Annotated in this window: 55 protein-coding genes (1 of these 55 only partly in view); 32 read left to right on the top strand and 23 right to left on the bottom strand. The window is 71.5% G+C overall.

The window, feature by feature from the left end:
- The 3 genes from BM419_RS21700 to BM419_RS32945 all read left to right on the top strand — a co-directional run.
- The coding region (locus BM419_RS21700; protein ID WP_139257069.1) for an integrase core domain-containing protein at positions 1 to 319 on the top strand (319 nt) is incomplete at its 5' end.
- A 911-nt stretch (positions 320 to 1,230) separates the two neighbouring features.
- On the top strand, positions 1,231 to 2,196 hold the full coding sequence (locus tag BM419_RS32950; RefSeq protein ID WP_244540823.1) for a transposase: 966 nt from the start codon (positions 1,231 to 1,233) through the stop codon (positions 2,194 to 2,196).
- Positions 2,100 to 2,768 carry a transposase gene (locus BM419_RS32945; RefSeq protein ID WP_244492096.1) on the top strand — a complete coding sequence of 223 codons (669 nt, stop codon included), beginning with the start codon at positions 2,100 to 2,102 and terminating at the stop codon, positions 2,766 to 2,768. The genes BM419_RS32950 and BM419_RS32945 overlap by 97 nt, the downstream gene beginning before the upstream one ends.
- 49 nt (positions 2,769 to 2,817) lie before the next feature.
- On the opposite strand, the gene BM419_RS21685 is transcribed toward BM419_RS32945, so the two are convergent.
- On the bottom strand, positions 2,818 to 3,393 hold the full coding sequence (locus BM419_RS21685; RefSeq protein WP_091927633.1) for a TetR/AcrR family transcriptional regulator: 576 nt from the start codon (positions 3,391 to 3,393) through the stop codon (positions 2,818 to 2,820).
- Between the two features lie 207 nt (positions 3,394 to 3,600).
- Here BM419_RS21685 and BM419_RS21680 point away from each other — a divergent pair, with 207 nt between their 5' ends.
- Positions 3,601 to 4,341 carry a 3-oxoacyl-ACP reductase family protein gene (locus BM419_RS21680; RefSeq protein WP_091927632.1) on the top strand — a complete coding sequence of 247 codons (741 nt, stop codon included), beginning with the start codon at positions 3,601 to 3,603 and terminating at the stop codon, positions 4,339 to 4,341.
- Between the two features lie 145 nt (positions 4,342 to 4,486).
- Here the strand turns inward: BM419_RS21680 and BM419_RS21675 are convergent, their stop codons facing one another.
- Both BM419_RS21675 and BM419_RS21670 read right to left on the bottom strand, forming a co-directional pair.
- Positions 4,487 to 4,984, bottom strand: a complete 498-nt coding sequence (locus BM419_RS21675; protein WP_091681605.1) for a lipocalin-like domain-containing protein — start codon at positions 4,982 to 4,984, stop codon at positions 4,487 to 4,489.
- Between the two features lie 173 nt (positions 4,985 to 5,157).
- Complete coding sequence (locus BM419_RS21670) at positions 5,158 to 5,904, bottom strand: glucose 1-dehydrogenase (RefSeq protein ID WP_020094820.1); 747 nt, start codon at positions 5,902 to 5,904, stop codon at positions 5,158 to 5,160.
- Between the two features lie 106 nt (positions 5,905 to 6,010).
- On the opposite strand from BM419_RS21670, the gene BM419_RS21665 reads away from it, so the two are divergent.
- Positions 6,011 to 6,367: an ArsR/SmtB family transcription factor gene (locus BM419_RS21665; protein WP_020094821.1), complete on the top strand. Its 357-nt coding sequence runs from the start codon at positions 6,011 to 6,013 to the stop codon at positions 6,365 to 6,367.
- 108 nt (positions 6,368 to 6,475) lie between these two features.
- On the opposite strand, the gene BM419_RS21660 is transcribed toward BM419_RS21665, so the two are convergent.
- Positions 6,476 to 7,435, bottom strand: a complete 960-nt coding sequence (locus tag BM419_RS21660; protein WP_056530416.1) for a UDP-glucuronic acid decarboxylase family protein — start codon at positions 7,433 to 7,435, stop codon at positions 6,476 to 6,478.
- Positions 7,436 to 7,453: 18 nt separating this feature from the next.
- Entirely contained in the window at positions 7,454 to 9,328 is a 1,875-nt protein-coding gene (locus tag BM419_RS21655) for a hypothetical protein (RefSeq protein ID WP_091681608.1), read from the bottom strand.
- A 478-nt stretch (positions 9,329 to 9,806) separates the two neighbouring features.
- On the opposite strand from BM419_RS21655, the gene BM419_RS21650 reads away from it, so the two are divergent.
- Together BM419_RS21650 and BM419_RS21645 are read left to right on the top strand one after the other, a co-directional pair.
- Positions 9,807 to 10,358 carry a PAS domain-containing protein gene (locus BM419_RS21650; RefSeq protein WP_244492098.1) on the top strand — a complete coding sequence of 184 codons (552 nt, stop codon included), beginning with the start codon at positions 9,807 to 9,809 and terminating at the stop codon, positions 10,356 to 10,358.
- Positions 10,359 to 10,516: 158 nt separating this feature from the next.
- Positions 10,517 to 10,723, top strand: coding sequence for a hypothetical protein (locus tag BM419_RS21645; protein WP_020094825.1), 207 nt, complete (start codon positions 10,517 to 10,519; stop codon positions 10,721 to 10,723).
- Between the two features lie 119 nt (positions 10,724 to 10,842).
- Here BM419_RS21645 and BM419_RS21640 read toward each other — a convergent pair whose 3' ends face one another.
- Both BM419_RS21640 and BM419_RS21635 read right to left on the bottom strand, forming a co-directional pair.
- The gene (locus BM419_RS21640) at positions 10,843 to 11,211 is read right to left on the bottom strand and encodes a response regulator (protein ID WP_091927631.1); all 369 of its coding nucleotides are present in this window, start codon (positions 11,209 to 11,211) and stop codon (positions 10,843 to 10,845) included.
- Between the two features lie 636 nt (positions 11,212 to 11,847).
- Entirely contained in the window at positions 11,848 to 12,066 is a 219-nt protein-coding gene (locus tag BM419_RS21635) for a DUF6894 family protein (protein WP_020094827.1), read from the bottom strand.
- A 270-nt stretch (positions 12,067 to 12,336) separates the two neighbouring features.
- On the opposite strand from BM419_RS21635, the gene BM419_RS21630 reads away from it, so the two are divergent.
- A complete protein-coding gene (locus tag BM419_RS21630; RefSeq protein ID WP_056530425.1) occupies positions 12,337 to 12,534 on the top strand; it encodes a hypothetical protein in 198 nt (65 codons plus the stop codon).
- A gap of 30 nt (positions 12,535 to 12,564) precedes the next feature.
- Here BM419_RS21630 and BM419_RS21625 read toward each other — a convergent pair whose 3' ends face one another.
- Positions 12,565 to 13,167: a TetR/AcrR family transcriptional regulator gene (locus BM419_RS21625; protein WP_091927630.1), complete on the bottom strand. Its 603-nt coding sequence runs from the start codon at positions 13,165 to 13,167 to the stop codon at positions 12,565 to 12,567.
- A 172-nt stretch (positions 13,168 to 13,339) separates the two neighbouring features.
- Between BM419_RS21625 and BM419_RS21620 the strand changes: the two genes are divergently transcribed.
- The 8 genes from BM419_RS21620 to BM419_RS21585 all read left to right on the top strand — a co-directional run bounded on the left by BM419_RS21620 (position 13,340) and on the right by BM419_RS21585 (position 25,437).
- Positions 13,340 to 14,509 carry an isovaleryl-CoA dehydrogenase gene (locus tag BM419_RS21620; protein ID WP_091927629.1) on the top strand — a complete coding sequence of 390 codons (1,170 nt, stop codon included), beginning with the start codon at positions 13,340 to 13,342 and terminating at the stop codon, positions 14,507 to 14,509.
- 16 nt (positions 14,510 to 14,525) lie between these two features.
- Entirely contained in the window at positions 14,526 to 16,133 is a 1,608-nt protein-coding gene (locus tag BM419_RS21615) for a carboxyl transferase domain-containing protein (protein WP_091681615.1), read from the top strand.
- Positions 16,134 to 16,143: 10 nt separating this feature from the next.
- Complete coding sequence (locus BM419_RS21610; RefSeq protein ID WP_091927628.1) at positions 16,144 to 16,932, top strand: enoyl-CoA hydratase-related protein; 789 nt, start codon at positions 16,144 to 16,146, stop codon at positions 16,930 to 16,932.
- A 10-nt stretch (positions 16,933 to 16,942) separates the two neighbouring features.
- Positions 16,943 to 18,961: an acetyl/propionyl/methylcrotonyl-CoA carboxylase subunit alpha gene (locus BM419_RS21605; protein ID WP_091927627.1), complete on the top strand. Its 2,019-nt coding sequence runs from the start codon at positions 16,943 to 16,945 to the stop codon at positions 18,959 to 18,961.
- A complete protein-coding gene (locus tag BM419_RS21600; RefSeq protein ID WP_091681620.1) occupies positions 18,958 to 19,872 on the top strand; it encodes a hydroxymethylglutaryl-CoA lyase in 915 nt (304 codons plus the stop codon). Before BM419_RS21605 ends, BM419_RS21600 begins: the two co-directional genes overlap by 4 nt.
- Positions 19,873 to 19,936: 64 nt before the next feature.
- Positions 19,937 to 21,631: an AMP-binding protein gene (locus BM419_RS21595; protein ID WP_091681621.1), complete on the top strand. Its 1,695-nt coding sequence runs from the start codon at positions 19,937 to 19,939 to the stop codon at positions 21,629 to 21,631.
- Positions 21,632 to 21,788: 157 nt separating this feature from the next.
- Positions 21,789 to 23,942, top strand: coding sequence for a PAS domain-containing sensor histidine kinase (locus BM419_RS21590; RefSeq protein WP_091927626.1), 2,154 nt, complete (start codon positions 21,789 to 21,791; stop codon positions 23,940 to 23,942).
- A gap of 283 nt (positions 23,943 to 24,225) precedes the next feature.
- Complete coding sequence (locus tag BM419_RS21585; RefSeq protein WP_091681624.1) at positions 24,226 to 25,437, top strand: acyl-CoA dehydrogenase family protein; 1,212 nt, start codon at positions 24,226 to 24,228, stop codon at positions 25,435 to 25,437.
- A gap of 93 nt (positions 25,438 to 25,530) precedes the next feature.
- On the opposite strand, the gene BM419_RS21580 is transcribed toward BM419_RS21585, so the two are convergent.
- From BM419_RS21580 to mobB, 3 genes are all read right to left on the bottom strand, one after another.
- Positions 25,531 to 25,884 carry an avidin/streptavidin family protein gene (locus BM419_RS21580; protein WP_091927625.1) on the bottom strand — a complete coding sequence of 118 codons (354 nt, stop codon included), beginning with the start codon at positions 25,882 to 25,884 and terminating at the stop codon, positions 25,531 to 25,533.
- A gap of 138 nt (positions 25,885 to 26,022) precedes the next feature.
- Entirely contained in the window at positions 26,023 to 27,279 is a 1,257-nt protein-coding gene (gene glp / locus BM419_RS21575) for a molybdopterin molybdotransferase MoeA (protein ID WP_056530454.1), read from the bottom strand.
- Positions 27,280 to 27,283: 4 nt separating this feature from the next.
- On the bottom strand, positions 27,284 to 27,802 hold the full coding sequence (gene mobB / locus BM419_RS21570) for a molybdopterin-guanine dinucleotide biosynthesis protein B (RefSeq protein ID WP_170855200.1): 519 nt from the start codon (positions 27,800 to 27,802) through the stop codon (positions 27,284 to 27,286).
- Positions 27,803 to 28,052: 250 nt separating this feature from the next.
- On the opposite strand from mobB, the gene BM419_RS21565 reads away from it, so the two are divergent.
- The 3 genes from BM419_RS21565 to fdhF all read left to right on the top strand — a co-directional run bounded on the left by BM419_RS21565 (position 28,053) and on the right by fdhF (position 33,173).
- A complete protein-coding gene (locus tag BM419_RS21565; protein WP_091681631.1) occupies positions 28,053 to 28,367 on the top strand; it encodes a hypothetical protein in 315 nt (104 codons plus the stop codon).
- 62 nt (positions 28,368 to 28,429) lie between these two features.
- Positions 28,430 to 30,148 (top strand): NAD(P)H-dependent oxidoreductase subunit E, encoded by a 1,719-nt coding sequence (locus BM419_RS21560; RefSeq protein WP_091681633.1) that lies wholly within the window; start codon positions 28,430 to 28,432, stop codon positions 30,146 to 30,148.
- 55 nt (positions 30,149 to 30,203) lie between these two features.
- On the top strand, positions 30,204 to 33,173 hold the full coding sequence (gene fdhF, locus BM419_RS21555) for a formate dehydrogenase subunit alpha (protein WP_091681635.1): 2,970 nt from the start codon (positions 30,204 to 30,206) through the stop codon (positions 33,171 to 33,173).
- Positions 33,174 to 33,570: 397 nt separating this feature from the next.
- Here the strand turns inward: fdhF and BM419_RS21550 are convergent, their stop codons facing one another.
- The 3 genes from BM419_RS21550 to BM419_RS21540 form a co-directional block, all read right to left on the bottom strand.
- Positions 33,571 to 33,900 carry a winged helix-turn-helix domain-containing protein gene (locus BM419_RS21550; RefSeq protein WP_091681636.1) on the bottom strand — a complete coding sequence of 110 codons (330 nt, stop codon included), beginning with the start codon at positions 33,898 to 33,900 and terminating at the stop codon, positions 33,571 to 33,573.
- A gap of 155 nt (positions 33,901 to 34,055) precedes the next feature.
- On the bottom strand, positions 34,056 to 36,044 hold the full coding sequence (locus BM419_RS21545; RefSeq protein WP_091681638.1) for a molybdopterin biosynthesis protein: 1,989 nt from the start codon (positions 36,042 to 36,044) through the stop codon (positions 34,056 to 34,058).
- Positions 36,041 to 37,132: a molybdopterin-binding protein gene (locus tag BM419_RS21540; protein ID WP_091927624.1), complete on the bottom strand. Its 1,092-nt coding sequence runs from the start codon at positions 37,130 to 37,132 to the stop codon at positions 36,041 to 36,043. The genes BM419_RS21545 and BM419_RS21540 overlap by 4 nt, the downstream gene beginning before the upstream one ends.
- A gap of 224 nt (positions 37,133 to 37,356) precedes the next feature.
- Here BM419_RS21540 and BM419_RS21535 point away from each other — a divergent pair, with 224 nt between their 5' ends.
- From BM419_RS21535 to BM419_RS21515, 5 genes are all read left to right on the top strand, one after another.
- Positions 37,357 to 38,052 (top strand): ABC transporter permease, encoded by a 696-nt coding sequence (locus BM419_RS21535; protein WP_091927623.1) that lies wholly within the window; start codon positions 37,357 to 37,359, stop codon positions 38,050 to 38,052.
- Positions 38,049 to 38,759 (top strand): ATP-binding cassette domain-containing protein, encoded by a 711-nt coding sequence (locus tag BM419_RS21530; protein WP_091681642.1) that lies wholly within the window; start codon positions 38,049 to 38,051, stop codon positions 38,757 to 38,759. The genes BM419_RS21535 and BM419_RS21530 overlap by 4 nt, the downstream gene beginning before the upstream one ends.
- The gene (locus BM419_RS21525) at positions 38,732 to 39,577 is read left to right on the top strand and encodes an ABC transporter substrate-binding protein (RefSeq protein ID WP_091927622.1); all 846 of its coding nucleotides are present in this window, start codon (positions 38,732 to 38,734) and stop codon (positions 39,575 to 39,577) included. Before BM419_RS21530 ends, BM419_RS21525 begins: the two co-directional genes overlap by 28 nt.
- A gap of 352 nt (positions 39,578 to 39,929) precedes the next feature.
- Complete coding sequence (locus BM419_RS21520) at positions 39,930 to 40,595, top strand: 5-formyltetrahydrofolate cyclo-ligase (protein WP_244540824.1); 666 nt, start codon at positions 39,930 to 39,932, stop codon at positions 40,593 to 40,595.
- Between the two features lie 207 nt (positions 40,596 to 40,802).
- The gene (locus BM419_RS21515) at positions 40,803 to 41,012 is read left to right on the top strand and encodes a cold-shock protein (protein ID WP_020094851.1); all 210 of its coding nucleotides are present in this window, start codon (positions 40,803 to 40,805) and stop codon (positions 41,010 to 41,012) included.
- A gap of 37 nt (positions 41,013 to 41,049) precedes the next feature.
- On the opposite strand, the gene BM419_RS21510 is transcribed toward BM419_RS21515, so the two are convergent.
- Positions 41,050 to 41,301, bottom strand: coding sequence for a hypothetical protein (locus BM419_RS21510; RefSeq protein ID WP_020094852.1), 252 nt, complete (start codon positions 41,299 to 41,301; stop codon positions 41,050 to 41,052).
- 146 nt (positions 41,302 to 41,447) lie between these two features.
- Between BM419_RS21510 and BM419_RS21505 the strand changes: the two genes are divergently transcribed.
- Both BM419_RS21505 and BM419_RS21495 read left to right on the top strand, forming a co-directional pair.
- Positions 41,448 to 42,128 carry a spermidine synthase gene (locus tag BM419_RS21505; RefSeq protein ID WP_091681648.1) on the top strand — a complete coding sequence of 227 codons (681 nt, stop codon included), beginning with the start codon at positions 41,448 to 41,450 and terminating at the stop codon, positions 42,126 to 42,128.
- A 566-nt stretch (positions 42,129 to 42,694) separates the two neighbouring features.
- The gene (locus BM419_RS21495; protein WP_244540822.1) at positions 42,695 to 42,940 is read left to right on the top strand and encodes a hypothetical protein; all 246 of its coding nucleotides are present in this window, start codon (positions 42,695 to 42,697) and stop codon (positions 42,938 to 42,940) included.
- 52 nt (positions 42,941 to 42,992) lie between these two features.
- Here BM419_RS21495 and BM419_RS21490 read toward each other — a convergent pair whose 3' ends face one another.
- Positions 42,993 to 43,388: a TIGR02300 family protein gene (locus BM419_RS21490; RefSeq protein WP_020094856.1), complete on the bottom strand. Its 396-nt coding sequence runs from the start codon at positions 43,386 to 43,388 to the stop codon at positions 42,993 to 42,995.
- 372 nt (positions 43,389 to 43,760) lie between these two features.
- On the opposite strand from BM419_RS21490, the gene BM419_RS21485 reads away from it, so the two are divergent.
- Complete coding sequence (locus BM419_RS21485) at positions 43,761 to 44,144, top strand: phospholipase A2 family protein (RefSeq protein WP_042672250.1); 384 nt, start codon at positions 43,761 to 43,763, stop codon at positions 44,142 to 44,144.
- A gap of 203 nt (positions 44,145 to 44,347) precedes the next feature.
- On the opposite strand, the gene BM419_RS21480 is transcribed toward BM419_RS21485, so the two are convergent.
- Positions 44,348 to 44,632 (bottom strand): hypothetical protein, encoded by a 285-nt coding sequence (locus BM419_RS21480; RefSeq protein ID WP_091927618.1) that lies wholly within the window; start codon positions 44,630 to 44,632, stop codon positions 44,348 to 44,350.
- A 300-nt stretch (positions 44,633 to 44,932) separates the two neighbouring features.
- Here BM419_RS21480 and BM419_RS21475 point away from each other — a divergent pair, with 300 nt between their 5' ends.
- The 5 genes from BM419_RS21475 to BM419_RS21455 all read left to right on the top strand — a co-directional run bounded on the left by BM419_RS21475 (position 44,933) and on the right by BM419_RS21455 (position 50,720).
- On the top strand, positions 44,933 to 45,199 hold the full coding sequence (locus tag BM419_RS21475) for a hypothetical protein (RefSeq protein ID WP_042672249.1): 267 nt from the start codon (positions 44,933 to 44,935) through the stop codon (positions 45,197 to 45,199).
- A gap of 512 nt (positions 45,200 to 45,711) precedes the next feature.
- The gene (locus BM419_RS21470; RefSeq protein ID WP_091927617.1) at positions 45,712 to 47,328 is read left to right on the top strand and encodes a GMC family oxidoreductase; all 1,617 of its coding nucleotides are present in this window, start codon (positions 45,712 to 45,714) and stop codon (positions 47,326 to 47,328) included.
- A gap of 345 nt (positions 47,329 to 47,673) precedes the next feature.
- The gene (locus tag BM419_RS21465) at positions 47,674 to 48,570 is read left to right on the top strand and encodes a class I SAM-dependent methyltransferase (protein ID WP_244540821.1); all 897 of its coding nucleotides are present in this window, start codon (positions 47,674 to 47,676) and stop codon (positions 48,568 to 48,570) included.
- A 219-nt stretch (positions 48,571 to 48,789) separates the two neighbouring features.
- Positions 48,790 to 49,134, top strand: coding sequence for a hypothetical protein (locus tag BM419_RS21460; protein ID WP_020094863.1), 345 nt, complete (start codon positions 48,790 to 48,792; stop codon positions 49,132 to 49,134).
- A gap of 353 nt (positions 49,135 to 49,487) precedes the next feature.
- Positions 49,488 to 50,720 (top strand): DUF3095 domain-containing protein, encoded by a 1,233-nt coding sequence (locus BM419_RS21455; RefSeq protein WP_091927615.1) that lies wholly within the window; start codon positions 49,488 to 49,490, stop codon positions 50,718 to 50,720.
- On the opposite strand, the gene BM419_RS21450 is transcribed toward BM419_RS21455, so the two are convergent.
- The 6 genes from BM419_RS21450 to BM419_RS21425 all read right to left on the bottom strand — a co-directional run.
- The gene (locus BM419_RS21450; RefSeq protein ID WP_091927614.1) at positions 50,705 to 52,531 is read right to left on the bottom strand and encodes a saccharopine dehydrogenase family protein; all 1,827 of its coding nucleotides are present in this window, start codon (positions 52,529 to 52,531) and stop codon (positions 50,705 to 50,707) included. The genes BM419_RS21455 and BM419_RS21450 overlap by 16 nt on opposite strands.
- Positions 52,528 to 53,247 (bottom strand): DUF4166 domain-containing protein, encoded by a 720-nt coding sequence (locus tag BM419_RS21445; RefSeq protein WP_091927613.1) that lies wholly within the window; start codon positions 53,245 to 53,247, stop codon positions 52,528 to 52,530. Before BM419_RS21445 ends, BM419_RS21450 begins: the two co-directional genes overlap by 4 nt.
- Positions 53,248 to 53,303: 56 nt before the next feature.
- Positions 53,304 to 53,861, bottom strand: coding sequence for a GbsR/MarR family transcriptional regulator (locus BM419_RS21440; protein ID WP_056530495.1), 558 nt, complete (start codon positions 53,859 to 53,861; stop codon positions 53,304 to 53,306).
- Between the two features lie 237 nt (positions 53,862 to 54,098).
- The gene (locus BM419_RS21435) at positions 54,099 to 54,491 is read right to left on the bottom strand and encodes a CopM family metallochaperone (protein WP_056530497.1); all 393 of its coding nucleotides are present in this window, start codon (positions 54,489 to 54,491) and stop codon (positions 54,099 to 54,101) included.
- A gap of 22 nt (positions 54,492 to 54,513) precedes the next feature.
- Positions 54,514 to 54,879 carry a hypothetical protein gene (locus tag BM419_RS21430; RefSeq protein ID WP_020094869.1) on the bottom strand — a complete coding sequence of 122 codons (366 nt, stop codon included), beginning with the start codon at positions 54,877 to 54,879 and terminating at the stop codon, positions 54,514 to 54,516.
- A gap of 60 nt (positions 54,880 to 54,939) precedes the next feature.
- On the bottom strand, positions 54,940 to 55,561 hold the 3' end of the coding sequence (locus BM419_RS21425; RefSeq protein ID WP_091927612.1) for an efflux RND transporter permease subunit. The gene runs 2,528 nt beyond the window's last position; 622 of the gene's 3,150 nt are visible here — the last part of the coding sequence; its start codon lies off the right edge, out of view; its stop codon occupies positions 54,940 to 54,942.

Here is a 55,561-nt window from a genome sequence, read left to right as displayed (position 1 = left end):
CGCCAAGTCGGTCCAGTCCTGGATTGCGGCCGTTGGCGTAAGGACGGCCTACATCAGCCCTGGCTCGCCGTGGGAGAACGGATATGTCGAGAGCTTCAACGCACAGATACGCAACGAGCTGCTGAATGGCGAGATTTTTTACACGCTCAAGGAGGCGCAGATCATGATCGAGGGCTGGCGACGGCACTACAATACGGTTCGGCCGCATGGCGCATTGGGCTACCGGCCGCCCGCGCCAGAGGTGTTCGTGCCAGCTATAGCCGCTTGGCCGGCTGCACCGGCCAAGCTCGCCGTGGTCCAGCGACCGACACTGCACTAACTTTGACCTTGGACCACCTCGTGGGGGCCGATCAAGTGACGAGACGGGTGAATTCGTCATCGTCGGCGAGCACGGCGAGGGGGCGCGATCCTGACATAGATCGGGAATGCGCCCATTCGACGCGCGTTGCAGCTTAGCCGCAGATTTATTTAGGCATGTCGCTGGGAACAGCTTCAGCGTCGTGAGCCCGGATATAGGCCGACACTGACGCCTCTTCTGAATTATGTATGCAGCTTGGAATGCTGCGGTGGGCCATGCGTTATCAAGCATGGCCATTCCCAGTCGCTCCGCTCGCACCATCGCGACGCTGAAACAGCTCGCCCGAGAGCTTAACGTCCCAGTTGAGGCGTTCCTCCGGGCGCCAGCAGAGGGCGAGGCAGGAGATCTGCTGACTCTTGTGCGCCTTTGGTCCTCGATACCGGACACACAGGGGCGTCGCCGGGTCCTCAGCGTAGCGCGCCAGGAAGCGGAGCGATCAGAGGGCAAGGAGCGCGCCTGAACCGTCCCAATCCACGTTGGGCAACCTCGCTTCTGGCCGCATAGCCCGGCAGTCAAGCTTGCCGTAGCCCATGGGATGGCTTCCAGTTTGGCACCCACCATGCTCCCCGACGCCGCCGCCCTGTGGCGCAGCGCGCTTAAGGATCTGTCCGAGCATGCCTCGCTGTGCCGGTATCTCCTACCGGCTCGATGGGTGGCGCTCCGGACGAACGCCATAGCCTTCTGCGAGAAGTTCGGTGCCGAGGCCCACCGGCTCGGCCGGACGGCACCTGAGCCGTTCGCGGTGCATCCGGAGCACGGCACCCTGCGGGTGGACTACTGCGGGGTTCTGATGGTGGTGAGCGAGCCTGCCCGTGGTGTCGAGGCACAGCGCATCCTGTTCGAGCGGCTGACCGGCTATCCAGTTCGCTGGCTTGTTCGCACGCGTCGGACAGCCCGCGGCCTGCCCCTGGCGGCTGGCGCTGATCACGCTGCTGCAGTTCTCCGAGCATCCGTCCGACCGCCGTGCGGCCGATGCTGTACGGGCTCGCATCGACTGGATTTACCTGCTCGGCCTCGACCTGACCGATCCCGGTTTCGACGCCTCGGTCCTGAGTCAATTCCGCTCCCGCCTCGTGGCCGGCGAAGCCGAGGCCCTGCTGTTCGACACCCTGCTCACCCTCTGCCGCGAGCGCGGCCTCTTGGCCAAGCGTGGCCGCCAGCGCACAGACGCGACCCACGTCCTCGGTGCGATCCGCAGCCTCAACCGCCTCGGCTGCGCCATCAAGACCTTGCAGGCCGCCCTGAACGCCCTGGCTGTCGTCGCGCCGGACTGGCTACGGGCCCATAAGGATCCGAGCTGGATCAAGCGCTACGGCCGTTCCATCGGCGACTTCCATATCCCGCAGGGCGAGACGGCGCGCCGCGCCTGCGCGGAGACGATCGGTGACGACGGGCACCGGCTGCTTGCAGCCGTCGACACCAAAGCTGCACCGGGCTGGCTGCGCAACGTCCCCGCCATGGTGGTCCTTCGCCGCGTCTGGCTGCAGAATTTCCACGTCGCCGAACCACCCGCTGAAGGATCGGAGGGAGACGGGCGGATCCGCTGGCGGACGGAGGCCGAGGGCATCCCGCCCGCCCTGGCGATGGTCGCCTCGCCCTACGATCCGGACGTGCACTACGCCAAGAAGCGCGCGACCACATGGATCGGTGACACCGTCCATCTGACCGAGACCTGCGACGACGCCCAGCCACCGCTGATCGTCCACGTCGCGACGACACCGGCCCCGGCGTGGACCAGGCAGTGCTCGACCCGCTGCACGCGGCGCTGGCGACGCAGGATCTGCTTCGGGCGCGCCATCTCGTCGATGCTGCCTATATCGACGCCGGCGGCCTCGTAGCCGCCGCGCGAGATCACGACGTCGCCCTGACCGGACCGGTGCCGAAGGACAACCAGTGGCAGGCGCGCACCGAGGGTGCCTTCACCATCGAAGACTTCCATCTCGACTGGGATCGACAGATCGCGACCTGTCCGGCGGGACATGACAGCCGGAGCTGGCATCCAAATTACAACCTCGGTCGCACGGTCATACGGATTCGCTTCGCGGCACAGCACTGCCAAGCCTGCAGCTTGAAGCCTCGCTGCACCCGCTCGCAGCGCCGTCGACTGACCCCGCGCTCACGTGAGTCACACGATGCGCTCGTCGCGGCGCGGGCGCGAGAGACCTCGTCGGCCTTCGCAGTTGACCGGCGACGGCGCGCTGGCATCGAAGGCACGCTCTCACGTGGCGTACGGACGATGGGCCTGCGTCGCAGTCGCTATCTCGGTCTGGCCAGGACGCATTTGCAGCACCTGCTGACGGCGAAGGCGATCAATCTCGGCCGCCTTGCCGCCTGGATTGGCGACACGCCCGCTGGCCGAACCCGACGCTCTGCATTCGCACGCCTCATGGCTCGGCCAACGGCCGCGTAGGAATTCGCCAGCAGTATCTTTCTCGAGGCAAGCCCAGCATCCACACACGTCACCGCAAGGGTCGATCGCCCTCACCCCCGACGCGCGCGTCCCACCCCGCCATCGTCAGCCGGGCGACGGCCTCGAGCTCCTCCCGGGTCGCGCCGTCGCGGGCCTGGAGCGACATGCCGTTCTGCACCGTGAGCACGAAGCGGGTCAGTGCGGCGACGTCGACGGCGGCGCCGATCTCGCCCGCCGCGACCGCGCGCGCGAGCCGCTCCGCGACCCGTCGGCGTCCCTCGGCGCGGGCCGCGCGCAGCAACGCGCCGAGCTCCGCCTGTCCCTCGCTGCCGGCAGCCGAGAGCGTCACCATGCAGCCGAGCTGCTCGATGCGGCCGCAGGCGCCGGTGAGCGCGGCGGCCGAATCCATCAGGAGCGCCTCGACGGCCCCGCGCGCCGATGCGGCAGCGTCGAAGTTGGCCCAGACCATCCCGCCGTACCGGTCGCCGTAGTGGCGCAGCGCCTCGGCGTAGAGCGCCTCCTTCGAGCCGAACGCCGCGTAGAGGCTCGGCGACCCGATCCCCATGGCCGCGGTGAGATCCGAGATGGATGTCGCGGCGAAGCCGCGGCGCCAGAACAGCTGCATCGCCTGATCGAGCGCCGCCTCCCGGTCGAAGGCGCGGGGCCGGCCGCGACCGCGGGCGGGCGCGGCCCGGTCCCCTGCCCGGTCCCCTGCCTGGTCCCCTGCCTGGATCGAAGCGGATTTTTGCATCGATCGTTATATAAACCGCTTGACCCAGGCCGGCAACGCATCTAGCCATTTCTGTGTCGTTCATTACAGAAAGAGGCGGACGTGAGTGAGCTGGCAGGCAAGCGCGCCCTGGTGACGGGCGCATCACGCGGCATCGGTGCGGCCATCGCCCTGGCGCTCGCGGACCGGGGCGCGGACGTCGCCATCACGTACGAGCGGTCCGCCGAGCGAGCGGCCGAGATCGTCCGCGCCATCGAGGCGAAGGGCCGCCGCGGGCGCGCCATCCAGGCCGACAGCGCCGACGCCGCGGCGGTGAAGCGCTCGGTCGACGAGGCGGCCGAGAGCCTCGGCGGGCTCGACATCCTCGTCAACAACGCCGGCATCGCCCGCGGCGGCCCCCTCGCGGAGATGAGCCTCGCCGACATCGACGCCATCCTGGACGTCAACGTCCGCTCCGTCGTGCTGGCGTCGCAGGCGGCCATCCCGCACCTGAAGGAGGGCGGCCGGATCATCTCCATCGGCTCCTGCCTCGGGGAGCGGGTCCCGTTCCCCGGGGTGACGGTCTACTCCATGTCGAAATCCGCCCTGCTCTCGTTCACGCGGGGTCTGGCGCGCGAACTCGGGCCGCGCGCCGTCACGGTGAACCTCGTGCAGCCGGGATCGACCGACACCGACATGAACCCGGCCGACGGGGCGCAGGCGGACATGCAGCGGGCGATGACCGCCCTCGGCCATTACGGGACGCCGGACGATATCGCGGCCGCGGTGGCCTTCCTGGCGAGCCCGGCCGCGCGCCAGATCACCGGCACCACCCTCACGGTCGACGGCGGCGCCAACGCGTGAACCTCCGCGGCGGACCGCCGGACGCGGGCTCCGTCGCGTCGATCCGCCGATGGCCGCCCCGCCCCCGGTCGGGGCGGCCCTCCTGCGCGGCCCTCCTGCGCGGCCCTCCAGGGCCGAAGCCCCGGGTCGCGCGCACGGCTTCGGCTCAGCGGACGCGCTCCCACGTGATGGCGATCCGCGTACCGTCCGGGCGCCGGAAGCTCTCGCTCAGCCGGTCCCCCTCGACGGTCAGGCGAAGCTGCTCGGTCGTGCGCACGTCGCCGACCCAGTTCGGGAAGGTCGAGCCCTCGACGCGGTTGCCGCTGAACGCGCCGTCGGCGTCCACAGTGTAGGTGCCGAAGAACCCGATGCTGCCGGCCATGGCCGCCCGGTTCTCCTCCGCTGTCCCCTGACCGCGCGCGCTCGAGGCGAACCGGGGAATGTCGGCGTCCGTGAGCACCTCGACGAAGTGCATGTCGCGCGTGAACACCAGCAGCCCGCTCGGGCGCGCGCCGTAGGCCGGCGCGTTGCGCCCCTCCGGATCGAGCCGCGCGGACACCATGCGCCACGTCCCCAGCACCTGGTTGGCGGGCTCGGCTCTGGCGGTCGATGCCGCCGCGAGCGCCGCCGCGAGCACGGCTAGGCCCCATCTCGATCGGATCATCCCTCCCCTCCCCTTCTGCCCGCGGCAGGCACCGCGACCGACATGGACGGCGCGGCGCTCCGCCCTAGCCGCCCCCGTGGACGAAGGCGTCATCGTCGTCGCGTCGTTGTCTCCGCGACGCTGCCCCGGCACGCGGTCGGGCACCGACACGCGCGCAGGGGCAGCACCGTGGATCAGCGGATGCCGCCGCTGGCCGTGATGTTCTCGCCGGTGAGCCAGCGCGCGTCGTCCGAGGCGAGGAAGGCCACGACGGTGGCGATGTCGTCCGGCTCACCGGCCCGGCCGAGGGGCGTCTGCGCGACCATCCCGGCCTCCATCTCCGAGCCGGAGATGCCGGCCGCGTGCGTGCCCTCGGTCACCACGTAGCCCGGGCTGACGACGTTCACGCGGATCTTGCGCGGGGCCAGCTCGTTGGCGAGCACCCCCGATATGGCGTTCACCGCCCCCTTGGTCCCCGCGTAGACCGCCGCCGCCGGCGTGTGGACGTGCGTGATCGCCGAGGAGACGTTCACGATGCTCCCGCCCTCGCCGAGATGCTTCGCGGCCGCCCGCGTCGCCAGCAGGACGCCGAGCACGTTGACGTCGAACTGGCGGCGGTAGTGTTCCTCGGTGACCTCCTCGATCGCCGCGAACTCGTAGACGCCGGAATTGTTGACCAGCACGTCGAGCCGCCCGAACGCGCGGATCGCGGCCTCGATCACATCCTGCGCCTCGGACGCTCGGGACACGTCGCCCTGGGCCGCGACGGCCCGGCCGCCGGCGGACGTGATCGCGGCCACGACGGCGTCGGCCCCTGCCCTGCTGGACGCGTAGTTCACCACCACGGCGGCGCCGTCCCGCGCCAGCGCCTTGGCGATCCCCGCACCGATGCCCTTCGATGCCCCGGTCACGACGGCGACCTTGCCCGCAAGCTTCGACATGTGTCCTATCTCCGATATGGGTCGGCCGCGGGATGGCGGCCTGAGTCCCATAGTTCGGAACTTCGGAACTAACGGAGCGTCGTTCAAGACCCCATATGGACGAAAGATGAGACCGCTGTTTCACCCCGCCATCGAGGACGTGCGACCCGAGGCCATCCTGCACGCCCTCGCCGACCCGAGCCGCGCGGCCATCTTCGCCAGGATCATGCGGGCGGGATGCGTCGAGGCCTGCTCGGCCGTGTCGGCGCTCGGGGACCGCGTCATCCCGAAATCCTCGTTGTCCAACCACTTCAAGGTCCTGCGCGAGGCCGGGTTGATCCGCAGCGAGCGTCACGGCGTCGAGGTGCGCAACCATTCCCGCTGGGCCGAGGTGGAGGCGCGCTTTCCCGGCCTGCTGATGGGCATCATCAACGCCTACGCGGCGGAGGCCGGCCCCGCCGCAGAGGCTGCCGGACCGCGATAGGGGCTTGGCCCGGGTCGGCCGCCGCGGGCGCCTCGAGTGCGCACGGCCACTCGCCCGGAGCGGCCGACGGTCGGTCAGGACCGATGCCGCCGAGACACGCGCGCCGGATCAGCGCGGCCCGATTGGCTCCGAGGCCAGCAGCGTCTCGAAATACGCGATGGTTCTCACGAGCCCGTCCCGCAACGGCACGGTCGGGCGCCAGTCGAGGAGTTGCGCGGCCAGGGCGATGTCGGGCCGCCTCTGGCGCGGGTCGTCCACCGGCAGCGGGGCGTGCACGAGCTTCGAGCGCGAGCCCGACAAGTCGACGACGAGTTCGGCGAGCTGCCGGATGGTGAACTCGTCCGAGTTTCCCAGATTGACGGGGCCGGTGATCTCCGCGTCCGTGGCCATCATCGCCTGCAGCCCCAGGACCAGGTCGTCGACGTAGCAGAACGAGCGGGTTTGATGCCCTTCGCCGAAGATCGTGATCGGCGCGCCGCGCAGGGCCTGGACGACGAAGTTGGAGACGACCCGGCCGTCGCTGGGATGCATGCGCGGGCCGTAGGTGTTGAAGATCCGCACCACCTTGATCGGGACGCGGTGCTGTCGGTGATAGTCGAAGAACAGGGTCTCGGCGCAGCGCTTGCCCTCGTCGTAGCAGGAGCGCGGGCCGAGGGGATTGACGTTCCCCCAGTAGCCCTCGGGCTGCGGGTGCACGAGCGGATCCCCGTAAACCTCCGAGGTCGAGGCCTGGAGGATCGGCACGCGGAGCCGCTTCGCCAGCCCCAGCATGTTGATCGCCCCCATGACGCTGGTCTTGGTCGTCTGGACCGGGTCGAACTGGTAGTGGATCGGGGATGCCGGGCAGGCGAGATTGTAGATCCGATCCACCTCGACGAAGAGCGGGTGCGTGACGTCGTGCCGTATGAGCTCGAAGCGCGGATTGTCGAACAGGTGGGCGATATTGCTCTTCCGGCCCGTGAAGAAATTGTCGACGCAGAGCACCTCGTGGCCCTGCTCCAGCAGGCGCTCGCTGAGGTGCGAGCCGATGAAGCCGCCGCCGCCGGTGATCAGGATCCGATCGCTCATCCGTGATGCTCCCGGCGCTCAGAGCCTGGCCGCGTCGGTGGCGGCGCGGGTCCTGAAGAGGGTGAGCCGTCTCAGCCAGTGCGGGCGCGCGGCGCGCCGCTCGGGCAGGTTCCGCTCGACGAAGCCGGCGAACTCTTCGAGGTCGAGATCGAAATCCTCGCGCTCCCGGCTGCCGGGGACATGCAGGGCGTTGGTCGAGGTGTCGAGGTCCGTCACCCGCTCGGCGGGGAAGTAGTGACAGGCCGACACGTTCTCGCGAAAGATCTCGGTGTCGTAGATGCGCAGATCGTCCTTCCCGCTGAGCACGGATCGGCTCGATATGACGCATCCGGGCGCGTTGGCGACCCACTTATACTTGGCGAGCCCGGCCCCGAAATGCGTCACGAACAGGTCGGTGTGGAGCGCGGCCACGAGGCTCGCCCCCATCGAGCAGGGCACGAGCGGCAGCAACTCCACGTTGGAGACATCGGCGACCCGTGCGCGGAGCGCCCCGATCAGGTCGAGCTCCTTCCGGACGATGGACGGCACGGTCCCCTCCGCGGGCACGAGGCTCTCGCAGTAGCTCTCGACGTAGCCGCCCGCAGTGCCCGCGAGCGTGTTGTGCCCGTCGACGATGACGAGGAATCTCTCGCCGCGCCGCCGGCCGAGGCGTCGGATCAGCGCCACGTAGCCGTCGAGCTGCCGGACCCACTGGCGGTTCTCCAGGCGCAGCCCGATCAGGACGATCGTGGCCCGGCGCGCCGCTTCCGTCAGTCGGGCATCGAGCGCGGGTTCCGCGCTCCGCGCCAGGGCCGCGAGACGATCGGCCAATCGCTGGCTCACGCGGTAGGACCGGAAGGGCAGGAAGGTGGCCGCGCCGGCGACGGCAGCCTGCAGCAGGGGCAGCGGGCCTTCCATCCCGCGATACACCTGCCCGGCGAGCTCCGGGAAGACGGCGTCGACCGGGGAGATCGGCTCGTTGCAGCTCGCGAACAGGAACACCGCCGGCGCGCGACCGAGCGACAGCACGTCGTCGACCGCGGCCAGCTCGTTCCAGATGGCGTGACTGATGTGCGCGTGCTCGAAGACCACCCCGACGCGCGTCGACCGCGCCGCGCCGTCGATCAGCGCCGGCAGGAGGTACTGCCGCCACAACCGGACCTGCACCAAGGTCGCGGCGTCGAACCCGATGCTTCCCAGGTTCGGCCGGGCGTAGGCCGTGTTCGCGCGAACGTCCAGCAGGGCCGACGCGAGGCGCGAGTTCTTGCCGATCAGCGTGCACAGCGTCTCGTTCCGGTCCGCCGCGTAGCCGACAAAGCGGAAGCCCGGCATGGGCAGGTAGATCGAGAAGCGCAGATCGCCGCCGTCCGGATGGGCCGTCTCCTGGCCGCCGCGCGCGACGATCGCCTTCGTCACCAGTTCGGGCAGGTGGGGCGGAGCCCCCGCCGGTGCGGCGTTGAGGCGTGCCAGCGCCGCGTGCATCGCCTGCGCCCGCGGATCGGAACCGCCGCCCGTGACGACCCGGACAGCGTGCTCCGGGCTCGCGGCAGCCGCGCGCGCGAGGGCTTCGATCAGGAGGTGGAGATCCTCGATCATGGCCCGCGTGTTCGACGCGTCGCCGTCGTCGGTGTGGAGCGCCTCGGCCTGCCAGTCGAGCGGGCCGGCGCCGTCCCACGGCGCGGCGAGGAAGTCCGCAGCGCAGGACGCCAGCGGTGTGCCGTCCGGGTTCAGGAATCGGAACGCGCGCGCGTCGTTCGGACCCAGGAGCGCGACCACCGTGACGCGCCCGCCGAGATCGATCAGACCCAGGACATCCCAGTCGGGCTCCGTCGGGGCAGGCGCGACGAGCCGACCATCGCGGCTCGCGACCGCCTCGCCCGATCGCTGCAGCCTGCGGGTGTGGCGGATGATCATGGGCGCCCGTCCTCGATAGCTCCGTCCGGGTTTGTCGAAGTTCGGGCGTTGCCACAAGGAGGCCCGTGGGCGCGCCCCCGGAACAGGCCGATCCGATCGGATGCACCCGGCGCGCCCGCAGCGGACCCGCGTCCCGTCGACGGGGTGAAGGCTGCTAGGCGGCCCGCGATCACCTGTCCCGCCGACATAGCAGAGCGGGGTGCCGCGGCGCGCTTCGATCGTTGACGGCGCTGTCGGGTCGCCGGGAGCACTGACACATTGTTGCGGCGGCGCCGAGGAGTTCTTGCCGCGCGTCGCGCCGATCCTGGCCGACACGATCTGCTGCAGAGAGTTGTATATCTTCGGGTCACGCAGATACTAGAAGTTGCCAAATTTCCGGCATGGACGGTATGATACTGGTACCGAATATCGATTTTGGTATATCGCTACCAGAGATCGGGTTTGTGCGATCCGATTTGCGCCGGAGGAGGCCAGGCTGTTGCAGACTACGGCTGATCTTGCATTGCGCGCGGCCGGCTATGTCGGCGCCTGGACAGCGGACGTGTCGGCGGGACAATCCCTCCTCGACGAGGGGACGGCGGCGCTGCTCGCCGGGGATGCGACCCTGGCCGGGCGCCCGCTGCCCATCGAGATCGCCCTTCGATGCACCCATCCGGACGATCGCGACTGGGTCTTCGCGCGCATCGCCCGGGCGCGCCAGACCGGCGGCCCCGTCTCGGCCGAGTACCGCGTCCTCACGGACGGCGGCGAGGTTCGATGGGTTCTCGACCGTGGCAGCCTCACGCCCGATCCGGCGGGACGGATGCGCGGTCGCGGCATCATCATCGACACCACGGACAGCCACCGCGGCCCCTTCCTTCCGAGCGCGGCGGGCGATCTGCCGGCGGACGACCCGATGGTCCTCGCGATCGATCACCTCCTGCAGGCGCGCGCGGCGATCGTCGCGATGGGCCACCAGCGGCTGCAACAGGTGTCGGATCTGGCGCTGTTCGAGGTCGGGCGAGCGCTGGCGCGGCGCGCTCGGGCGTAGCCGGACGGTCCTGCCCGCGGGACGCCGGCGCGGATCTCCCCGGATTGCCACGGACGCGAGTCAGTGTTCGAGGGCGTGTGCCGGAGCACGGTCGGCGGCCTCGGCCCGTGAGAGCTTACCGACAGGCCGAGAGATCAGTATTCCCGGTGGAGGCTCCGATGGCTGATGCTGCGATCCGCGAGACGATACACCTCGACGAAGGCGACGTGATCGTCCTGCTCCCCGGCAACCTGTCCCCGGCCAGCATCGGCCTGCTCCAGGCCAAGCTCGACGGTTTGGCCGCGGACCTGAACGCGCGGTGCCTGGAGGAAAGCCGCGCTTCCCTCTCGGGATTGGCCGGGCTGGCCGCCTTCCTCGCGAGCTGAGGCCGCCCAGACAGCGCAGCGCGGGCCGTTCTCGACCGTGCTGCGACGGCTGGAGGACAGGTGTCGCCGGGCGAGGCAGCCGCGACATGCCCCCTCGCCCGATCCGGTCGGGAGCGGCCCTAGTGCAGGTGCAGGGCCTTGAGCGCCTTGCGCACCAGTTTCTCCCCACAGGGCTTGGCGATGAAATGGGCCTCCTCGGGCAGCGCGGTCGCCTCGCGCGGATCGCAGCCCGAGCAGACGATGATCCGGGTCTCCGGCCAGCGTGCCCGGACGGCATGCGCGAGCGCGCGGCCGTCCATCGTGCCGGGCATGTTGATGTCGGTGTAGAGCAGGACGGCCCCGTCACATGCCTCCAGATGCTGGAGCGCGCCCTGGGCGTGTTCCGCCTCCAGCACCTCGAACCCCAACGCCGTCAGCATGTCGGCCGCGACGAGGCGGCTGAACTCTTCGTCCTCGGCGAGGACGGTGATGGGGCGAGGTCCTGACATGCAGCGGCAACTGCATCGCCGGGTCGCCTGTTTCAGCGTGGCCGGGGATTTTCCGACGCCTGCGACCCTTTCGACAGATCCGGCTCGCCGGCGGCGCTGTCGACTTCCCGACCGCGCACGCGGCGCACGAGGCCAACCCTGCGCGACCCGGGCCGGACGCTTCGGTCACCGATCCGGCAAGTCATCGCCGCGCTTGCCGGGCTTCCGGGCGCCGTCGCCGAGATCAGCGTGCGCCGCCGCAGCCTCGTCCTTGACCGATGCGGCACGCGCCTCCAGTGCCGCGCCGACCTGTCCAGGCGAATACCTGACTCAGCCGGCCTCGCGGCCGCCGAAATATGTGCCTCGTCTGCGAGAGACTTCATATCCGGAAGTCGCCCATCGAGCCGGGTGCCCCTGTCGAAGTAGAAGCGGCCGCGTCCTGTAGGGCGAAACCTGACTTATGATGCTTGCAACGGTTTGCTACGGCTGATGGTTACTGCTCGCGAAAAGCGTGGAGAGCTCGATGTACGCCTCGGTGCTGGGTGGTCCGGAGATAGCGGTCGAGCCTCCGGGTGCCGGTCCGCCGCCTGAGGCGATCACCCTCCGCGAACACATCCGCCTGATCCTGCGCAAGCTCCCGCGCCCCGCGCCCAGCGCTCAGTACAGCTGAAGGGAACGAAGCACGACACCGTCGGTGGTGTGGATCTCCACGCACCAGCGCTCGTCCGGATCGGGCAACTCGCCCCGTGCGTGCATCTCGGCGATCAGCTGCGTCGCCTCGGCCACGGCGATCTCGATCGAGTTTGCCAGCACGCCCTCCTCGTCCTCGATGACCTCGTCCGGCCCCCTCAGGCGGAAATGGTACCGCTCTACCATGTCGCTCCTGCTCACGCCGTCGGCACGGCATGCCGACCGCGCGAGGGTAGCATCGAATGGCCGGATAAAGCCAAGCTGGCATGCCAAGTCGGGGCAGATCGTGGCGAGATCCGCCCTGGGCGGCGCAGGTTCCCGCCTGTGATCTGCGAGGATGTCGGGGGCAAGGCCGGTGCGCGCCGACGCAGGTTGTTGCGCCAGTCAAGCTCTTAACGCGTCAGGCCTTTTCGCGGCGCATTGTGCGGGCATGTGCCATTGCCCGACGAGTTCGCCATGCATTTCGAGATCCGCGCGACCGACACCCGTCTGTGGACCTGGGTCCTCCTCGATGCGACGCAGATGCCGGTCCTGACCTCGGACCGCACCTTCCCCTCGGAAGCCCAGGCCTCGGCGGCGGCGCTGGCCTTCGCCAAGCTCGTCACGCGGGCCGGCAGGACCCTCACCGCCGCACCGCCGGGCGGCCTGATCTGAGGCGACCGCCCTTCCCCGGCGCGACGGGGTCTATGGCTGACGCCTGACGCAACCCCGCAACGCCATGTCGGTGTGCAGGGCGACGATCGCCGCCTTGGTCATCCGGCCGTCGGGCCGGTACCACGTGCAGGCGCTGGTGAGCATCCCGAGGATCGCGTAGCCGGCGACCCGTGCATCCCGGACGTCCAGCTCCCCCGCCTCCGATCCCCGCTCGAGCAGCGCGACCAATCGGTCTTCGTAGGCCCGGCGCAGGGCGACGATCGCCGCGTAATGCGGCGGGTCGAGCGAGCGCAGCTCGAAATTCGCGATGAAGACTTCCTGCTTCTTCTCGAGATGGTACGTGACATGGTGCGCCACGAAGGCGCGGAGACGGTCCGTCGGGGTGCCGGTCGCCGTCGCCAGCGCCGCGTCGGTCCGCGCCAGCAGCGTCTCCATGTGGTCGCGGACGATGTCGAACAGCAGATCCTGCTTGCTGCGGATGTGGTTGTAGAGCGAGGCCGCCTGGATCCCGACCTCGGCGGCCAGGGCGCGCAGGGTCATCGCCTCGTAGCCGTGGCGATAGATGAGCCGAAGCCCGGCCCGGCGGATGGCGGCGGCCGTGCGCGGCCCGTTCGATCCGGCGGTGCGACCCACGAAGACACTCCGAAGACAGTTCAGAGCGCAACAGACACCGGGGAATGCTCACGCCGATCCTCGCTATAGGCTAACGAACAACCGTTCGTAAATCGCCTTGCCAGCCTCGCTTAACGAACGTACGTTCGTTTCAAAGAGGCGAGTGCCCGATTCTCAGGCGAGGAGACGCGCGATGCCCATCGGCCTGCAGGATTTCGACTTCGGCCTGGGCGAGACGGCCGACGCCCTGCGCGCCGAGGTGGAGCGCTTCGCGCGCGCCGAGATCGCCCCCCGCGCGGCGGCGATCGATGCCAGCAACGCGTTTCCCGCGGACCTCTGGCCCAAGCTCGGCGCCCTCGGCGTTCTGGGCGTCACCGTCGAGGAGACCTATGGCGGCGCCGGCATGGGCTACCTCGAGCACGCCGTGGCCATGGAGGAGATCAGCCGGGCCTCGGCCTCGGTCGGGCTGTCCTACGGCGCGCATTCCAACCTCTGCGTGAACCAGATCCGCCGCAACGGCACCGAGGCGCAGAAGCGGCGCTACCTGCCGAAGCTGATCGCGGGCGAGCATGTCGGCGCGCTCGCGATGTCCGAGCCGGGCTCCGGGAGCGACGTCGTCTCCATGCGGCTGCGGGCCGACAGGCGCGGCGACCGCTACGTCCTGAACGGCACCAAGATGTGGATCACCAACGGTCCCGACGCCGACGTCCTGGTGGTCTACGCCAAGACGGATCCCGAGGCCGGTCCGCGGGGGATCACGGCGTTCCTGGTCGAGAAGGATTTTCCCGGCTTCTCCACCGCGCAGAAGCTCGACAAGCTCGGCATGCGCGGCTCGAACACCTGCGAGCTGCTGTTCCGGGACTGCGAGATACCGGAGGAGAACGTCCTGGGCGCGGTCGGGCGCGGCGTCGGCGTGCTGATGTCGGGCCTCGACTACGAGCGCGCCGTGCTGGCCGCCGGGCCGCTCGGCATCATGCGCGCCTGCCTCGACGTCGTGCTGCCCTACCTCCACGAGCGCCGGCAGTTCGGTCGGCCGATCGGCGAGTTCCAGCTCATGCAGGGCAAGATCGCCGACATGTACACGGCGACGAACGCCGCCCGGGCCTACGTCTACGCGGTGGCGCGGGCCTGCGACCGCGGGCGGGCGACGCGCCGGGACGCCGCGGGCGCGATCCTGTTCGCGGCCGAGCGCGCGACCGCGGTAGCCCTCGACGCGATCCAGGCGCTCGGCGGCAACGGCTACATCAACGACTATCCGACCGGCCGCCTGCTGCGCGACGCCAAGCTCTACGAGATCGGCGCCGGCACGAGCGAGATCCGGCGGATGCTGATCGGCCGCGAATTGTTCGCCGAGACGGCCTGAGCGGGGAGCGGGCGCCGTGCCGGTGATCGAATCCGCTCTGGATCCGCGCGCGCCCGAGGCCCGCGCCAATGCCGAGGCCATGCGCGCCCTGGTGGCGGACCTGCGCGCGACCGCCGACCGCGTCCGGCTCGGCGGCGGGGAGGCCGCGCGGGAGCGCCATCGCGCCCGCGGCAAGCTCCTGCCCCGGGACCGGATCCGGGCGCTGATCGACCCGTTCTCGCCCTTCCTGGAAATCGGCCAGCTCGCCGGGCACGGCCTCTACGGCGGCGAGGTCCCCTCGGCCGGGATCGTCACCGGCATCGGCCGCGTCGCGGGGCGCGAGTGCGTGATCGTCGCCAACGACGCGACCGTGAAGGGCGGCACCTACTTCCCGATGACGGTGCAGAAGCACCTCCGGGCGCAGGAGATCGCGCAGCAGAACCGGCTGCCCTGCCTCTACCTCGTCGACAGCGGCGGCGCGCATCTGCCCAGCCAGGACGAGGTTTTCCCGGGCCGGGACCATTTCGGCCGCATCTTCTACAACCAAGCGACGATGTCGGCGCAGGGCATCGCCCAGATCGCCGTGGTGATGGGCTCCTGCACCGCCGGCGGCGCCTACGTGCCGGCGCTGTGCGACGAGTCGATCATCGTCCGCGGCCAGGGCACGATCTTCCTCGGCGGGCCGCCGCTGGTGAAGGCCGCGACCGGCGAGGTGGTCAGCGCCGAGGAACTCGGGGGCGCCGACGTGCACGCCCGGATCTCGGGCGTGACCGACCACATGGCGGAGACCGACGCGCACGCCCTCGGCATCGCCCGCCGCATCGTGGCCAACCTGAACGCGGTGAAGCGCCCCGCGCTCGCGCCGCGGCAGCCCGAGCCGCCGCGCTACGCCGCCGAGGAGATCTACGCGGCGGTGCCGGCCGACCGCCGGACGCCCTACGACGTGCGCGAGGTCATCGCCCGGCTGGTGGACGGCAGCGACTTCGACGAGTTCAAGCACCTCTACGGCCAGACCCTGGTCTGTGGCTTCGCCCATATCTGGGGCTACCCGGTGGGGATCGTCGCCAACAACGGCATCCTGTTCTCGGAGAGTGCCCTGAAGGGCGCCCACTTCGTCGAGCTCTGCGCCCAGCGCGGCGTGCCCCTGGTGTTCCTCCAGAACATCACCGGTTTCATGGTCGGCCGGCGCTACGAGGCCGGCGGCATCGCCAAGGACGGGGCCAAGATGGTCTCCGCCGTCGCGACCGCGGCGGTGCCGAAATTCACCGTCCTGATCGGCGGCAGCTTCGGGGCCGGCAATTACGGCATGTGCGGGCGGGCCTACGGGCCGCGCTTCCTCTGGATGTGGCCGAACGCGAGGATCGGCGTGATGGGCGGCGAGCAGGCCGCCTCGGTCCTGGCCACGGTCCGGCGCGACGGTGTCGAGGGCCGCGGCGGCACGTGGTCGGCGGAGGACGAGGCGGCGTTCAAGGCGCCGATCCGGGCGCAGTACGAGGAGCAGGGCCACCCCTACTATTCCAGCGCCCGGCTCTGGGACGACGGGGTGATCGACCCGGCCGACACGCGCCGCGTCCTGGCGCTCGGTCTCTCGGCGAGCCTCAACGCGCCGATTCCCGAGACCCGCTTCGGCCTGTTCCGGATGTAGGAGGCGCGGGATGAGCGGCACCTTGCTGGAGACGGTCGACGAGCGCGGAGTCGCCACCCTGACGCTCAACCGTCCGGAGCAGCACAACGCCTTCGACGACGGCCTGATCGCCGCCCTCACCGCGTCCCTGCACCGGCTGGGCGCCGCTCCCGGGATCCGGGCGGTCGTCCTGGCGGGCGCGGGCCAGAGCTTCTCGGCGGGCGCCGACCTCGCCTGGATGCGCCGGATCGCCGGCCAGTCCTTCGACAGCAACCTCGCCGACGCCGCCGGGCTCGCGGGGCTGATGCACAGTCTCGACCGGCTGCCGAAGCCGACGCTCGCCCTCGTGCACGGGGCGGCCTACGGCGGCGGCGTCGGGCTCGCCGCCTGCTGCGATATCGCCATCGCGGCCGAGAGCGCGCGGTTCTGCCTGAGCGAGGTGCGGCTCGGCCTGATCCCGGCGACGATCGGCCCCTACGTGGTCAACGCGATCGGCCCGCGCTGGGCCCGGCGCCTGTTCCAGACCGCGGAGGTCTTCTCCGCCGAGCGCGCCCGGGCGATCGGCCTCGTGCACGAGGTGGTGCCCGACGACCGGCTGGAGGCGGCCGGCGCGGAGGTGCTGCGCGACATCCTCCGGGGCGCCCCGGGCGCGCAGGCCGAGGCCAAGGACCTCGTCTTCCTGTGCGAGGGGCGGCCGGTGGACGCCGACCTAGGGCGCGAGACGGGCCGGCGCATCGCCCGGCGCCGGGCCTCGGACGAGGGGCAGGCGGGCATCGCCGCCTTCCTCGACAAGCGCTTAGCCCCGTGGCGGCGGGACTGAGGGGGCGGCCATGTTCGGCAAGATCCTCATCGCCAACCGCGGGGAGATCGCCTGCCGGGTGATCGCCACCGCCCGGCGCCTCGGCATCGGCACGGTCGCGGTCTATTCGGAGGCGGATGCCGGCGCCCGACACGCTCGGATGGCCGACGAGGCGTGGCCGATCGGGCCCGCCCCGGCGCGCGAGAGCTACCTCGTGGCCGAGCGGATCCTCGACGTCGCCCGGCGCGCCGGGGCGGAGGCGATCCATCCGGGCTACGGCTTCCTGTCGGAGAACGCGGACTTCGCCGGCGCCTGCGCCGGGGCCGGCCTCGTGTTCGTCGGCCCGCCCCCGGCGGCGATCCGCGCCATGGGCTCCAAGGCCGAGGCCAAGGCGCTGATGGAGCGCGCCGGGGTCCCGCTGGTGCCGGGCTATCACGGCGCCGCGCAGGATCTCCCGGCGCTGAAGGAGGCGGCCGCCCGGATCGGCTACCCGGTCTTGATCAAGGCCTCGGCCGGCGGCGGCGGCAAGGGCATGCGCGTCGTCGAGGCGGCCGCGGCGTTCAAGGCCGCGCTGACCGGCGCGCAGCGCGAGGCGCGGGCGTCCTTCGGCGACGACCGGGTGCTGATCGAGGCGTACCTGACCCGCCCCCGGCACATCGAGATCCAGGTCTTCGCCGACAGCCACGGCAACACCGTCTCGCTGTTCGAGCGCGACTGCTCGATCCAGCGCCGCCACCAGAAGGTGATCGAGGAGGCGCCCGCCCCGGGGATGGATCCGGTCCGGCGCGCGCGGATGGGCGAGGCCGCGGTCGCGGCGGCGCGGGCGGTCGGCTATGTCGGCGCCGGCACGGTGGAGTTCATCGCCGAGGGCGAGACCTTCTACTTCATGGAGATGAACACCCGGCTCCAGGTCGAGCACCCGGTGACCGAGATGGTCACCGGCCTCGACCTAGTGGAGTGGCAACTGCGCGTGGCCGCGGGCGAGCGGCTGCCGCTCGGCGCCCCGGATCTGGCCCTGCGCGGCCACGCCATCGAGGCGCGGGTCTACGCCGAGGATCCGGCGCGCGATTTCCTGCCGGCGGTCGGCACCCTCGCCCACCTGCGCCAGCCGCCGGAGGTGCCGGGGCGGGTGCGGGTCGAGACCGGCATCGTGCAGGGCGACCGGATCACCCCGGATTACGACCCGATGATCGCCAAGCTGGTCGTCTGGGGCGAGGACCGGGCGGCCGCGATCCGGCAGCTCGCAACCGCCCTCGCCGCCTACGAGGTGGTCGGCGTGACGACCAATCTGGATCTCCTGCGCGCCGTCGCCGGCCACCCCGCCTACCGCTCGGCCGACCTCGACACCGGCTTCATCGCCCGCCACGCCGACGACCTGCTGGCGCCGCTCGCGACCGGTGCGGTCGATCCCGCGCTCTGGGCCGCCGCCGCCCTGACCGTCCTGCGCGACCGGCGCGCGGCCGTCGCGGCGGAGGCGCTGGCGAGCGGCGACCCGTGGTCGCCCTGGGCCGATCCGGATGCGTGGCGGATGAACGGGGCGGGCTACCAGGAGCTGCAGTTCCGCCACGGCGACGCGCCGCCCGTCACCCTGCGGGCATGCCCCCTCCCCGACGGCAGCGCCCGCCTCGACCTGCCGGGCGGCACCGTCCTGGCGGCGCTCGCCGAGGACGCCGAGGGCGAGCGGCTGATGCTGGATGGCGTCTGGCGCCGGCTGCGCACGGTCCGCCGCGGCGCGGAGCTGACGGTGATCGTCGGCGGCCGGAACGCGACGCTGGTCCACGTCGATCCCCTCGCCCCGCCCCGGACCGAGGCGTCGGGTAGCGACCGGGTGACGGCGCCCGTGCCGGGCCGCCTGACCCAGCTCTGGGTGCGGCCCGGCGATGCCGTGGAGAAGGGCGCGCCGCTCGCGGTGATCGAGGCGATGAAGATGGAGATCACCCTCCGCGCGCCGCAGGCCGGCACCGTCGCCGAGACCCGCCACGCCGTCGACGACATGGTCGAGGAGGGCACCGAGATCGTCACCTTCGCGGCGGAGGAGCGGCCCGCATGAGCTATCCGGCCCGGGTGCAGGTGATCGAGGTCGGGCCGCGCGACGGGCTCCAGAACGAGCCCGCGCCGGTGCCGATCGCCGCCAGGGTGGCGCTGATCGAGGCCCTGGCCGAGGCCGGGCTGACCCGCATCGAGGCCGGCAGCTTCGTGTCGCCCCGATGGGTGCCGCAGATGGCCGAGACCGCGGAGGTTCTGGCGCGGCTGCGCCCCCGGCCCGAGGTCGGCTATTCCGTTCTGGTCCCGAACCTGCAGGGCCTGGAGCGGGCCCTCGCCTCCGGCGTCCGGGACATCGCGGTGTTCGCCGCCGCCTCCGAGAGCTTCTCCCGGCGCAACGTCAAAGGCTCGATCGCCGAGACCCTCGACCGCTTCACCCCGGTGCTGGAGGCGGCGCGCGCGAACGACCTGCGGGTGCGGGGCTACGTCTCCTGCGTCCTGGGCTGCCCCTACGAGGGCGACGTCGCGCCGGCGGCGGTCGCCCGCGTCGCCGCGTCCCTCCACGCGATGGGCTGCCACGAGATCGCCCTCGGCGACACGATCGGGACCGGGACGCCGCGCGCGGCCCGGCGGCTGGTCGAGCGGGTGGCCGCCGACGTGCCGCTGCAGGCGATCGCCCTGCACTTCCACGACACCTACGGGCAGGCCCTGGCCAACATCCTCGCCTGCCTCGAACTCGGCGTGTCGGCCGTGGACGCCGCGGTGGCGGGCCTCGGGGGCTGCCCCTACGCGCCGGGGGCCGCCGGCAACGTCGCCACCGAGGACGTCGTTTACATGCTGCGCGGCATGGGCATCGAGACCGGGATCGATCTCGATGCCCTCGCCGCGGCCGGGCGGTCGATCGCGTCCCAGCTCGGCCGGGAGCCGGCCTCGAAGGTCGCCCGCGCGCTGGCCGCCGCGCCGCCGCCGACACCCTGATCGAAGGGCGGCCTCGGACAGCGCCGCGGCGGCGCGCGCGTTCGGAGGAACGAGGGAGGACGACATGAGCGACCGGGCGGTGAGCTATGTCCACGGGGCGATCGGCGAGCCCCTGCTCGGCCTGACCATCGGCCAGGCCCTGGATCGCGCCGCCGCGGCGTGGCCGGATCACCTGGCGCTGGTCGCGCACGCCCAGGGCGTCCGATGGACCTGGCGCGAGCTGAGGGACCAAGCCGACGCCTTCGCGGCCGGCCTGCTCGCCCTCGGCCTCCGGCCCGGCGACCGCATCGGGATCTGGTCGCTCAACCGCGCCGAGTGGGTGCTGACCCAGTTCGCCGCCGCCCGTGCGGGGCTGATCCTGGTGACGATCAACCCGGCCTACCGGCTGTCGGAGCTGGAATTCGCGCTCAACAATGTCGGCTGCACCGCCCTGGTCACGGCGACGGCGTTCAAGACCAGCGACTATCTCGGGATGCTCCGCACCCTGGCCCCCGAACTCGCGGCCTCCGGGCCGGGCCGGCTGTCCGCAGCCCGCCTGCCGCACCTGCGCACGGTGATCCAGATCGGCGGACCGCCAACCCCGGGGACGGTCCCGTTCGACGCGGTCGCGGCCCGGGGCGACGCGGCCGGCACCGGCGCCCTGCGCGACCTCGCCGACGCGATGCAGTTCGACGACGCGGCCAACATCCAGTTCACCAGCGGCACGACGGGCGCCCCGAAGGGCGTCACGCTGACCCACCACAACATCCTCAACAACGGCCACTTCGTCGGCCGCGCGATGCGGCTGACCGCCGAGGATCGGATCTGCATCCCGGTGCCGCTCTACCATTGCTTCGGCATGGTGATGGGCAATCTCGCGGCCCTGACCCACGGTTGCGCCATGGTGTTTCCGGGCGAGGGCTTCGACCCGCGCGCGACACTGGAGACCGTGCAGGCCGAGCGCTGCACCGCGCTCTACGGCGTGCCGACCATGTTCATCGCCGAGCTCGACCATCCCGAGTTCGCGCGCTTCGATGTCCGCTCCCTGCGGACCGGGATCATGGCGGGCGCGCCGTGCCCGATCGCGGTGATGCGCCGGGTCGTGGAGCAGATGAACATGCGCGACGTCACCATCGCGTACGGCATGACCGAGACGAGCCCGGTGAGCTTCCAGAGCTCGAGCGACGACCCGCTGGAGCGGCGCGTCACGACCGTCGGCCGGATCCACCCGCATCTCGAGGTCAAGATCGTGGATCCCGAGGGACGCGTGACGCCGCGGGGCGCCCGCGGCGAGCTGTGCACGCGCGGCTACTCGGTCATGCTGGGCTACTGGGGCGATGCCGCGCGGACCGCGGAGGTCCTCGACGACGCCGGATGGATGCACACCGGCGACCTCGCGACGCTGGATGCGGAGGGCTACTGCAACATCGTCGGCCGGATCAAAGACATGGTCATACGCGGCGGCGAGAACATCTATCCGCGCGAGATCGAGGAGTTCCTCTTCCGGCACCCGCAGATCCAGGATGTCCAGGTCTTCGGGGTCTCCGATCCGAAATACGGGGAGGAGCTGTGCGCCTGGATCAGGCTACGCGACGGCGAGACCCTGTCGGAGCCGGCGGTGCGCGCGTTCTGCGCGGGGCAGATCGCGCATCAGAAGATCCCGAAATACATCCAGTTCGTCGACGCCTTCCCGATGACGGTCTCCGGAAAGATCCAGAAATTCGTGATGCGTCGGTGCGTGGAGGAGCAGCTGGGCCTCGCGCGATCCGAGACGGCCTGAGCCGGTCTCCGCGAATGCTGTCATCGCCCGGCGGAACGAAGATTTCGTCGTCCGATCGGGCTTGAACGTTGCTGCGCGCACCGCGAGCGGACATGCTGGCGCGCGACATCACCGAGGCGGCGTATCAGTGTCGGCATGGCCACAGGGCGACGGCGAGATGGCCGCGCGCATCCGCGACTTCGGCTGGGAGCGGACGCCGCTGGGGCCGGCCGCCCGCTGGCCGGAGCGCCTCAAGGTGATGGTCGAGCAGTTGCTCGCCAGCCCGCTGGTCGCGTCCCTCGTCTGCGGGCCCGAGCGCCTCCTGATCTACAACGACGCCGCCGCCCGGCTCTACGGCGCCTGGCACCCCGAGGGTCTCGGCCGGCCGCTCGCGCGCACGTTCCCGGAGGGGTGGGCGACGGTCGCGGACTTCTACGCGCGCGCCTTCGCGGGCGAGGCCGTGCAGGTGGCCGGGCAGCCGCTGGACACCCGCGGCGAGGGCGCCGCGGAGGACGTCTTCGACGCGCTCCTCGTGCCCGTGCGCGACGCCGACGGGAAGGTCATGGCCGTCCACATGACCGGCTTCGAGATCGGTGAGCGCCTGCGCGCCGAGGCCAAGCTGCGCACGAGCGAGGCCCGGTACCGCAACCTCTTCGACGCCATCGACGAGGGCTTCTGCACCATCGAGGTCCTGTTCGACGCGGCCGGGCGGGCGGTCGATTACCGCTTCCTGTCCGTGAACGCGGCCTTCGAGCAGCAGACCGGGCTCCGCGACGCGGTCGGCCGGACGGTCCGGGCGCTGGCGCCCGACCTCGAGCCGCACTGGTTCGAGACCTACGGCCGGATCGTCCGAACCGGCAAGGCGGAACGCTTCGAGGACCGCGCCGACGCGCTCGGGCGCTGGTACGAGGTCTACGCCTTCCCCATCGGGGCGCCGGAACGGCGGCAGGTGGCGGTCCTGTTCAAGGACATCCTCCAGCGCAAGCGCGCCGAGGATCGGCTGCGCGCGAGCGAGGAGCGATTCCGCGCCCTCGTCACGGCCAGCTCGGACGTCATCTACCGCATGAGCCCGGACTGGAGCGAGCTGCGGGTCTTGGAGGGCCGCGGCTTCCTGGCCGACACCGTCACCCCGAACGACGACTGGCTGAGCGCCTACATCGATCCGGCCGACCAGCCGCGCCTGCGCGAGGCCATCCAGCGGGCGATCCGATCCAAGACGATGTTCGAGCTGGAGCACCCCGTCCGGCAGGCGGACGGGAGCCTGGGCTGGGCGCTGTCCCGGGCCGTGCCGCTGCTCGACGACGACGGCGAGATCCGCGAATGGTTCGGCGCCGCCAGCGACGTGACCGCGCGCAAGCGGGTGGAGGACGATCTGCGCGCGAGCGAGGAGCGGTTCCGCGGGCTGGTCGAGGGGTTCGGTCAGTTCAGCTGGGAGGCCTCGGCCGAGGGCCTCATCGAGGTCGACAGCCCGGGCTGGCGCGCGTTCACCGGGCAGCGCCCGGACGAGTGGCTCGGGCGCGGCTGGATCCACGCGATCCACGCGGACGACCGGGCGCTCACGGAAGCGAAGTGGCGGCAGGCCGTCGCGACGCGGACGGCGGTCGATCACGAGTATCGCCTGTGGCACGCCCCGAGCGCGTCCTGGCGGTGGTCGAACGTCCGCGCGGTGCCGATCACGAACCCCGACGGGTCGATCCGCAAGTGGTCGGGGGTGAACATCGACGTCACGGACCACCACAGGCTGCTGGCGCGCCAGGAAGTGCTGATCAACGAGCTGCAGCACCGCACGCGCAACCTCCTCGGCGTCGTCAGCGCCGTGGCGGGCAAGACACTGCGGCAGGGCAGCTCGGTCGAGGCGTTCGAGGCGCGGCTGCAGGCGCTCAGCCGCGCGCAGGGCCTGCTCAGCCAGTACGGCAGCGACTCGGTCGAGGTGGGCGCGCTGGTGCGCGCCGAGCTGGCCGCCTACGTCGACGGCGCGACCGGCCGCATGACCGTCGCCGGCCCCGAGGTGCACCTGACCGCGCGACAGGTGCAGAACTTCGCCCTCGCCGTCCACGAGCTGACGACCAACGCGGTCAAGCACGGGGTGCTCAAGACCGGGACCGGCCATCTCAGCGTCACCTGGGAGATCGTGCGCGACCGGCGCGAGCGCCGCCGACTGGCCCTGTGCTGGATCGAGAGCGGCCTGCCCGCGCAGGCGGCGCGCGTCACCCGCCGCGGCTACGGGACCGAGCTGATCCAGGAGGCGCTGGCATATGCCCTGGGCGCCACGGTCGAGTACGCGCTGGACCGCGACGGCGTGCGCTGCCGCATCGAGATGCCGGTGTCCTAGGTTGCGCGAAGGCCGCGATGCGCGCGCGATCCGTCAAGGTTGGTCAGCGGCTTCCGCGATCACGAGACCGTCCACCCGAAGCATTCGAGCATCATCATCGCGGATCCAGCGCGAAAAAATTCAACGACAACCGTTACAGCGCGATCTACCGCGTCCCGACCGGCAGATAATATCGTCTGACGGCGCCTCCAGTTACGACCGTAACCAAAAACTCTTCCGACAGACACGAAAGCGGCCGATCACCGAACTTACTATGCATCTCGGACAGTCATGAGGTCTGAGAATGAACGGTGTCGCCCCCTCGATCCGCCCTGCCGCGCGAGCCGGAGATCCGGACGCGGCGTTTCTCGCGACCGTCGCGACGCTTCGGCCCCTCATCGCGGAGCACCGGTCGGCCCTGGCTGTCGGCCCGGACCTGCCGGAGCCGGTCGCAGAGGCGCTCATCGACGCCGGTCTCGCGCAGCTCTGGCTTCCGCGGGGCCTGGGCGGTCCTGAAGCGCATCCGCTGAGCGTCCTGGCGGCGATCGAAGCTCTGGCGAAACTCGACGGTTCGGTCGCCTGGTGCGCCGCGATCTCGTCCGGGGGCGCGTCACGCTTCGCCGACCTGATCGACGCGGACGTGATGCGTTCGCTCATCCCTGCCGGCAGGAAGTTCGCGGGCAGCGGGAGCGGCCAGCCGACGGGAACAGCGGTTCGCCATGGATCCGGCTGGCGGATCAACGGACGTTGGTCCTGGGCGAGCTTCTGCCGCTACAGTTCCGTGTCCGCACTGATGTGTGTGGAGATCGACGGCGAGCGGCCGAAGCTCGGCGAGAACGGGCGGCCGTCGCTGCGCGGCGTCTTCATCGCCTCGAAGGATGTCGAGGTCGTCGGCAACTGGAATGCCGGGGGGCTCCGGGCCAGCGGGAGTCACGACGTCGCGTGCACCGACATCTGGGTGCCGAACGAGCAGACCATCGACGGCGCGAGCCTCATGATGCCTCGCGACAGAAGGCCCCTCTACATGCTGCCCATGGCATCGGCGGCCGCGATCGCCGCCATCGGTGTTCCGCTCGGGATCGCCCGGGCGTCGATCGACGCCTTCATCGATCTCGCGCAGACGAAGACACCGCATGGCGGCAAGGTGCCCCTGAGACTTCGCGAGGATGTCCAGGTCGCGATCGCGCGTGCCGAGACGAGCCTCGGTGCCGCGCGCGCCTTCGCCCGGGACACGGTCTCCGAATTCTGGTGGGAAGCCGAGAACGGCCATCCGATAACGCTCGCGTGGCAGGCCAAGCTTCGGCGGGCCTGCTGGTACGCGGGCCATGTCGGGAAGCAGGTGGTCACGAGCATGTACGAGGCGGCCGGCAGTTCCGCCGTCCTCGAAGACCTGCCGTTCGCGCGCCAGCTCCGCGATGTCTACGCGGCCTGTCAGCACATGCATTATCAGGACCGGCTGCTCGTGCCGACCGGTCGCATCCTTCTGGGCCTCGAAGCCGACGCGCCGTTCATCTAGAGCCGTCGCCGATCACGCATGCGCCGACCGCTCCTCGCGCCACGGTCGCCCCCGTTCCTCGGGACCCCATCGAGGAGGGACGCGGCCCTGGCTTCACGAACAGGCGTTCTCGACCTTCGAGAAGATGGTCGTCTCGAGCGCGACGTGATCGGCCACGGCCTTCGGCTGCGGAGACCGTTCGACGGCGTGGAAGACTGCGTGGATCGCCTCGGCCGTCTTCTCGTCGGTCCGGACGAGGCGCCCGGTCCAGGCCGTGATCTCCTGGGGCGACGACGTGCTGGTCACGAAGCCGATGATGTCGCCCTCGGCCGTGCCGACGAGGATGCGGCTTCGATGCGTCTGCGCGTAGCCGGGATCGGCGGCGGTGTAGGTTCCGGAGACCGCCTCGCCCATCTGGAGGAGGCGGAGTTCCGCGCCGGCTTGGCTCCGCCAGACACCATCGAACATCGTTGCTCAAGCCCGCCGATCGAGCGGCCGCTCGCACGGCCCATCACAAGCGATATAGCAGATTTGATATAACGGATGCGCGAGCCCGGCAATGCTGGGGCGCGGTCCGCGTCTCGTGAGGCCCTGAGCGCGGCCCCGCTACCAGAGGGCCCCGTGCGGGTGGAACCGCACGGCGTCGCCCGGCACGACCTCGGTCCGGTCATCCTCCAGCTCCACGAGGCCGTCGGATTCGGTGAGCGATGACAGCATGCCCGCGCCGTCGCGCTGGAACTTCCGGGCCTCCCAGGCGCCGTCGGCGTCCCGGGCGAGGCTGACCCGGACGAACTCCCTGCGGCCCGCGCGCTTCCGATAGGGGAAGGCCGCCCTGACGGTGAATCCGCGCGACGGCGCGTAGGCCTCGCCGGCGAGCCGGGCGAGGAGCGGCCGCACCACGAACAGCAGGGTGACGTAGACAGCCACCGGGTTGCCCGGCAGGCCCAGGAACGGCTTGCCGTCGATCATGCCCATCGCGACCGGCCGTCCCGGCTTGATCCCCAGCCGCCAGAACACGAGGCGCCCGATGCTCTCGACGGCGGTCTTCACGTGATCCTCGTCGCCGGTCGACACGCCGCCCGAAGTCAGGATCACGTCGTGCTCGGCGGCCGCCGCCGAGAGCCTGGCCGCGAGGGCCGCCGGGTCGTCGCGGATGACGCCGAGGTCGCGCGCCGCGACGCCCATCCGCCGGAGAAGAGCGAGCAGCAGGACGCGGTTCGAGTCGTAGATCGCGCCCGGCCCCAGGGGCGCTCCGGGCTCGACGAGTTCGTTGCCCGTCGAGAACACGCCGACCCGCAGGGTGCGGCGGACCTTCAGCGTGCGCAGGCCGACCGCGGTCGCCAGGGCCAGGTCCTGCGGCCGGAGACGCCGGCCGGCCGCGATGATCGTCGAGCCCTTCGCCGCGTCCTCGCCGGCGTCGCGGCTGTTGGCGCCCCGCTTCAGCCCGAGCGGCAGGGACACCCGGCCGTCGGGCAGGACCTGGACGTCCTCCTGCATGAAGACGGTGTCGGCCCCCGCCGGCATCGGGGCCCCGGTGAAGATCCGGGCGGCCGAGCCCGCCACCGACACGCCTTCGGGGGAGGCGCCGGCCGCGACGACCGCGCCGACCGGCAGGATCGTCGCATCGGAGGCGCGCAGGTCCGCGAAACGGACCGCGTAGCCGTCGACGGCCGAGTTGGGGAACGGCGGGACGTCGATGGGCGCGACGCAATCCTCGGCCAGGACGCGCCCGTCGGCGTCCGGGACGGGAACGTCCTCGGTGCCGACGATCGCTGCGAGGCGCTCGCCGAACAGCGCGTGCGCGTCCTCGATGGTCATCAGAGGGCCGCCGAACGCGAAGCAGTCGTCGCTGAGCTGGGCCATCCGGCTAGAGCCTCCCGAGGACGTCTTCGAAGGGAACGGCCACGTCGAGCATCAGCCCCGTCACCGCCGCCGCGTCGTTCAGATCTACGACGGGAATGCCCGAGGCCGGAAACGCGACGTCGCTCGCGATGCCCACGATGGTGGTGTCCAGCGGATGGAGGGGTGGGCGGCCGTTCTCGGCGCGATGGACCTCCATTTTGGGGATGGGCTCCCGCTTGTACCCTTCCACGACGACGAGGTCGCACGGGCTGATCCGCCGCAGGAGCTGACCCAGGCTCGCCTCCTGCTCGTCGCGCAGCTCGTGGACCTGGGCCCAGCGGCGGCCCGACGAGATCAGAACCTCGCTCGCGCCCGCCCTGCGGTGCTCGTAGGAATCCTTCCCGGGCCAGTCCGTGTCGAAGTCGTGATGGGCGTGCTTGATGGTCGCCACCCGCACCCCGCGGGCGACGAGCAGGGGGATGGCCCGGACCAGCAGGCTGGTCTTGCCGGCCCCGCTCCACCCGGCGAGTCCGATTACGCGCATGCCGGACACCGCTGACAGCCCCTCTCGTGCCGTTCCCACTGCCCCGCGCGAGGGCTCAGGGCAAGCGTCGGCCGCGCCGCCGGGACGCGCGGCCCCGGCGTCACGCAAATTGAAACGACTTCAAAAACGATATAACACCTCCGCTATAACGGCTGCCATTTGGTATGCCACGAGCGAGCGCCACGCCAACGGACCCGAACGGGCACGCCATGCACGACTTCAACCGTCCCTCGATCGCGCAGGCCTGAGCATGGGCGACGCATCCTCCGCGGCGGACTGGGCCGCCATCGTGACGGACGCCTACTGCGCCGACGCGAAGCCGCCGCTCACGCAGGAGCTCGCCGGCCGGGTCCGCGACGCGCTCGCCCAGGCGGTCGCGTCGCCGGCCGGAGACGCGCCGGGCTCCCTGTTGGACCGCCTGAACGACGCCCTCGACGCGTTCGAGACCGAGCTGCGCTCCGTCGTCGGACCCAGGGTCACGTCCCTGGACGAGGCGACGGGCGCGGCCACGATGAAGCCGCGGTCCGAGGCCGGCCAGCCGCTCCGGGCCTTCGGCGGCCAGTAGCCTCCGACCGGACCTCAGGACACCGCGACCACCCGTCCCAGCAGTTGGAAATCAGATACCGCATGAGTGAGGCACCGGGGACAGTCAGGACTTTCTCGCATCCCGGCCGGGGGCGGAACAAGGCGCGCAGCGTCCCCAAGGGGCGCCAGGTCGAGCCGCGGGCGAAGGTCGAGATCGAGGAGCTTCTCGGCTCCCGCTCGCGCCAGCGCGACCTGCTCATCGAGCACTTGCACCTGATCCAGGACACCTACGGCCAGATCAGCGCCGAGCACCTGGCGGCGCTCGCCGACGAGATGGCCCTGGCCTTCGCCGAGGTGTTCGAGACCGCGACTTTCTACGCGCATTTCGACGTCGTGAAGGAGGGTGACGCCTCGATCCCGCGGCTGACCGTCCGGGTCTGCGACAGCATCACCTGCGCGATGTTCGGCGCCGACGAGCTGCTGGAGACGCTCCAGCGGGAACTCGCCTCCGACGCCGTCCGCGTCGTGCGCGCGCCCTGCGTCGGCCTGTGCGACCACGCGCCCGCCGTCGAGGTCGGGCACAACTTCCTGCACAAGGCCGACCTCGCCTCCGTGCGGGCCGCGGTCGAGGCCGGCGACACGCACGCCCATATCCCGGACTACGTCGACTACGAGGCCTATCGGGCCGCCGGCGGGTACGCGACCCTCGACCGGCTCCGCAGCGGCGACCTTCCGGTCGACGACGTCCTGAAGGTGCTCGACGACGGCGGCCTGCGCGGCCTCGGCGGCGCGGGCTTCCCGACGGGGCGCAAGTGGCGCTCGGTGCGCGGCGAGCCCGGGCCCCGGCTGATGGCGGTCAACGGGGACGAGGGCGAGCCGGGCACCTTCAAGGACCAGCTCTACCTCAACACCGACCCGCACCGCTTCCTCGAGGGCATGCTGATCGGCGCCCACGTCGTCGAGGCGCCCGAGGTCTACATCTACCTGCGCGACGAGTATCCCATCTCCCGCGAGATCCTGACGCGCGAGATCGCGAAGCTCCCCGCGGGCGGTCCGCGCATCCACCTGCGCCGCGGCGCCGGCGCCTATATCTGCGGCGAGGAATCCTCGCTGATCGAGTCCCTCGAAGGCAAGCGCGGGCTGCCGCGGCACAAGCCGCCGTTCCCGTTCCAGGTCGGCCTGTTCAACCGTCCGACGCTGATCAACAACATCGAGACGCTGTTCTGGGTCCGCGACCTGATCGAGCGGGGCGGCGACTGGTGGAAGAGCCACGGCCGCAACGACCGCGTCGGCCTGCGCTCCTACTCGGTCTCGGGGCGCGTGAAGGAGCCGGGGGTGAAGCTCGCCCCGTCCGGCCTCACCATCCAGGAACTGATCGACGAGTATTGCGGCGGCATGGCGGACGGCCACACCTTCGCGGCCTACCTGCCGGGCGGCGCGTCGGGCGGCATCCTGCCGGCGTCGATGAACGACATCCCGCTCGATTTCGGGACGCTGGAGAAGTACGGCTGCTTCATCGGCTCCGCCGCGGTCGTGATCCTGTCGGACCGGGACGATGTGCGCGGCGCCACGTTGAACCTGATGAAGTTCTTCGAGGACGAGAGCTGCGGGCAGTGCACCCCCTGCCGTTCGGGGACCCAGAAGGCCCGCATCCTGATGGAGCAGGGCGTCTGGGACACCGAGCTCCTGGGCGAATTGTCCCAGTGCATGCGGGACGCCTCGATCTGCGGCCTCGGCCAAGCCGCCTCGAACCCGCTCAGCAGCGTCATCAAGTACTTCCCGGACCTGTTCCCCGCCCCGCGCGCCGCGGCTGCCGAGTGAGGCAACCGATGGTACCGGCGAATTCTATCCCGATGTCCGAGCCAGGAGCGGCCGCATGAGCAACGCCCCCGAACAGCGCGGCGACAAGACCGAGAAGCCCGAGATCCGGGCCGACGGGCTGCAGGATGCGGGCGGCCCCGCGCCGGGCCCGAAGCCGGGAGCCGGCGGCTCCTACTCGGAAGGCGCGAAGGCGGGCGGCCAGGCGGCCCCGGAGCCGTCGGGCCTGCACGATCTCAAGGAGCGGCCGACCGCCCCCCCGACCATCGCGTTCGAATTCGACGGACAGCAGGTCGAGGCCGCCCCCGGCGAGACGATCTGGGCCGTCGCCAAGCGCCTCGGCACCCACATCCCGCACCTCTGCCACAAGCCCGAGCCCGGCTATCGCCCGGACGGCAATTGCCGCGCCTGCATGGTCGAGATCGAGGGCGAGCGCGTGCTGGCCGCCTCGTGCAAGCGCACGCCGGCCGTGGGCATGAAGGTCAAGTCCGCGACCGAGCGCGCCACCAAGGCCCGCGCCATGGTGCTCGAGCTGCTCGTGGCCGACCAGCCCGAGCGCGCGACCTCGCACGACCCGACCTCGCACTTCTGGGTACAGGCCGACTTCCTCGACGTGTCCGAGAGCCGCTTCCCCGCGGCCGAGCGCTGGACCGGCGACTTCAGCCACCCGGCCATGAGCGTCAATCTCGACGCCTGCATCCAGTGCAACCTCTGCGTCCGCGCCTGCCGCGAGGTCCAGGTCAACGACGTGATCGGCATGGCCTACCGCTCGGCCGACGCGAAGGTGGTGTTCGACTTCGACGACCCGATGGGCGGCTCGACCTGCGTGGCCTGCGGCGAGTGCGTCCAGGCCTGCCCGACCGGCGCGCTGATGCCGTCCGCCTACCTCGACGCCGAGCACAACACCCGGACGGTCTATCCCGACCGCGAGGTGACCTCGCTGTGCCCCTATTGCGGCGTCGGCTGCCAGGTCTCCTACAAGGTGAAGGACGAGAGGATCGTCTACGCCGAGGGCGTGAACGGCCCGGCCAACCACAACCGGCTCTGCGTGAAGGGCCGCTTCGGCTTCGACTACGTCCACCACCCCCATCGCCTGACGGCGCCGCTGATCCGCCTGGACAACGTCCCGAAGGACGCCAACGACCAGGTCGACCCGGCCAACCCGTGGACGCACTTCCGCGAGGCGACCTGGGAGGAGGCGCTCGACCGCGCCGCCGGCGGCCTCAGGACGGTCCGCGACACCCATGGCCGAAAGGCGCTCGCCGGCTTCGGCTCCGCGAAGGGCTCGAACGAGGAGGCCTACCTCTTCCAGAAGCTGGTGCGGCTCGGGTTCGGCTCGAACAACGTCGACCACTGCACCCGGCTGTGCCACGCCTCGTCGGTGGCCGCCCTCATGGAGGGGCTGAACTCGGGCGCCGTGTCGGCGCCGTTCTCGGCGGCGCTCGACGCCGAGGTCATCATCGTGATCGGCGCCAACCCGACCGTGAACCACCCGGTGGCGGCGACCTTCCTCAAGAACGCCGTGAAGCAGCGCGGCGCCAAGCTGATCGTCATGGATCCGCGCCGGCAGGTGCTGTCGCGGCACGCCTACAAGCACCTCGCGTTCAAGCCCGGCTCGGACGTCGCGATGCTCAACGCGATGCTCAACGTGATCATCGAGGAGCGGCTCTACGACGAGCAGTACATCGCCGGCTACACCGAGAACTTCGAGGCGCTCAAAGAGAAGATCGTCGAGTTCACGCCGGAGAAGATGGCCTCGGTCTGCGGCATCGACGCGGAGACCCTGCGCGAGGTGGCCCGGCTCTACGCCCGGGCCAAGTCCTCGATCATCTTCTGGGGCATGGGCATCAGCCAGCACGTCCACGGCACGGACAACTCGCGCTGCCTGATCGCGCTCGCCCTCGTCACGGGGCAGATCGGGCGCCCCGGCACCGGCCTGCATCCGCTGCGCGGCCAGAACAACGTCCAGGGCGCGTCCGACGCCGGCCTGATCCCGATGGTCTACCCGGACTACCAGTCGGTCGAGAAGGCCGCGGTGCGGGAGATGTTCGAGGAGTTCTGGGGTCAGAAGCTCGACCCGCAGAAGGGTCTCACCGTCGTCGAGATCATGCGGGCGATCCACGCCGGCGAGATCAAGGGCATGTTCGTCGAGGGCGAGAACCCCGCGATGTCCGACCCGGACCTGAACCATGCCCGGCACGCCCTGGCGATGCTCGACCACCTCGTCGTGCAGGACCTGTTCCTGACGGAGACCGCCTTCCACGCCGACGTGGTGCTGCCGGCCTCCGCCTTCGCCGAGAAGGCCGGCACCTTCACCAACACCGACCGTCGCGTGCAGATCTCGCAGCCGGTGGTGTCCCCGCCGGGCGACGCGCGGCAGGACTGGTGGATCATCCAGGAACTGGGGAAGCGCCTCGGCCTGCCCTGGAACTACGGCGGCCCGGCCGACATCTTCCGCGAGATGGCCATGGTGATGCCGTCGTTCAACAACATCACCTGGGAGCGCCTGGAGCGCGAGGGCGCCGTGACCTACCCGGTCGACGCGCCCGACCAGCCCGGCAACGAGATCATCTTCTACGCCGGCTTCCCCACGGAGAGCGGGCGCGCGAAGATCGTCCCGGCCGCCGTGGTGCCCCCGGACGAGCTGCCGGACGAGGACTACCCGATGGTCCTGTCGACCGGTCGCGTCCTCGAGCACTGGCACACCGGATCGATGACCCGGCGCGCCGGCGTCCTCGACGCGCTGGAGCCCGAGGCGGTCGCCTTCATGGCCCCGAAGGAGCTCTACCGGCTCGGGCTGGAGCCCGGCGACACGATGAAGCTGGAGACGCGCCGCGGCGCGGTCCACCTGAAGGTGCGCTCCGACCGCGACGTGCCGGTCGGCATGATCTTCATGCCGTTCTGCTACGCCGAGGCCGCGGCCAACCTGCTGACGAACCCGGCGCTCGACCCGATGGGCAAGATCCCGGAGTTCAAGTTCTGCGCGGCCCGGGCCTCCGCCGTCCACACGGCCATGGCCGCCGAGTAGGCGGCGTGACCTCCGGCGGCGCGCCCAGGCGTGCCGCCGGCCCCTGGCGGCGGACATCGGGCTGATACTGTTTCCAATTGATCAGCCCGGTGCCGTCTTTGCGAGCGCAGCGAAGCAATCCAGTCGGCGCGACGCTGACAGATGTCGCGCGGCCCTGGGTCGCTTCGCTGCGCTCGCGATGACGCAGCGGGCTGATGCTGTTTCCGGTCGATCAGCCCGGTGCCGTCCTTGCGAGCGCAGCGAAGCAATCCAGTCGGCGCGACGCTGACAGATGTCGCGCAGCCCTGGGTCGCTTCGCTGCGCTCGCGATGACGCAGCGGGCTGCACAGACCGAAGCCGACGCCCGACCGTCGAGAGACCGCTTCCCACGGAGGCGCGCCTCTGCGCGGCCTCGCTCCTACGAATCAACCTTCATCAGCGAGGCGAGAAGGTCGAGCTCGCCCGCCACGGCCTCCGAGGCCAGCCGCTCCATGCGCAGGTAGCTGTCGAGGATGGCGTCGCCCGTGCTGGTCAGGACCGCCCCGCCGCCCCGGCGGCCGCCCTTGCTCGCGGAGACGAGCGGCTCCTGGAACGCCTTGTTCAACGTGTCGATGAGGTACCAGGCTCGCTTGTAGCTCATGCCCATCCGGCGCCCCGCGGCGGCGATGGAGCCGGTGTCGCGGATGCCGCTCAGGAGGGCGGCCTTGCCCGGTCCCAGCAGGGTGTCCGAGCCGAGCTCGATCCGCAAACTGATGCTCGTGTCCTCGCCCAACGCACACCGCCGCTTCGCTGGAGGCCCCAGCGCCTCGCAGGCGTCCCTACGCGAAACGGCCCCGTCGATCATCCCGGCGGGCGACAGGATCGTCCGTCCCGTTCCGTCGAGGCCGGCCAACGGTGCGCGCGTCACGCGGCTCGCGCGGCGGGCGTGAAGCCCAGAGCGCGCAGCGCGGCGGCCGTCCCGGGCTCGCCCAGCAGGCTCAGGAATGCCGCGAGCGCCGGCATCTCCCGAGCGTCCGCGCGATACGCGAGGTCGTAGGCCTCCTCCGTCAGCGGGCGGAAGCCCAGCCCGTAGGCATCCGCGACGCTCGCGATGGCCACGCCCCAGTCCGCCCTGCCCTGCGAGACCGCCGCGGCGACGGCGTTGTGCGAGCGCGGCTGGTTCCAGAACCCCGCCGGCCGGGCACCGTTCAGCAGCCCGTCCACGAGCAGGCGCGTGCCCGATCCGGCGTTGCGGTTGACCATCACGGCGTCGGGGTCGGCGAGCGCCGCGGCGACCGCGTCCGCGGCGTCGCGCCCTTCGAACCTGCCGTCGCCGCGGCGGAACACGACGCCCTGGAGGCGGCGCCACCCGGGCGCGAGGGACAGGCCCTCGGTGAGGAACGGGGCATTGTACCGGCCCGTCTCGGGATCGAAGAGGTGCATGGCGGCGACATCGCACTCGCCGCGCCGCAGGGCGGCGAGGCCGCCGGCCGACCCGACCCAGATGGTGCGGGCGCGGTACCCTCGCTCGCCGAGCAGGCCGACCACCCGGTCGAGGCCGATGCAGTGGCTGCCGACGATCGTCAGGTCGGGCGCCCGCACGCCGGCGCCCAGGCGGACCACGGCGACGCCCTCCCCCGCCTCGACGCCGGCGCGCGCGGCCGGAACCGCGAAGAAGCCGTCCGCCTGCGAGAAGGCGGTGACCGAACCCGAGCCCTTCGGCAGCGGCAGGGCGATCGTCCCCTCGGGACCGTGGGCGAGGGAGGTCATCACGAACTCGGTGCGGCCGAGTTCGGAGGGCACCCGCTGGGACACGCGCGCCGCGATCGTCTCGTCCTCGCGCGGCGGCAACCCGGCGAGCGCCCGCACGTACGGCACGACGAAGTCGTGGAAGGTGAACATCGCGGAGGTGGGGAATCCCGGCAGGACGATGACCGGCCTTCCCTGCGCCACTGCCACGCAGAGCGGCTTCCCGGGCTTCAGGGCCACGCCGTGGAACAGGATTCCCGGCTCGCCGAGGCGGGACAGCACCCGGTGCGACACGTCGCCGGCGCCTTTGGACGTGCCGCCCGAGAGCACGACGAGGTCGCTGTCCCGGAGGGCGGACCGGAGGGCGGCCTCGAGGACGGAAGCCTCGTCGCGCACGATCCCGAGCCGGACCGGCTCCCCGCCGTTCTCGGTCACCGCGGCCGCGATGATCGCGCCGTTGGAATCGTAGATCGCGCCCTCGGGCAGGGGCTCGCCCGGTGCGACCAGCTCGTCCCCCGTGGACAGGATTGCGACCCGCGGGCGTCCGGTGACGTCGACGGCCGCGAGGCCGCACGCCGCCAGCATGCCGATCTCGCGGGCGGTGATCCGCGTTCCCGCGCGCAGCACCGTCTCGCCGCGGGCCATGTCGGCCCCGGCATAGCCCACGAACTGCGCCGGCCGCACCGCGGTCAGGACATCGACGGTGAGGCTCCGGGCGTCGAACTCCGTGTGCTCGACCATCACCACCGCGTCGGCGCCGCGGGGGATCACGCCGCCGGTGGCGATCGGCGTCGCCGTACCCGGCTGGACGACGATGGCCGGCGCGACGCCGCAGGCGAGGATCTCGCGGTTCAGCGTGAGACGCCGCGGGCTCGCCGGCCCGGCGCCTTCCGTGTCGGTCGCGCGCAGGGCGAAACCGTCGACCAGGGACCGGTCGAAGGGCGGCACGTCCATGGGCGAGGCGACGTCGCGGGCCAGAACGCGCCCGAGCGCGTCGTCCAACGACACCGTCTCGGACGGCAGGCGCGCGTGCGGGACCGCCGCCCGGAACCGCGCGAGCGCGTCGTCCCGGCTCATCACCCGGAGAAACTGCTCCTGGCTCGAGGCCGCGGCGAGGCGCGCGACGAAATCCGCCGCCCCGTCACGGTCCGCGTCGGCGCTCACAGGGCCCAAACCTCTACCTCCTCGCCGGCCCGGAAGCCTTCGCTCTCCGGCTCGACCACGACGATGCCGTCCGCCTGCACCAACCGACCGAGCGGAAGGCCGGCTCCGCCCAGCGGCTCCACGCCGTCCGACCCGCTCCGGACGAAGACGACCTCGGACAGACCGATCGACGAGACGATCTTCCGGAGGAGGACGTGCCTCCGCGGCGAGCGCTCCCGCGCGCCGGCGAGCCGCGCGATGAGCGGACGGCCGAGCGCCAGGAACGCGGCGAGCGCCGCCTCGGGAGGCCCGGGCACCAGGAGGACCGGCCTGCCGGCCGCGGAGCCGACCGCGGTGGTCTCCCCGGGCCGCAGGGCGATGCCGTGCGCGCGGACGTCTCCGGCGCGGGCGAGGGCCGCCGCGCTTTGGTCCGAGCGGCCGAAACCGCTGCCCCCGACCACCAGCACCGCGTCCGCCGTGCCGCCACGGATGGCCTCGGCGATCTCCTCGACCCCCCGGGCGCGAACCGCCTCGGTCGCCCCGCCCGCCCGCGCGATCAGACGCCCGAGCAGGGGCGACACGGTATCGAGGCTGGACGTCCCGGCGGTGACGACGCGCAAGCGCGGCTGACGGACGTCGACCGCCTCCAGGCCGGCCGCCTCCAGGACGAGCAGGTGAAGGGGCTCGATCCGGGTGCCGGCCTCGATCAGCCGCGCGTTGGCGGCAACGTCGTCTCCCGCCCCGCGCACGCCCTCCCGCGGGGCGATGTCCGCGACGACCATGCCGTCCGCGAATCCCTCCGGGGGTAGGACGGCATCGGTGCCCGACGGCAGCGGCTGTCCCGCCTCGACCCAGGGCGGCGGTCGCGCCGGGAAGATCGGCGCGTAGGCCGACGCGCCGCCCACCGCGGCGGCCTCGACCGCGAAGCCGTCCCGCATCGCCGTCGGGCCCGCGGGCACGGCGGCGTGCGCGACGACCGCTCGCGCGGCGACGCGTCCGAGCGCCGCTGCGAGCGGGACGGTCGCGGGTTCGACGGGAGCCGCCGCGCCGCTGAGCAGGATCGCCGCCTCCCGAAGCGGGATCAGCGCCGAGGACGCATTCCGGATCATCGTGGCGGCGATGCGCCATCCGGGTTCGATGATCAAGGGCCGGCGCGGCGGCCGACCCGCCGACACGACAACGGCCGCCCCGGGCGATATGCTCGCCGCCTATCCGCACGCGCTCCGCTGACAGGCATGACAGGTCCATTCCGCCGAACCTGCGTCACGAGGTCGGCCTCGACGGCTGATCTCGCCATCCGCCTCGTCCGATTCCCGAGGACCGGCCCGGGCGCATGATGCAGACGCTCCAGGACATCCTCTCCCGCCTGTTCAGCCTGGATCGGGACGTGCTGGCGATCGCGTGGCTGTCGCTGCGTGTCAGCCTCACCGCCGTCGGCATCGGGCTCGTGCTCGGCATACCCCTGGGCGCTTTCCTGGCCGTCGCCCGCTTCCCCGGACGCGGCGCCGCGGTCGGCCTGCTCAACGCCTTCATGGGGCTGCCGCCGGTGCTCGTCGGCCTCGCGCTCTACCTCGTCCTGTCCCGCTCCGGTCCGCTCGGACCGCTCGGCCTGCTGTTCACCCCCGCCGCGATGATCGCCGCGCAGGCGACGCTCGCGACCCCGCTCGTCGCCGCCCTGACGCAGCAGGTCGTCGCCGACGCCCGGGTGCAACTCGGGGAGCAGTTGCGCTCCCTCGGGCTCTCCGCACCGCGTCAGGCCGCGGCGATGATCTACGACGTGCGCTTCTCCCTCGTGACCGCCGCGCTCGCCGCGTTCGGCCGGGCGATCTCGGAGATCGGCGCGGTCCTCGTCGTCGGCGGGAACATCGACGGGTATACCCGCACGATGACGACGGCGATCTCGCTGGAGACCCAGAAGGGCGATCTCAGCCTCGCCCTGGCGCTCGGCCTCGTGCTGATCGGCCTCGTTCTGGTGGTGAACGTCGCCGTGGCCCTGCTCCGCCGGCACGCCGCGCGGGTGTACGGATGAGCGCGACACCGGCCATCCGCCTCGAGGACGTGACCCTGGTCCTCGACGGTCGGACGGTGCTCGACCGTCTCTGCCTGGAGGTCGCTGCGGGCAGCGTCACGGCCGTCATCGGCCCGAACGGGGCGGGCAAGAGCGTCACCCTGAGGGTCGTCGACGGGCTCCTGCGGCCCGACGGCGGCACGGTGCAGGTCGGCCCGCACCGGCGGGCCTTCGTGTTCCAGCGGCCAGCGCTGATCCGCGCGACCGCGGCCGCGAACGTCGCGCTGGCTCTCGGAGACCTGCCCCGTCCTGCGCGGGCCGCGCGGGTGGAGGAGGCGCTCGCCCGCGTCCGCCTCTCCGAGCGCGCCCGCGATCCGGCGACGCGGCTCTCGGGCGGCGAGCAGCAGCGGCTGGCGCTGGCCCGTGCCTGGGCGGTCGGCCCCGGCCTGCTCCTCCTCGACGAGCCGACCGCGAACCTCGACCCGGCCTCGACCGAGATCGTCGAGGGATTGGTGTCCGCGATGGCGCGGGCGGGCACCACGGTCGTGCTCGTCTCACACAATCTCGGGCAGGTGGCGCGCCTCGCCGACGCGGTGATCGTGCTGGCCTCGGGCCGCGCCGTCGAGCATGGTCCCGCCCGACAGATCCTGTTCTCGCCCCGGACGTCCGAGGCGCGGGCCTACCTCGCTGGGGAATTGCCGTGGACGCCTTTCGTCGCCGCCTCCTGACCCTGGGACTGGCCGCGCTCCTGAGCGCGGCTGCCCTCCTGCCGCCGGCCGAGGCCGAACCGGTGTCGATCGTCGTCGCCTCGACGACCTCGACCGAGCAGTCCGGCCTGTTCAAGCACATCCTCCCGCTCTTCCGGGAGGCGTCCGGGATCGACGTGAAGGTCGTCGCCCTGGGCACGGGACAGGCGCTCGACGCGGCGCGCCGCGGCGATGCCGACGTGGTCCTGGTCCACGACCGTCCGGCCGAGGACAAGTTCCTCGCGGAGGGCTTCGCGAAGCGGCGGTACGACGTGATGTACAACGATTTCGTGCTGATCGGCCCGGCCTCCGATCCGGCCGGCGTGCGCGGCCTGGGCGTGCGCGAGGCCTTCGCCAAGCTCGCGGCCAGCAAGGCGGCGTTCGTGTCGCGCGGGGACCGCTCGGGCACTCACAGCGCCGAGTTGCGCAGCTGGAAGGAGGCGGGCGTCGATCTCGCGGCCGTGCGCGGCCCCTGGTACCGGGATGTCGGCCAGGGCATGGGGCCCGCGCTCAACACGGCCTCGGCCCTCGGCGCCTACATCCTCGCCGACCGGGGGACCTGGCTCGCGTTCAAGAACCGCGCCGACCTGGTCATCCTGGTTCAGGGGGACCGGAGCCTGTTCAACCCCTACGGCGCGATGCTGGTGGATCCCGACCGGCACCCCGGCGTGAAGGCGAAGCAGGGACAGGCCTTCATCGACTGGCTCGTCTCACCGGAGGGCCAGCAGGCGATCGCGGGATACAAGGTCGGCGGCGAGCAGCTGTTCTTCCCGAGCGCCGGCGCGCCCGTGACGCGCTGACCGGGGATCCCCGGGTCGAAGCGCCGGACCGCCGTCGACGCGCGCGCCTGCCCGTCCCGGGCACCCGCGAGGGTGGGCGGCGGATCTCGCCGGCATTCGCCATCGTGCCGCTCGGAGACCGGCCAGGGACGATGGTCGGCCGGGTCGGGGCGGCGCGGGACGTCGCGATCCGCTTCACCGAACCGGAGGTGCCGAGCGCGCGTTTGGCCGAGGTCACCCAGGACTGTGCGGGTCCACCGTCGCGAGGGAGATCATCGTGGTCGGGCATTCAACCGAGCGGCCTGAGACGCCCCCGGAACCCGCGGCGCCCGAACACTCCGCGTTCGGCGCGTACAGCTCTCCCCCCTGCTTCATGCACGAGCTCGGCCCCGACTTCGTCGGCCCGGCGGCGGAGCCTCGGCCTTCCGAACCCTGCGGTCCTGAGAGCGCCGCATCCGACTGGCCGAGCGTGCGGCAATGGCGAAAGGAGACCCGCGCCGCGCTCATCGCGCGGCGGGTCGGCATCTCCGCCCAGGACCGCGCCGCCCGGAGCGAGCGGATCGAGCAGGGTCTCCGAGCCGCTCTACCTTCGGCATCGGGCCTATCGATCGGTCTCTACTGGCCCTTCAGGGGCGAGTTCGACGCCAGATCCCTCCTGACGGAGCTGCGCGGAAGCGGGGCGCGACTGGCGCTTCCGGTCGTCGTCGAGAAGGCGCGCCCGCTCCAGTTCCGGGTCTGGTCGCCGGGCGAGCGCATGATCCGCGGCGTCTGGAACATACCCGTTCCCGCAGAGGGCGAGATTGTCGACCCGGACGTCCTGATCGCGCCGCTCGTCGGCTTCGATCGGGCAGGGTACCGCCTGGGATACGGCGGCGGCTTCTATGACCGGACCATCGCGTCCAGGTCGACGAAGCCGCGGGTCATCGGCGTCGGCTTCGAGCTCGCGCGGCTCGCGACGATCCACCCGCAGGCGCACGACGTCCCCATGGACATCATCGTGACGGAAGGCGGCGTCTGGCCCCGCACGGAGCGACCCTGATCGCGCCGCGGAGCGGGCCGGTGCCCGCGCTGGCCGGCTCGGCAGAGCCTGACCCAGGACCGTTCGGACTGAGGTCGGCGGATGAGGGCGCGGGGGTCTCAACCGAGGCTCCTGATCGCGAGTGCCCTTGGAACAGGCGGCCGCGGCGGCTCGTTCAGGCGTCACGGCCCGCCACGTTGGCGAGCCGGTGACGACCAGGATACAGCCATGGCTACAGGCACCGTGAAGTGGTTCAACGAGACCAAGGGCTACGGTTTCATCCAGCCCGACGATGGCGGCAAGGACGTGTTCGTTCACATCTCGGCCGTCGAGCGTGCGGGCCTTCGCTCCCTCAACGAGGGTCAGAAGATCTCCTATGACGTCGAGGCGGACCGCCGCAGCGGCAAGGAGAGCGCCGCCAACCTGAAGGCTGGCTGAGCACCGCGCGACGAGTGGCCTGTATCGGGGCCGCTCGTCACAGATCGGGCTTCGAACTCGGGGCAGGAGACCGCGTCAGGCTCTCGATCTCCCGCATCGGCCTCCCCGACTTGCGGGCGATCTCCTCTTCCTGCTCGGTGATGAGAGTGCGTGCCGGCTCGTCGCCGTCGAGGCCGCCCAGGATCTCGGCCGGCACGCGCCGATTCGAGGCGCGGCTGCCGTCGGCGTAGGTGACGTCGAACAGCACGAACCCCTGCACCTTCGGCAGAGACTTGGTACGCTTGGCCATGAGGGGTATGCCGGCTTCTCGGACGAGGCGAACGCCGTCGCGGCCCCTGCGTCTTGCAGGCGCGACGCGCGGTCAGGAGCGCGTCTCATAACCCATCCTTCCCGTTTGCCGGAATATCCATGGCGCCGGCCCACAGAGGGACGCCTGTGACATCTTGGATGCACATCGACACCGGCCTCGTTCCCGGCGGGACCCCGTTGCACCTGATGCAGCGGGGCCACGAGTTCTCCATCGTCGCCGACACGATCGAGCTGATGAACAGCACCCGCGGGGCCTCCGAGGAGGCGCTGGCGATCCTCGCTTGCGGCCGGGTGCGCGGGCGGGGCGCGGCGCGGGTGCTCGTCGGCGGCCTCGGAATGGGGTTCACCCTGCGCGCGGCCCTGCGCAACCTCGAGCCCGAGGCGCGCGTCACGGTCGCCGAACTTGTACCGACGGTCGCGGCTTGGGCGCGCGGACCGCTCGCGGGCGTCTTCGCCGGCTGCCTCGACGACGCCCGCGTCGATCTGCGCGAAGCCGATGTCGAGCACCTTATCCGGTGCGGCCCGGCCGCCTGGGACGCGATCCTGCTCGATGTCGACAACGGACCGGAAGGGTTCGTGCGCCCGGAGAACGATCGCCTCTACGGCAAGCACGGGTTGGAATCGGCGCGGCGGGCGCTGCGGCCGGGCGGCGTGCTCGGCGTCTGGTCGGCCAATCCCGACCGCAAGTTCAAGGCGCGCCTCCAGCGCTCGGGTTTCGCCGTCGAAGAGGTTCGCCCCCACGCGAACGGGCGCAGCGGCCCGCGGCACGTGGTGTGGATCGCGACCTCCGCCGGCCCGACGGTCTGACCCTTCCTGAACATCGATTGGGCCGCGTTCCGGCCCTGACGGCCTTGCCTCGGCAGCGAGCGGGCGTCCTTCGCACTCTATCCTTCGCGTCCCGGCCCTCTTACACTCGATCCGTCGCCGGATCGGCCAGACTTCAGGTTCCGGCGGCTGGGGGACGCGTGCCCCCTCCTACGGAGCCGTGAGCCCGCGATGGCCGACCTCATCGATTTCCCCGGGAAACGCCGAGCTCCGGCTCGGCCTACCGGTTGCACCGGTTCGGCGCGGACGGCAGCGACCGCGGCACGGTCCTCATCCGAGCCCGCGACGACGCGGAGGCCAGGCATCAGGCCGACAGGCTGGCCGAGGGATTGTTGGCCGAGCTGTGGTCCGGGGACCGGCTCCTGGATCACTTCGCGCCGGCCGGCCACCCGGTTGCGGCCTGCATCGGTCCCCTGCGCGACGGGCCCTGATCCCGCGGACGCGCCGGCCTGCCGGCGCCGCGAGCCAGCCGTTGTTACATTGTTGCATGCTCTCGCGCGAGGTGCGATACGCCGCGGATGTCAGTTGAGGCCACGCTCTGGGATCTGGTGACCGCCGAGCGTATCGCCATCGAAGATGTCGGCGCCGCCGTCGACGCCTACCTGGCAGAACCGACCACCCAGGATCACGCCATCGGTCCGGACCACGTGCTCGATCTCGCGGCGGCCGTCGCGGCCCACCCCTCCGCGCCCGCGATCGTGGTCGACACCGAGTCCGACGAGCCGTCGCGCCGCATGGCGGTGCGGGCGGCCCTGCTCATGAGCCGCCCCACCACCCGATCAAACAGCGCCTGAGATTGCGGCCACCCGCGCCTGTCCGCCGGACGACCGGCGGCGGCGTGCGGGCCTACTGGTCGTCATCGTCGTCGTTGACCTCGACGAGATCGCTGGTGTCGTCATCGTCCTCATCGACGACGAGGTTATCGTCGTCGACCTGCTCCCCGTCGTCCTCGATGTCGAGCGCGTCGTCATCCTCAGCGTTGCTGTCCGTGTCCTTCTCGGCCTCCTCGGCCTCGACCTCGTCCAGCGAGACGAGTTCGGGGCCCTCCGTCTCGTCCTCTTCGTCGCTCGGCGCCTCTTTGCGCGCGACGACGGGAGCGCTCCCCCTGGAATACGATGTCGCGGCAGCGATCGGCACGACCTCGCCCGAGTAGGGCGAGATCACGGGATTCTTACCGAGATCGTAGAACTTCTTCCCCGTCGTCGGGCAGATACGCTTCGTGCCGAGGTCCGGACGCGCCACTGAGACTCTCCCTGAAGGCCGTGAGACGCTGGATCGCCAGCGAGCATGCGGGATGTCTACCACAGTCGGCAGCCCGATGCCCCGCCTCTTCGCGCCGAGCGAGGCGTGTCTGCACGACAGAGGTGCCGACACGCGATCGGCAGAGGAGGCAGAGGGGGAAAGTGCGGCGGGGCCCGACCTCCGTGATGCCGCGCGATGTCGCGGACGCTGCGGTGACGCAGCGACCGCGATGTCCGCGATGCGGGTAGGACGTCATCCAAATAGGGGTGGTGCTCCGGAGCACGTCGCGCCGTGATGTGTGGTGCTTAATCGTGTCTCGCACCGTCATCGCCGATGGGATTTGTGCGGCGCAGGTGCTGGAGGGTCTCCACCATGTTGACTCGCACCGTCATAGGCCTCGTCGCCCCCGTCTGCCTCGCCGCCGCGTGGGCCACGCCGTCCCTGGCACAGCCGGCCGCCAATGGCGGGCCGAAGTTCCTCATCCACGGCAACTACTGCGGCCCCGGCAACAATGCGCCTCTGCCGCCTATCGACGCCCTCGACGCAGCCTGCGCCCGCCACGACGCCTGCACGCCGGATATCGGACTTCCGACAAAGGCCTGTAACCTTCGACTGGAACGCGAGGCAGCCGCGGTTGCTCGGGATCCGCGGCAGCCGGACAATGTGCGCTCCCTCGCCGGATTCGTCGCGTCGTTCGCGGCGTCGAACGCGTCGAGCCCGGCGCCGACGGTGCTCCCCGCGAGACTGGCGCGCTGAGAGCCCGACGCATCCGCCACCATTCGCCCGCGCGGGCGCAGGGCGCCGGCTCGAACCGGAAGCCGGCGGGATCGCCGGCCGTGGGGGTTGATCCCGCCTGCGCAGTCTGCCGCCCCGGTCCCACGCGCGGGAATCCGGTGACGGCGATGGCGCGCGCGGAGCCCGCCGCGGCCGGGCGGGCCGCGTTGCGCGAGCGTGGGGGCCTACCGTCCGCTGGGCGCGGCGTAGCTGCCGGTAACGCCGTTACCCCGGCTGCTGCCGCCCGCAGAGCCGGGGGTCTTGTTCCGGACGAAGCTCGCACCCGGATAGCGCCGCTGGACCCGCGACATCGAGTGTCGCCGCACGTGATGGCGCCTCATCCGGACGTCGGTGAGCATGTCGGACGGCGACGAGAGGCCGGTCGCGGGGCCCGCGGGAACGGCCGAGGCGGGGACAGCCAGGATGCCGAGGCCGACACCTGCGAGCGCGGCGAGAACGAGAATGCGCATAGAGCTCCTCCATGCCTCGGCGGAGATCGATCGCCTCGGCATGGAGGGAAGACCTGAAGCACGCGTCTGGTTCAATGAGCGTGCCTTCGTGAGCGCAGTCTGCCGGGCGGCCGCGACGTCGGCGGCAGGGACAGCCTGGTCATCGCGCGGTCACAGCTGCGCCGCCAGCGCGATTAATCCCGGACGCCGCGTGCGCAGCGGCACGTCGCTCCGAGACAATCGCCCCCATATCAGTGTCACGCAAGATGAAATGGGCCGTAAGTCTCGGACTGTACTGCGTAAAGGAGCAAGAATTAGCCTATGAAGACCCGTATCGCCGCTACCGTCACCGCTCTCATGCTCGCCGTAGCTCCGATCTCGTCCGCCATGGCCTACGATCGTCCTGCCTGGACTGGCTCCACGCCCTACGATGTCGAAACCACGGGCTCGTTCGGCGCCCCGTTCGGCGGCCGCTACGACCGCGACCCCTGGACCTGCCCGCAGAGCTCGGCCGCGGAGGGCAATGCCAACCAGCAGAACTTCCCGGTCAAGCAGTACGGCCAGACCGCCGGCGGCAACCGCTGCTGAGGTCGGGGGACACGATGCTGAAGGCTTTCTCCTACGCGATGATCGGCGCCTTCCTGGGCGGCCTCATGATGACCGTCGTCGGCTCGGCCGGCGTGCTGATGGGCCTGTGAACCCGGCAGGATGCCGGCGGCCACCCGGTAACGGACAACGAGACTGACGCGAGCGGCGGGGTGCGAGCCTCGCCGCTTTCGCGTGTCCTGCCGCCCGATCCGCCGATCCGACCTGCCCGCTCGCCGGCTCGGCGGCGCGGACGAAAAATCGTGTCCCATGTAACGCGCGCGGTCACGCGCCGAAATCCACCTGTAACAGAAGCATTGCGTTATCGATCCGCGCGTCGAACGCCGGGTGCGCGCCGCTTCGCGCGGCAGCCCGATCGCGGCGCCACTGATGTTCCGGCAATCCCGACGAGGCGATTGCTGGAGCGCGGAGACGTGAGCGTCGGAATTTTCTGCCCGATCCTCGATTGACCGAGATCATTCCGATCCGCTGCTACAGGTGAGACCTTCCAGATCATGAGCACTTCAGACGCCCTGGACCGGGCCGATTTCGCGCGGCGGGCGGGGGAGAACCAGGCCCGGCTGACCGCCGACCTGAAACCGGCCTACGACTTCGTCGTCTGCGGCGCGGGCGCCTCCGGGTCGGTCGTCGCGCGGCGGCTGGCGGAGAACCCCGAGGTGCAGGTGCTCCTGCTCGAGGCGGGCGGCTCGGACGACGCCGAGGCCGTGCTCGATCCCGCCCTCTGGCCGACCAATCTCGGCGGGGCGCGGGACTGGGGCTTTCGCGCGGAGCCGAATGCCCACCTGAACGGACGCACGCTCTCCATGGCGATGGGCAAGGGCCTCGGCGGCGGCTCCAGCGTCAACGTGATGGTCTGGGCGCGCGGCCACCGGTGCGACTGGGACGCCTTCGCCGCCGAGGCCGGCGACGCGGCCTGGGGCTACGAGAGCGTCCTCGACATCTACCGGCGCATCGAGAACTGGCGCGGCGCCCCCGATCCGGCGCATCGCGGAAGCGGCGGTCCGGTCTGGGTGCAGCCCGCCTCCGATCCCAGCCCCGTGGCCCACGCCCTGCTCGACGCCGCGCGGGACCTCGGCATCCCGACCTTCGACAACCCCAACGGGCGCATGATGGAGGGGCCCGGCGGCGCGGCGATCACCGACATGCTGGTCCGCGACGGCCGGCGCGTCTCGCTGTTCCGCGCCTACGTCCATCCCTGGCTCGACCGCCCCAACCTGACCGTCCTCACGGACGCGCTCGTCCGCCGCGTGACCTTCGACGGCCGCCGCGCCACGGGGGTCGAGTTCGTCCACGCGGGCGCGGTCCGGACGGTCGGCGCGCGTGCCGAGACGGTCCTGTCGATGGGGGCGATCCACACACCCAAGGTGCTGATGCTCTCGGGGATCGGCGACCGGGACGAGCTCGGGGCGCTCGGCATCCCGTCGGTGCAGCACCTGCCCGGCGTCGGACAGAACCTTCAGGACCACGTGTCCTTCGGCTGCACCTGGGAATATGCCGACCCGATCGCGCCGCGGAACAGCGGCAGCGAGGCGACCCTGTACTGGACGAGCCGGCCCGGCCTCTCGGCGCCGGACCTGCTGTTCTGCCAGGTCGAGTTTCCGGTTCCGAGCGAGCAGACCGCGGCGCGCGGCGTTCCGGCCCACGGCTGGACGATGTTCGCCGGCCTCGCGCAGCCCGCCAGCCGCGGCCGCCTGCGGCTGCGGAGCGCCGACATGGCGACGCCGCCGGTCATCGAGGCGAACTTCCTGTCCCACCCGGCCGACGTGACGGCGGCCGCGGCCTGCGTCGATCTCTGCCGCGCCCTCGGCAACGCGCGGGCGTTCCGCCCGTACGTGCGCGCCGAGGCCATGCCGGGTCCGCTGTCCGGCGCGGCGATGGCGAACTACATCCGCGATGCCGCCGTCACCTACTGGCACCAGAGCTGCACCGCCCGGATGGGCCGCGACGCGCTGGCGGTCGTGGACGGGGCGCTCCGGGTCTACGGCATCGACGGCCTGCGGGTCGCCGACGCCTCGATCCTGCCCCGCGTGACCACCGGCAACACCCAGGCGCCGTGCGCGGTGATCGGCGAACGGGCCGCCGAGATGCTGAAGCGGGCGAACGGCCTGTAACGCCCGTCGCCGCAGCGAGCACGATCGGCGGACCGGAGGGCTCGCTCAGGACGCGGCGTCGCGCGGACATCGCACGGGCCGATCGGGACATCGATCCCGTCCCCGGAATCGCGGCGCTCCGCGCGACGCACCGCGCGTCGCTGGCGGTTCGTTCAGGCCGCGTGTGACGGCCGGAAGCGCTGAGCTCCCCTGAGGCGCTGCCGAGGAGCACCCGGGCGGATGATCCACGGGTTCACGGCCGGGAAAGACACCGCGGATCCTTGCCCGGCCTCTTTCCGAGGATGCCGGGCCGTCCTGTTCGGGTGCCACGACGCGTCGTGGCGATCATCACTTCGGCGGTCGCGGATGGCTATCGACACGGTTGAACACACGCTGCGCGCGATGGGAAACGCGGCGCGAGGGCTGGCCGCGATCGGTGCGGCCCTGCGATTGCGGCAAGACGCGCGGGAAGGTGCGAAGGAAGACGCGAGGGCGGTCGATCCCGAGGTGGCGCGCCGACTGCGCGACGTGGTCGCCGCCGTCATCCCGGGCGGCCTCGGTGAGCTCGAACCCGAGCAGGTGTCCGCGCTCCTGGCATCCGTCACCCACGCGCTCGAGGAGGCGCGGGATCTGCTGGATCACCCGGAGCGGCCGCCGGTCTGGCAGGTTCGCGATCCCGCGATGTTGCAGGCTCAAGGCCAGGCGTCGCGCAGCGTCGTGCGGCGCCTGGCGGCCTTGTCGACCGAGCGCCCGTCGCTCGCGGCCGCACTCACCGGGCGCTTCCTGGATGTCGGCACCGGCGTGGGCGGCATCGCGCTGGAGGCCGCGGCACGCTGGCCCTCGCTGCGGGTCGTCGGCCTGGACATCTGGGAGCCGGCCCTGGCCTTGGCGCGCGCGAACGTGGCGGCGAGCCCCTTTCACGGCCGTATCGAACTCCGTCTGCAGGATGTGACGCGGTTCGACGATTCGGCAGGCTACTCGCTGACGTGGCTTCCGGCACCCTTCCTCTCCCGGGACGCGGCCCGAGCAGCGCTCGATCGGCTCACGGCTGCGCTCGAGCCGCGGGGGTATCTGGTGGTCGGACTCTACGCTCCGCCGGCGGATCCCACGGCCGCCGCGCTCGCTGCCCTGCGGCTGGCCCGCAGCGGCGGACATCTGTGGGAAGGCGCGGCCATGGAGGCTGAACTTCGCGCACGCGCCTTCACCGCGGTCGAGACTTTCGCGGGCCAGCCGGTCACGCTCGTGATGGGGCAGCGCGCGTAGAGCGATCGCACGCGCGCGGCCAACGGCGCGGGCCGCCTGCCCGCCGCGGCGTCCGAGTTCGCGGTCGTCCCGACCGGTCGAGGTTCGGTCGAAGCCCGCACCCGAGCCCCCGCGAGGGATCCCGCGTCGAGCCCCGCGTCCGGGCTTCTGTGACCGGGATCACAGCGACCGGCCATCGGTCGGCGGCAGAGTGCCTTCACCCCAACAGGGAGACGCACGATGAAGATGATCTCGACGAAGATGTTGATGGTGGCGGGTCTCGCGGCCGCGACATTGGCCGGTGGTGCCGCCAGTGCCGACGCCCGCGGGTTTGGCCGTGGCGGTTTCGGACACGGAGGCTTCGGCCATCACGGAGGCTTCGGCCATCGCGGGTTCGGGCACGGAGGCTTCAGGCACGGCGGGTTCGGTCACCATCGCCATTTCTACCACCGTGGATTCCGTCGGCGCTTCGGCGGGTTCAGCTGGGGCTATCCCGCGAACAGCTCCTTCCTCGGCCCGAACTTCGGCGACTGCCGCGCGATCTACAATCCTGTCTTCTTCGGCCATGAGCGCGTGTGCGGCTAGCTGAGCGACCATCTTCGACGGATCGCGTTTCCGTCACGCGATCGGCCGCCGCTGCACGCGCGGCGGCGGCCGGCTGACCGACTCCATCCCGCGACCCCTCGCTCCGACGACGGGATCCGTGACGGCGACCCCAGCCCCATCCGTCCCGGGGATGCCGCCCGACTTTCGTGATCCGAGCCGCATCGGCCGCGGATCGAGCGACAGCTCGTAGCGGCCGCGAATTCGGACCTCACGTGCCGCCCTCGCTTGAGGGCGGCACGTGAGCGTGGTGAGGGTTGTCTCACCGAGGATGGTATCGGTGACGCGATCCGGGCGCGTCACGGCGCCCTGGCGCTGCGCCGAGGAGCAGGGCGATGGCGGTGGGGACATCGATGGGTGCAGGTCAGGAACGCGAACCGGCGACACGCCGCGCGGCCCCGGATTTCTACGACAGCCTGCCCCGGTTCACCGCCTTCTCCAGCCTCATGGATCCAGGCCTCTACCGGCCCCTGCCCGCGGATTGGTGGCTCGGCGTGGCCGATGTCGTCGGCTCTCGGCAGCAGATCGGGCTTGGCCGCTACAAGGCGGTGAATGCGGCCGGCGCAGCCATCATCACGGCGGTCTCCAACGCACTCGGCCGGCGCGAATTCCCCTTCGTCTTCGGCGGCGACGGGGCCAGTTTCGCCGTCGCCCCGGACGACGCGGACGCCGCGAGAGACGCGCTGGCGGCGACGGCCAGCTGGGTCCGCGAGGCGCTGCAACTGGAGCTGCGCACCGCTCTCGTGCCGGTCTCGGCCGTGCGCGATCGCGCGCTCGACGTGCGCGTGGCGCGCTACGCGCCCAGCGCCCACGTTTCCTATGCCATGTTCAGCGGAGGTGGGCTGCCCTGGGCAGAGGCGGCCATGAAGGCCGGCGACCACGCTATCGCACCGGCCGAGGCCGGCACCCAGCCGGACCTGACCGGCCTCTCCTGCCGCTGGCAGGAGATCCGTCCCCGGCACGAGCTGATGCTCTCGCTCATGCTCGTGCCCCAGCACAGCGGCGACGCGCCGGCCTTCCGGCAACTCGTGCAGGAGCTCCTGCAGAGGCTCGAGATCAGCGCCGAGGTCGCGCGCCCGATGCAGGACGCGGGACCGGAAATGCGCGGACCGTGGGCGGGACTGGACCTCGAACTGCGCGCGATGCCGGGCTCTCGCAGGAGCCGCTTCTGGGCCAAGTTCCGCCTCGCGGCGCGATCGATACCGGAATACCTGATCTACCGCACAGGCGCGCGGGTCGGCGCGTTCGATCCCGCCGTTCTGCGGCGCGAGATCGTGGGCAACACAGATTTCCGCAAGTACGATGACGCGCTGCGGATGACGCTGGATTGCACCCGCGCCTTCGCCGATCGACTCGAGGCGGAGCTCGCCGGCGCGGAGGCGCAGGGGATCTGCCATTTCGGCCTGCAGCGCCAGGCGGCTGCGCAGTTGACCTGCATCAGCCCTCCGGTCCCCGGCAGCGGGCACATGCACTTCATCGACGGTGCCGGTGGCGGCTATGCCGCGGCGGCCGCGAATCTGAAGGGTCGCGCGGCCGATGGCGGTGCCTCGGCTCAGACCCGCCCGTGACGCGGCTCGGGACCGTGCCCGCTGCGGGACGGGGCGCTGGCGCGCGATGACGGGATCGGCAGGGCCGTTACCGGCCCGGGATCCCCGCCGGGTGGCCGGGATGGGCCCTGTGCCGGATGTCCGCTCCGAGGCGGCGCGGCCGGCTCTGCGCCCGGGACGAAGCCGGATCGACGGCCCGCGCGATCGTCCGTGTCGAGCCAGCCGCGGTAATGCACCACCAGCCCCACGCGTGGCAGGGCGATCGAGACGTCGAAGCGGAACAACCCCGCCTCCTCCCACTCGCGGGCGGCGGTGCGGGGTGCGAGCGCCAGCGGCAGGGGCAGCCGCGCGACGGACCAGCCGCGCAGCACCATGCGCAGGCCGCCGTTCTCGGGCGCGAGGTCGAACCTGAAGCGGAGCGGACCGAACCGCTCCACGAGGCAGCCGCGCTCTTCGGAGAACGCGCTCGTGAACCCGCGACCGGAGAACGCGCGCGTCCAGCGCTCCACCCCGCGCGTCTCGCTGAAGCCGACGTGGAGATCGTGCGCGCCCGCGACCGGCAATCCGAGGAGCGCCGCGAGGCCGCGCGCGACGGGGTGGCGGCCCCGTCGCACGACGGCGCGGCCGTGCGCCCCCGCCTCGCGCAGCACGCCGTGCAGGGCCGCGACGCGCGGCGCGAGTTCGGCGAAGCGCGGACCCAGGACGCGCGCGTAGAGCGCATCGGCCTGTCCCGACTCCCGCACGTCGTGGCGGATCGACAGGCGCGCGAAGCTCGGCTCGAAATCGGACAGGTCGAGCGCGGTCCCGGCGTCGCGCGCCCCGGGCGCGATCGCACCGTCCAGGATCCGCTCGGCCAGGATCGCCGCCGGCAGCACCGGGATCTCCGGGCCATGACCGTCGGCCGCCAGGAGGGTCCAGCGCCGTTCGACGCGGCGCCCTGCGGCCGTGCCGAACATCCGGACGACCATGCCGGACCGATCCGAGCCCCAGCGCGCGGTCAGCCGCTGCGCCAGGAGAAGCCCGCGCGCGAGCCCCTGCAGGGAGGGGATCCAGCCCCAGCGCACCGGCCAGCTCGCGCACCAGAGGCCGATCGTCTGCACCGCGAGTTCGGTCCCGGCCCTGAAGCTGACCGCCGGCCGGCCCGGAAGCCGATCGGGCAGGAGATCGAGGTCCGGGACGTCCGCCAGGGCCAGCCAGCGGCGGCCGAGGGACGCGCCGTCGGACAGGGCGAAGCGCTCGCGCCGCAACGCCTGCCAGCCGACAGCCGCCGACCAGCGCTGTCCGCGCCAGAGCCGGATCGGCCGGCCCACGTAGCTCAGGATGGCCGCGGCGACCGACGTCCCGGCGGTCGCGCGGTTCGAGGCGCTGATCGCGATCTCCACGGCGGTGACCACGTCCATCCCCTGCGCCAGGCGCCGGGCGACGGCACCGGACAGGGCGGGGACGCTCGATGCACCGGAGAGGATCGCGACGCCGGCCGCGCGTGCGGCGGCGTCGAGCTGGCCGATGCCGGTCACGAACGCCCGGCCATCCGCGAGATCGAGGTACGGGATCGCCGCGGCGATACAGGCCCGGGGCAGAGCGTAGCCGCTGCCCTGGAAGGGGCCGGCCGCATCGATCACGAGGTCGGGACGGACGCGTTCCAGCAGGGGCGCGACGGCACCGTTGCGGTCGGCCTGAAGGGGACGGCACGGAGGATGGGCCGCGCAGAACGCCTCGGCGCGCGCCAGGCGGCGGCCGGCGACGACCACGTCATGACCGGCCTCCGCGAGCCGCCGCGACAGGCGAGCCCCGAAGCCGCCGTACCCGCCGAAGACCAGGATCGTGCTCACGCCGCCTCTCCCTGCCCCGCCGGCTCGGCGTCCTGGAAGACCGCTTCCTGGTGGATCAGCCGCCCGAACCAGGGGTGGGCGATGTCGAGGATGAAGCGGAAGGCGCCCGGCGTCGCGTCCCCGCCGGCATCGGCGTGGGTGACGGTGAGCGCGCCGGGGGTGAGCCAGCCCGGCAGGTGCAGGCGGCGCCCGAGGCAGGCGATGAAGTAGCGGTGGCTGCGAAACGTCAGCGCCCCGTCCTCGACCGCCACCGTGAGGCTCATGCCGACGCCGGCGCCGACATGCTCCTCCAGGCCGGTGGGACCGGCGAAGCGCTTGGCCGAGTGGATCACCTGCGGGAAGCCGGAGGCGCGGGCGTACAGCCGCGTCCAGACCTGACCGCCGCCATCAGGGTCCTCGGTGACGGTGACGACGCCGGCGCGGCCGGTCTGGCGTTCCAGAGGCAGCGGGCCGCCGACCAGCCGCGTCGCCTGCGCGACGAGCCAGCCGAAGCGGCTGACGTCCATCGCGACGACGTGGCCGACATAGACCGCGCTCGCCCCCTGCGCGAGCCGCTTCCCGAAGCGGCGGCGCACGGCCGGCGACAGGCTCGCCCACGCGCGTTCCGGGATCAAGGCCCGAAAGCGCAGGTCCAGCAGGTCGCCCGGCTCGGTGAGCGACCGGGCGGGGGAGAACGCGCGGGACGGCCCCGCATCGGCTCGACGGACATGTCCCATCGCGGTCACCTGGGCCCCTCGATCGGTCCGGCTCTCCGAGGACGACCCTCGGATCGTCACTCAGCCTTGGCCGGCAGGAACTTCACGATCCGGCCGCCCAGCCGGATGAGCTTGGCCAGCGTGCCCCGGGGCACGTTGAGCATCTGGCCGTACCAGCGCTCCATCGACTCGGTGAAGTCGAGCATCGCGCGCAGGCGCCGCTTGGCGACCGCCCCGAGCGCCGGGTCCGCGTCCGCTTCGGCGACGCAGGCGCGCAGGGCCGCGATAGCGGGATCGATCTCGCGCTCCTTGCGGCCGGCGGCGATGCGCGTGACCATCTCCCAGAGGTCGGTCTCGGCGGCGAAGTGGTCGCGGCGCTCGCCCATCACGGGCACGCGGCGGATCAGGTTCCAGCCGAGCAGCTCGCGCAGGGAATTCGAGACGTTCGACCGCGCGATGCCGAGCATGCCGGCGATGTCCTCGGCGGCGAGAGGGCGCTCGGAGAGGTAGAGGAGCGCGTGGATCTGCGCGACCGAGCGGTTGACGCCCCACTGGCCGCCCAGATCGCCCCAGTGCAGCACGAAGCGCTCGACCGCGGCCGGCAGGGGACTCGGCATGTCTGTTATTTCTGTCATGACAGAAATAACAGACCAGAACGAACACGCTGTCAAGCGGCCGGGATCGCGGGCGGTCGACGCTCGGCCGGGTCCCGGTCGCGCCGCCAGGGCGGGACCGGGCATCCCGTCCCGCGCCTGACCGGGAACGGCGCCCGCGTCAGGCGCGGGGGCGCCTCGCCCCGCTCCGGCGCGGCGTGAGGCACCTCCATCGGGGCGGGCCGGGACCGCCGCGGTCTCCGGTCCCGGCGCGGGCGGCTACTGGCCGTGCCGCTTCAGCCACGCCTCCATGTCGGAGATCTCCTTCTCCTGATCGTCGATGATCTTCTGCGCCATCGCCTTGGTGGCCGGATCCTTGGCGTGCGTCAGCGCGACCTTGGCCATGGCGACCGCGCCCCTGTGGTGCGGGATCATGTGCCTGCGGAAGTCGACGTCGGCATCGCCGGTATAGGGGACGTCCATGTCCTTCATCATCGCCGTGTCGGCGGCCTTGAACGCCTTGGTCGCGGCGTCGTCCTTCGGGTTCGGCTTCATCGAGCCCATGTCCTTGCCGGACATGGAGCCGTGGTCGTGCATGCCCTGCGCCAGGGCCGCCCCGGCCAGCCCGGTCGACAGCAGGGCGGCGGCGAGAAGGGTGCGGAGGTGCGTCATGGATCGTTCTCTCCCGGTAGGGTCAGTTGAACTTGCCGCTGGCGGTCGCGCCGTCCGGGCCGGTGAGCTGCACCGCGCCCTTGGGGCTCGCGCCGAGCGCGGTCGCGGCCTTGCCGGTCATGCGGTTGCCGTCGGCGGGCTCGAGCGGCACGCGGGTCGGCTTGCCGCCGACGACGAGGATGGCGGTGCCCTTAAAGCCGGCGGCCGGGACCGGCTTCTGGCCCTCGTCGGACAGGAACACGTCGACGGCCTCGCCCTTGGCGACGAGCTCGACGTGGAACCTGCCGGCATCCGTCACACGGCCGCCGTGCTGGCCGGCGGTCTCGTGGGCGCAGACGGCGGACGCGGCGAGGAGGGCAGCGATCAGGGCCAGTCTCGGTAGGATCATCCCGGTTCTCCTGGGTTATGCGGGTCAGTTGGGTTATGCGGGTCAGTTGGGTTGTGCGGGTCAGTAGGCCTCGGCCGGGCGCGGGCGCGCGCCGTCCGGGGATGGGTGGGCCGGCGTGTCGGCGTGGAGGGCGCGCAGCCGCTCCAGGGGCGCGCGGCCGAAGCGCAGGAACAGGACGGGGGTCAGGACGGTGTCGAGCAGCGTCGCGCTGACGAGGCCGCCGAAGATCGTCACCGCCACCGGGTGCAGGATCTCCTTGCCCGGGCTCGCCGGGTCGTAGAGCAGCGGCACCAGCGCGACGCCGGCGGCGAGCGCCGTCATCAGCACCGGGGTGAGCCGCTCCAGGCTGCCGCGCACCACGAGGTCGGGCCCGAACGGCACGCCCTCGTGCAGCGACAGGTTCAGGTAGTGGCTGATCTTCAGGATGCCGTTGCGCGCTGTGATGCCGGTCAGCGTGATGAAGCCGATCATCGACGCCACCGACAGCGGCTGCCCGGTCAGCCACAGGGCGACCACCGAGCCGATCAGCGCCAGAGGCACGTTGCCCATGATGATCAGGGCGAGCGCCGCCGACCTGTAGCGGCTGAACAGGATGGCGAAGACGAGCGCCAGGGACACCGCGGAGAGCACCGCGATGGTCCGGCTGGCCTCCTCCTGCGCCTGGAAGGTCCCCTCCAGGCTG

Origin of the sequence: Methylobacterium sp. yr668, from assembly GCF_900116245.1 — a bacterium.
Classification (GTDB): Bacteria; Pseudomonadota; Alphaproteobacteria; order Rhizobiales; family Beijerinckiaceae; genus Methylobacterium.
Note: the sequence above shows the minus strand (reverse complement) of the source record. Positions and strands in the feature narration are given on the sequence as shown.

Bases quoted from the DNA above. Each gene is read 5' to 3' on its own strand.
- BM419_RS21600 (WP_091681620.1), top strand. From the start codon at position 18,958: ATGAGCTATCCGGCCCGGGTGCAGGTGATCGAGGTCGGGCCGCGCGAC.
- BM419_RS21445 (WP_091927613.1), bottom strand. From the start codon at position 53,247: ATGGGACATGTCCGTCGAGCCGATGCGGGGCCGTCCCGCGCGTTCTCC.
- BM419_RS21470 (WP_091927617.1), top strand. From the start codon at position 45,712: ATGAGCACTTCAGACGCCCTGGACCGGGCCGATTTCGCGCGGCGGGCG.
- BM419_RS21460 (WP_020094863.1), top strand. From the start codon at position 48,790: ATGAAGATGATCTCGACGAAGATGTTGATGGTGGCGGGTCTCGCGGCC.
- BM419_RS21475 (WP_042672249.1), top strand. From the start codon at position 44,933: ATGAAGACCCGTATCGCCGCTACCGTCACCGCTCTCATGCTCGCCGTA.
- BM419_RS21515 (WP_020094851.1), top strand. From the start codon at position 40,803: ATGGCTACAGGCACCGTGAAGTGGTTCAACGAGACCAAGGGCTACGGT.
- BM419_RS21630 (WP_056530425.1), top strand. From the start codon at position 12,337: ATGCATTTCGAGATCCGCGCGACCGACACCCGTCTGTGGACCTGGGTC.
- BM419_RS21455 (WP_091927615.1), top strand. From the start codon at position 49,488: ATGGCGGTGGGGACATCGATGGGTGCAGGTCAGGAACGCGAACCGGCG.
- BM419_RS21660 (WP_056530416.1), bottom strand. From the start codon at position 7,435: ATGAGCGATCGGATCCTGATCACCGGCGGCGGCGGCTTCATCGGCTCG.
- BM419_RS21665 (WP_020094821.1), top strand. From the start codon at position 6,011: ATGAGACCGCTGTTTCACCCCGCCATCGAGGACGTGCGACCCGAGGCC.
- BM419_RS21565 (WP_091681631.1), top strand. From the start codon at position 28,053: ATGGGCGACGCATCCTCCGCGGCGGACTGGGCCGCCATCGTGACGGAC.
- BM419_RS21645 (WP_020094825.1), top strand. From the start codon at position 10,517: ATGGCTGATGCTGCGATCCGCGAGACGATACACCTCGACGAAGGCGAC.
- BM419_RS21670 (WP_020094820.1), bottom strand. From the start codon at position 5,904: ATGTCGAAGCTTGCGGGCAAGGTCGCCGTCGTGACCGGGGCATCGAAG.
- BM419_RS21485 (WP_042672250.1), top strand. From the start codon at position 43,761: ATGTTGACTCGCACCGTCATAGGCCTCGTCGCCCCCGTCTGCCTCGCC.
- BM419_RS21605 (WP_091927627.1), top strand. From the start codon at position 16,943: ATGTTCGGCAAGATCCTCATCGCCAACCGCGGGGAGATCGCCTGCCGG.
- BM419_RS21520 (WP_244540824.1), top strand. From the start codon at position 39,930: ATGCACGAGCTCGGCCCCGACTTCGTCGGCCCGGCGGCGGAGCCTCGG.
- BM419_RS21595 (WP_091681621.1), top strand. From the start codon at position 19,937: ATGAGCGACCGGGCGGTGAGCTATGTCCACGGGGCGATCGGCGAGCCC.
- fdhF (WP_091681635.1), top strand. From the start codon at position 30,204: ATGAGCAACGCCCCCGAACAGCGCGGCGACAAGACCGAGAAGCCCGAG.
- BM419_RS21465 (WP_244540821.1), top strand. From the start codon at position 47,674: ATGGCTATCGACACGGTTGAACACACGCTGCGCGCGATGGGAAACGCG.
- BM419_RS21530 (WP_091681642.1), top strand. From the start codon at position 38,049: ATGAGCGCGACACCGGCCATCCGCCTCGAGGACGTGACCCTGGTCCTC.
- BM419_RS21610 (WP_091927628.1), top strand. From the start codon at position 16,144: ATGAGCGGCACCTTGCTGGAGACGGTCGACGAGCGCGGAGTCGCCACC.
- BM419_RS21590 (WP_091927626.1), top strand. From the start codon at position 21,789: ATGGCCGCGCGCATCCGCGACTTCGGCTGGGAGCGGACGCCGCTGGGG.
- BM419_RS21430 (WP_020094869.1), bottom strand. From the start codon at position 54,879: ATGATCCTACCGAGACTGGCCCTGATCGCTGCCCTCCTCGCCGCGTCC.
- BM419_RS21655 (WP_091681608.1), bottom strand. From the start codon at position 9,328: ATGATCATCCGCCACACCCGCAGGCTGCAGCGATCGGGCGAGGCGGTC.
- BM419_RS21585 (WP_091681624.1), top strand. From the start codon at position 24,226: ATGAACGGTGTCGCCCCCTCGATCCGCCCTGCCGCGCGAGCCGGAGAT.
- BM419_RS21620 (WP_091927629.1), top strand. From the start codon at position 13,340: ATGCCCATCGGCCTGCAGGATTTCGACTTCGGCCTGGGCGAGACGGCC.
- BM419_RS21540 (WP_091927624.1), bottom strand. From the start codon at position 37,132: ATGATCCGGAATGCGTCCTCGGCGCTGATCCCGCTTCGGGAGGCGGCG.
- BM419_RS21480 (WP_091927618.1), bottom strand. From the start codon at position 44,632: ATGCGCATTCTCGTTCTCGCCGCGCTCGCAGGTGTCGGCCTCGGCATC.
- BM419_RS21440 (WP_056530495.1), bottom strand. From the start codon at position 53,861: ATGACAGAAATAACAGACATGCCGAGTCCCCTGCCGGCCGCGGTCGAG.
- BM419_RS21435 (WP_056530497.1), bottom strand. From the start codon at position 54,491: ATGACGCACCTCCGCACCCTTCTCGCCGCCGCCCTGCTGTCGACCGGG.
- BM419_RS21635 (WP_020094827.1), bottom strand. From the start codon at position 12,066: ATGGTAGAGCGGTACCATTTCCGCCTGAGGGGGCCGGACGAGGTCATC.
- BM419_RS21510 (WP_020094852.1), bottom strand. From the start codon at position 41,301: ATGGCCAAGCGTACCAAGTCTCTGCCGAAGGTGCAGGGGTTCGTGCTG.
- BM419_RS21675 (WP_091681605.1), bottom strand. From the start codon at position 4,984: ATGATCCGATCGAGATGGGGCCTAGCCGTGCTCGCGGCGGCGCTCGCG.
- BM419_RS21640 (WP_091927631.1), bottom strand. From the start codon at position 11,211: ATGTCAGGACCTCGCCCCATCACCGTCCTCGCCGAGGACGAAGAGTTC.
- BM419_RS21535 (WP_091927623.1), top strand. From the start codon at position 37,357: ATGATGCAGACGCTCCAGGACATCCTCTCCCGCCTGTTCAGCCTGGAT.
- mobB (WP_170855200.1), bottom strand. From the start codon at position 27,802: ATGCGCGTAATCGGACTCGCCGGGTGGAGCGGGGCCGGCAAGACCAGC.
- BM419_RS21685 (WP_091927633.1), bottom strand. From the start codon at position 3,393: ATGCAGCTGTTCTGGCGCCGCGGCTTCGCCGCGACATCCATCTCGGAT.
- BM419_RS21560 (WP_091681633.1), top strand. From the start codon at position 28,430: ATGAGTGAGGCACCGGGGACAGTCAGGACTTTCTCGCATCCCGGCCGG.
- BM419_RS21580 (WP_091927625.1), bottom strand. From the start codon at position 25,884: ATGTTCGATGGTGTCTGGCGGAGCCAAGCCGGCGCGGAACTCCGCCTC.
- glp (WP_056530454.1), bottom strand. From the start codon at position 27,279: ATGGCCCAGCTCAGCGACGACTGCTTCGCGTTCGGCGGCCCTCTGATG.